The sequence below is a fragment of the Paraburkholderia suaedae genome (genome assembly GCF_040812055.1).
Lineage (GTDB): Bacteria > Pseudomonadota > Gammaproteobacteria > Burkholderiales > Burkholderiaceae > Paraburkholderia.
The window spans coordinates 169524-226360 of record NZ_JBFOAH010000002.1; the positions used below are offsets into that span (position 1 = coordinate 169524).

General features: G+C 63.1%; 51 protein-coding genes, 1 other RNA gene and 2 pseudogenes. 35 read left to right on the top strand and 19 right to left on the bottom strand.

Annotated elements, in window-relative coordinates; translation table 11 throughout:
• Positions 1–1210: 1210 nt before the first annotated feature.
• From ABQJ48_RS04170 to ompA, 8 genes and pseudogenes are all read right to left on the bottom strand, one after another.
• Positions 1211–1533 (bottom strand): annotated as a pseudogene (locus ABQJ48_RS04170) (IS5/IS1182 family transposase); the annotation flags it as partial.
• A gap of 169 nt (positions 1534–1702) precedes the next feature.
• Complete coding sequence (locus ABQJ48_RS04175) at positions 1703–4387, bottom strand: excinuclease ABC subunit UvrA (protein WP_367836522.1); 2685 nt, start codon at positions 4385–4387, stop codon at positions 1703–1705.
• 910 nt (positions 4388–5297) lie between these two features.
• Positions 5298–5648, bottom strand: coding sequence for a hypothetical protein (locus ABQJ48_RS04180; protein ID WP_367836541.1), 351 nt, complete (start codon positions 5646–5648; stop codon positions 5298–5300).
• A gap of 52 nt (positions 5649–5700) precedes the next feature.
• Positions 5701–5976, bottom strand: a pseudogene (locus ABQJ48_RS04185) (Arm DNA-binding domain-containing protein); the annotation flags it as partial.
• A 55-nt stretch (positions 5977–6031) separates the two neighbouring features.
• Positions 6032–6401: a transfer-messenger RNA gene (gene ssrA, locus ABQJ48_RS04190) on the bottom strand.
• Positions 6402–6513: 112 nt separating this feature from the next.
• Positions 6514–7227: an HAD family hydrolase gene (locus tag ABQJ48_RS04195; protein ID WP_367836176.1), complete on the bottom strand. Its 714-nt coding sequence runs from the start codon at positions 7225–7227 to the stop codon at positions 6514–6516.
• Between the two features lie 31 nt (positions 7228–7258).
• Positions 7259–7957 (bottom strand): bifunctional 2-polyprenyl-6-hydroxyphenol methylase/3-demethylubiquinol 3-O-methyltransferase UbiG, encoded by a 699-nt coding sequence (gene ubiG / locus ABQJ48_RS04200; RefSeq protein WP_367836177.1) that lies wholly within the window; start codon positions 7955–7957, stop codon positions 7259–7261.
• A gap of 260 nt (positions 7958–8217) precedes the next feature.
• A complete protein-coding gene (ompA, locus tag ABQJ48_RS04205; protein WP_367836178.1) occupies positions 8218–8868 on the bottom strand; it encodes an outer membrane protein OmpA in 651 nt (216 codons plus the stop codon).
• Positions 8869–9340: 472 nt separating this feature from the next.
• On the opposite strand from ompA, the gene gyrA reads away from it, so the two are divergent.
• From gyrA to cysM, 17 genes are all read left to right on the top strand, one after another.
• Positions 9341–11977 carry a DNA gyrase subunit A gene (gene gyrA / locus ABQJ48_RS04210; protein WP_367836179.1) on the top strand — a complete coding sequence of 879 codons (2637 nt, stop codon included), beginning with the start codon at positions 9341–9343 and terminating at the stop codon, positions 11975–11977.
• 123 nt (positions 11978–12100) lie between these two features.
• Positions 12101–12703, top strand: a complete 603-nt coding sequence (locus ABQJ48_RS04215; RefSeq protein WP_367836180.1) for a DUF2059 domain-containing protein — start codon at positions 12101–12103, stop codon at positions 12701–12703.
• A gap of 324 nt (positions 12704–13027) precedes the next feature.
• Positions 13028–14110: a 3-phosphoserine/phosphohydroxythreonine transaminase gene (gene serC, locus ABQJ48_RS04220; RefSeq protein WP_367836181.1), complete on the top strand. Its 1083-nt coding sequence runs from the start codon at positions 13028–13030 to the stop codon at positions 14108–14110.
• Between the two features lie 65 nt (positions 14111–14175).
• On the top strand, positions 14176–15258 hold the full coding sequence (gene pheA, locus ABQJ48_RS04225; protein ID WP_367836182.1) for a prephenate dehydratase: 1083 nt from the start codon (positions 14176–14178) through the stop codon (positions 15256–15258).
• Between the two features lie 77 nt (positions 15259–15335).
• Positions 15336–16448, top strand: a complete 1113-nt coding sequence (gene hisC, locus ABQJ48_RS04230; RefSeq protein ID WP_367836183.1) for a histidinol-phosphate transaminase — start codon at positions 15336–15338, stop codon at positions 16446–16448.
• A 71-nt stretch (positions 16449–16519) separates the two neighbouring features.
• On the top strand, positions 16520–17461 hold the full coding sequence (locus ABQJ48_RS04235) for a prephenate dehydrogenase (RefSeq protein ID WP_367836184.1): 942 nt from the start codon (positions 16520–16522) through the stop codon (positions 17459–17461).
• A gap of 19 nt (positions 17462–17480) precedes the next feature.
• Complete coding sequence (gene aroA / locus ABQJ48_RS04240) at positions 17481–18785, top strand: 3-phosphoshikimate 1-carboxyvinyltransferase (protein WP_367836185.1); 1305 nt, start codon at positions 17481–17483, stop codon at positions 18783–18785.
• A 35-nt stretch (positions 18786–18820) separates the two neighbouring features.
• Positions 18821–19507, top strand: a complete 687-nt coding sequence (gene cmk / locus ABQJ48_RS04245; RefSeq protein WP_367836186.1) for a (d)CMP kinase — start codon at positions 18821–18823, stop codon at positions 19505–19507.
• Positions 19508–19682: 175 nt separating this feature from the next.
• On the top strand, positions 19683–21416 hold the full coding sequence (rpsA, locus tag ABQJ48_RS04250) for a 30S ribosomal protein S1 (protein WP_367836187.1): 1734 nt from the start codon (positions 19683–19685) through the stop codon (positions 21414–21416).
• Positions 21417–21437: 21 nt separating this feature from the next.
• Positions 21438–21761 carry an integration host factor subunit beta gene (locus ABQJ48_RS04255; protein WP_007180889.1) on the top strand — a complete coding sequence of 108 codons (324 nt, stop codon included), beginning with the start codon at positions 21438–21440 and terminating at the stop codon, positions 21759–21761.
• A gap of 384 nt (positions 21762–22145) precedes the next feature.
• Positions 22146–22439, top strand: coding sequence for a LapA family protein (locus ABQJ48_RS04260; RefSeq protein ID WP_367836188.1), 294 nt, complete (start codon positions 22146–22148; stop codon positions 22437–22439).
• A 69-nt stretch (positions 22440–22508) separates the two neighbouring features.
• Positions 22509–23684, top strand: coding sequence for a lipopolysaccharide assembly protein LapB (lapB, locus tag ABQJ48_RS04265; RefSeq protein ID WP_367836189.1), 1176 nt, complete (start codon positions 22509–22511; stop codon positions 23682–23684).
• A gap of 138 nt (positions 23685–23822) precedes the next feature.
• Positions 23823–25226 (top strand): UDP-glucose dehydrogenase family protein, encoded by a 1404-nt coding sequence (locus tag ABQJ48_RS04270; RefSeq protein WP_367836190.1) that lies wholly within the window; start codon positions 23823–23825, stop codon positions 25224–25226.
• On the top strand, positions 25192–26199 hold the full coding sequence (rfaE1, locus tag ABQJ48_RS04275) for a D-glycero-beta-D-manno-heptose-7-phosphate kinase (RefSeq protein ID WP_367836191.1): 1008 nt from the start codon (positions 25192–25194) through the stop codon (positions 26197–26199). The genes ABQJ48_RS04270 and rfaE1 overlap by 35 nt, the downstream gene beginning before the upstream one ends.
• A gap of 149 nt (positions 26200–26348) precedes the next feature.
• A complete protein-coding gene (rfaD, locus tag ABQJ48_RS04280) occupies positions 26349–27341 on the top strand; it encodes an ADP-glyceromanno-heptose 6-epimerase (protein WP_367836193.1) in 993 nt (330 codons plus the stop codon).
• Between the two features lie 77 nt (positions 27342–27418).
• Positions 27419–27784, top strand: coding sequence for a ComEA family DNA-binding protein (locus ABQJ48_RS04285; protein ID WP_367836194.1), 366 nt, complete (start codon positions 27419–27421; stop codon positions 27782–27784).
• A 318-nt stretch (positions 27785–28102) separates the two neighbouring features.
• Positions 28103–29005 (top strand): cysteine synthase CysM, encoded by a 903-nt coding sequence (gene cysM / locus ABQJ48_RS04290; RefSeq protein WP_367836196.1) that lies wholly within the window; start codon positions 28103–28105, stop codon positions 29003–29005.
• A 106-nt stretch (positions 29006–29111) separates the two neighbouring features.
• Here cysM and mltB read toward each other — a convergent pair whose 3' ends face one another.
• A complete protein-coding gene (mltB, locus tag ABQJ48_RS04295; RefSeq protein ID WP_367836197.1) occupies positions 29112–30260 on the bottom strand; it encodes a lytic murein transglycosylase B in 1149 nt (382 codons plus the stop codon).
• A gap of 293 nt (positions 30261–30553) precedes the next feature.
• On the opposite strand from mltB, the gene ABQJ48_RS04300 reads away from it, so the two are divergent.
• The 8 genes from ABQJ48_RS04300 to ABQJ48_RS04335 all read left to right on the top strand — a co-directional run bounded on the left by ABQJ48_RS04300 (position 30554) and on the right by ABQJ48_RS04335 (position 39058).
• Positions 30554–31477, top strand: coding sequence for a histone deacetylase family protein (locus ABQJ48_RS04300; protein WP_367836199.1), 924 nt, complete (start codon positions 30554–30556; stop codon positions 31475–31477).
• A 69-nt stretch (positions 31478–31546) separates the two neighbouring features.
• Entirely contained in the window at positions 31547–32347 is an 801-nt protein-coding gene (locus ABQJ48_RS04305) for an enoyl-CoA hydratase (RefSeq protein ID WP_367836200.1), read from the top strand.
• 271 nt (positions 32348–32618) lie between these two features.
• Positions 32619–33653, top strand: coding sequence for a methionine ABC transporter ATP-binding protein (locus ABQJ48_RS04310; RefSeq protein ID WP_367836202.1), 1035 nt, complete (start codon positions 32619–32621; stop codon positions 33651–33653).
• Entirely contained in the window at positions 33643–34296 is a 654-nt protein-coding gene (locus ABQJ48_RS04315) for a methionine ABC transporter permease (RefSeq protein ID WP_367836203.1), read from the top strand. The genes ABQJ48_RS04310 and ABQJ48_RS04315 overlap by 11 nt, the downstream gene beginning before the upstream one ends.
• A 54-nt stretch (positions 34297–34350) precedes the next feature.
• Positions 34351–35157, top strand: coding sequence for a MetQ/NlpA family ABC transporter substrate-binding protein (locus ABQJ48_RS04320; RefSeq protein ID WP_367836204.1), 807 nt, complete (start codon positions 34351–34353; stop codon positions 35155–35157).
• Positions 35158–35396: 239 nt separating this feature from the next.
• A complete protein-coding gene (locus tag ABQJ48_RS04325) occupies positions 35397–36146 on the top strand; it encodes an electron transfer flavoprotein subunit beta/FixA family protein (RefSeq protein ID WP_367836206.1) in 750 nt (249 codons plus the stop codon).
• Positions 36147–36222: 76 nt separating this feature from the next.
• Complete coding sequence (locus ABQJ48_RS04330; RefSeq protein WP_367836207.1) at positions 36223–37158, top strand: electron transfer flavoprotein subunit alpha/FixB family protein; 936 nt, start codon at positions 36223–36225, stop codon at positions 37156–37158.
• Positions 37159–37267: 109 nt separating this feature from the next.
• A complete protein-coding gene (locus ABQJ48_RS04335) occupies positions 37268–39058 on the top strand; it encodes an acyl-CoA dehydrogenase (RefSeq protein ID WP_367836209.1) in 1791 nt (596 codons plus the stop codon).
• 146 nt (positions 39059–39204) lie between these two features.
• On the opposite strand, the gene ABQJ48_RS04340 is transcribed toward ABQJ48_RS04335, so the two are convergent.
• Positions 39205–40491: a D-amino acid dehydrogenase gene (locus ABQJ48_RS04340; protein WP_367836210.1), complete on the bottom strand. Its 1287-nt coding sequence runs from the start codon at positions 40489–40491 to the stop codon at positions 39205–39207.
• Between the two features lie 168 nt (positions 40492–40659).
• On the opposite strand from ABQJ48_RS04340, the gene ABQJ48_RS04345 reads away from it, so the two are divergent.
• Together ABQJ48_RS04345 and ABQJ48_RS04350 are read left to right on the top strand one after the other, a co-directional pair.
• Positions 40660–41148 (top strand): Lrp/AsnC ligand binding domain-containing protein, encoded by a 489-nt coding sequence (locus ABQJ48_RS04345; RefSeq protein ID WP_367836212.1) that lies wholly within the window; start codon positions 40660–40662, stop codon positions 41146–41148.
• Positions 41149–41250: 102 nt separating this feature from the next.
• Positions 41251–42399, top strand: coding sequence for a PA0069 family radical SAM protein (locus ABQJ48_RS04350; RefSeq protein ID WP_367836214.1), 1149 nt, complete (start codon positions 41251–41253; stop codon positions 42397–42399).
• A gap of 16 nt (positions 42400–42415) precedes the next feature.
• On the opposite strand, the gene ABQJ48_RS04355 is transcribed toward ABQJ48_RS04350, so the two are convergent.
• Positions 42416–42883, bottom strand: a complete 468-nt coding sequence (locus tag ABQJ48_RS04355; protein WP_367836216.1) for an NINE protein — start codon at positions 42881–42883, stop codon at positions 42416–42418.
• A 251-nt stretch (positions 42884–43134) separates the two neighbouring features.
• Complete coding sequence (locus ABQJ48_RS04360; RefSeq protein WP_473094096.1) at positions 43135–44319, bottom strand: PQQ-dependent sugar dehydrogenase; 1185 nt, start codon at positions 44317–44319, stop codon at positions 43135–43137.
• Positions 44320–44491: 172 nt separating this feature from the next.
• On the opposite strand from ABQJ48_RS04360, the gene rpsP reads away from it, so the two are divergent.
• From rpsP to ABQJ48_RS04390, 6 genes are all read left to right on the top strand, one after another.
• Complete coding sequence (rpsP, locus tag ABQJ48_RS04365; protein WP_367836218.1) at positions 44492–44746, top strand: 30S ribosomal protein S16; 255 nt, start codon at positions 44492–44494, stop codon at positions 44744–44746.
• Between the two features lie 147 nt (positions 44747–44893).
• Positions 44894–45631, top strand: a complete 738-nt coding sequence (rimM, locus tag ABQJ48_RS04370; protein ID WP_367836219.1) for a ribosome maturation factor RimM — start codon at positions 44894–44896, stop codon at positions 45629–45631.
• 25 nt (positions 45632–45656) lie between these two features.
• On the top strand, positions 45657–46424 hold the full coding sequence (trmD, locus tag ABQJ48_RS04375; protein ID WP_473094097.1) for a tRNA (guanosine(37)-N1)-methyltransferase TrmD: 768 nt from the start codon (positions 45657–45659) through the stop codon (positions 46422–46424).
• A 153-nt stretch (positions 46425–46577) separates the two neighbouring features.
• On the top strand, positions 46578–46964 hold the full coding sequence (gene rplS / locus ABQJ48_RS04380) for a 50S ribosomal protein L19 (RefSeq protein ID WP_367836222.1): 387 nt from the start codon (positions 46578–46580) through the stop codon (positions 46962–46964).
• Between the two features lie 93 nt (positions 46965–47057).
• On the top strand, positions 47058–47777 hold the full coding sequence (locus tag ABQJ48_RS04385) for a CoA pyrophosphatase (protein ID WP_367836224.1): 720 nt from the start codon (positions 47058–47060) through the stop codon (positions 47775–47777).
• A 114-nt stretch (positions 47778–47891) separates the two neighbouring features.
• Complete coding sequence (locus ABQJ48_RS04390; protein WP_367836225.1) at positions 47892–48830, top strand: CobD/CbiB family protein; 939 nt, start codon at positions 47892–47894, stop codon at positions 48828–48830.
• Between the two features lie 48 nt (positions 48831–48878).
• On the opposite strand, the gene ABQJ48_RS04395 is transcribed toward ABQJ48_RS04390, so the two are convergent.
• Genes ABQJ48_RS04395 through ABQJ48_RS04405 form a run of 3 tightly spaced genes read right to left on the bottom strand, consistent with a single transcriptional unit; the run spans position 48879 to position 51410 of the window.
• Positions 48879–49199: a putative signal transducing protein gene (locus tag ABQJ48_RS04395; protein WP_367836226.1), complete on the bottom strand. Its 321-nt coding sequence runs from the start codon at positions 49197–49199 to the stop codon at positions 48879–48881.
• Position 49200: 1 nt separating this feature from the next.
• A complete protein-coding gene (rsgA, locus tag ABQJ48_RS04400) occupies positions 49201–50154 on the bottom strand; it encodes a ribosome small subunit-dependent GTPase A (RefSeq protein WP_367836227.1) in 954 nt (317 codons plus the stop codon).
• On the bottom strand, positions 50151–51410 hold the full coding sequence (locus tag ABQJ48_RS04405; RefSeq protein ID WP_367836228.1) for a M48 family metallopeptidase: 1260 nt from the start codon (positions 51408–51410) through the stop codon (positions 50151–50153). Before ABQJ48_RS04405 ends, rsgA begins: the two co-directional genes overlap by 4 nt.
• A gap of 200 nt (positions 51411–51610) precedes the next feature.
• Here ABQJ48_RS04405 and orn point away from each other — a divergent pair, with 200 nt between their 5' ends.
• Complete coding sequence (gene orn, locus ABQJ48_RS04410) at positions 51611–52222, top strand: oligoribonuclease (protein WP_367836230.1); 612 nt, start codon at positions 51611–51613, stop codon at positions 52220–52222.
• Positions 52223–52225: 3 nt separating this feature from the next.
• Here orn and mog read toward each other — a convergent pair whose 3' ends face one another.
• Entirely contained in the window at positions 52226–52879 is a 654-nt protein-coding gene (gene mog / locus ABQJ48_RS04415; protein WP_367836232.1) for a molybdopterin adenylyltransferase, read from the bottom strand.
• Positions 52860–53468: a ribosome biogenesis factor YjgA gene (gene yjgA / locus ABQJ48_RS04420; RefSeq protein ID WP_367836524.1), complete on the bottom strand. Its 609-nt coding sequence runs from the start codon at positions 53466–53468 to the stop codon at positions 52860–52862. Before yjgA ends, mog begins: the two co-directional genes overlap by 20 nt.
• A gap of 349 nt (positions 53469–53817) precedes the next feature.
• Between yjgA and pmbA the strand changes: the two genes are divergently transcribed.
• Positions 53818–55188, top strand: a complete 1371-nt coding sequence (gene pmbA / locus ABQJ48_RS04425; protein WP_367836233.1) for a metalloprotease PmbA — start codon at positions 53818–53820, stop codon at positions 55186–55188.
• Between the two features lie 140 nt (positions 55189–55328).
• On the opposite strand, the gene ABQJ48_RS04430 is transcribed toward pmbA, so the two are convergent.
• Entirely contained in the window at positions 55329–55844 is a 516-nt protein-coding gene (locus ABQJ48_RS04430; RefSeq protein WP_367836526.1) for a dihydrofolate reductase, read from the bottom strand.
• Between the two features lie 263 nt (positions 55845–56107).
• Positions 56108–56527, bottom strand: coding sequence for a hypothetical protein (locus ABQJ48_RS04435; protein WP_367836234.1), 420 nt, complete (start codon positions 56525–56527; stop codon positions 56108–56110).
• Positions 56528–56837 lie beyond the last annotated feature (310 nt).

The window sequence follows — 56837 nt, forward strand, 5'->3', positions numbered from 1 at the left end:
GAGGTGTCAGGCACCTGCTCCTGTCGGCGCCGCACCCTGCTGTCTGACCGACTGATTCATTTGCGCGGACGGAGTTTGCAGCGCGTCCTGTGAATACGCGGCACCGGCTGCCGTCAATAGGCAAAGCGCACTTGCCGTTACCATCATTTGTACTTTCATCTTGACGCCTCGCTCGGTGAGCAAGTTTCCGGACGACCACCTCGGGATACTTGCGGCTTCACTTCCGCCCCCCCCGAGTAGCGAGGCTCCCTGCACCGTCGGATAAGGAGAGAAACCTGCGGAACGGAGGTCTTTCGGGGAATGCGGAGCAATGTGGTCGGTGAATCGACGCGAGACTGCCGCGACCGGGTGCGACCGTGCGGATGAGGGTGCTGCGCCGCTAAATACGTGCGTAGCTGATTAGCGCTGGCAGACCAGGTGCTGAAGGGTCGCACGGAAGTCTGCACGTAATGACCTCGTGGGTCCGCAACGGCAACAAGTTGCGTTGCTCAGTCAGTTGCCTTCCGTTGCTGGCTCGCGCGCCCTCAGCAGATTTTTAGCTCCCCCCGAAAAAAATATTGCATTGCGGGTCCACCCTGCACGGCCTGGCATGTTTTGCGCCGCTTTGTACGCGTGTAGCAGGCATGCCGCCGTATGCTTCCATCCCTGGACCGGCAGAGGAAGCACTCGGAGTCGCTGCGTTTTCTTGTGGGGTGGGTTGTGGTGTCCGCGGTGTGCTTTGGGAATGAGCAACTCCTGCCATGACAAGCAACCCGGCAGCAGAAGCGACCATCAATTTTGATTTCATGTTAATTCCTTGAATTGCGTTGAATTCCAATCATGCGATTCGCTATTCACGTGCGTGCTCACGGCATAATCGGGCACGCAAGTGTCCTTCGCATCTGCGGGCCAGTTGCCCGAGGCGAACCTTTCAGGTCGTTAGAAAAACGGGGAAAGCAGTGCGCCGAGCCGAGATCCCGGGGCGCAAGGTGGCGTGCCAACTGGCAATGTCAACGGATTTTGTGGACCCCCGACACGTAATAAGCGCCCTGCAATTAGGTTATAGGGCACGGAATACCGGAGCGGTAGTGAATATTCGCGCCGCACTTCGCCCGCTATCTCGCAGGCGGCTTTTTACGCTAGTCCAGGCTTAAATGCTTGCGCCTCGCGATTTGACCAGTGGCTGATATTTAGTCGGGTCTGAATAATTCGCTTTGGACGACGCTTGCCCTCACGGCTGGCATTCGACAGCGATTGAGCGGTTGAGCAAGGCGGCCAGAACAGCGGCGAAAAAAGCCTCAGCTTCCTGAGGATCATCCGCAGATTATGGCCGGCGCCGCACAGCACTGCGTGTATCGCGTCGCCGAGCGCGCCTTTAAGCCAGTTCCGGTCGAGCTTCCCGTCTGCCTTCATGTGGCCGATGGCTGGCTCGATCGCACTTCGCCTTCGGATCATCTCGCGTAGTCCACGCGTGATTCCACGCCGTAATCCCGGATGGTAGATCTTCACGCCATCAACGATCACACCCTTGTAGCCGCGATCGACAACGGCCACCTCGACCATGGCCGCCTCGTGCGCGTACTCGACGCATGGTGTCCGAGCTTCCTTGGTTTCTGTCTCTACGCGGCGAGCCGCGCGCAAATGCCGCTCAAACTGCGCGCGCTGATCGACTTCCTGAAAGAGAAGCGCGGCGCGCGCTCGCTAGCGTACAAGCTTCCTTCTTTCATGCTACCAGGTGCTGCCGCAGATACTCGGCGGTGCGGCTTTCCTTCGCGCGCACGACCTGAGCCGGTGTGCCGCTCGCCACGATCTTGCCGCCCGCGTCGCCGGCGCCCGGGCCGACGTCGACAATCCAGTCGCTTTGTGCGGCTACCCGCATGTCGTGCTCCACCACGACGACGGTGTTGCCGGCATCCACGAGTCCCTGGAGTTGCACCATCAGCCGGTCGACGTCGGCGGGATGCAGGCCGGTGGTCGGTTCGTCGAGGATATACAGCGTGTCGCCGCGTTGCGCGCGTTGCAGTTCCGTGGCGAGCTTGATGCGCTGAGCTTCGCCGCCGGACAGTTCGGTGGCGGGCTGACCGAGCCGCAGATAGCCGAGGCCGATGTCACGCAGCACGTTCAGTGCGCGCATCACGCTGGCTTCGTCGGCGAAGAAATCGCAGGCGGCGTCGACGGTCAAGCCGAGCACCTCGGCGATGTTCTTATCGCGCCATGTGACTTCCAGCGTCTGCGTGTTGTAGCGCGTGCCGTCACAGGTCGAGCAGGGCGCATAGACGCTTGGCAGGAACAGTAGTTCGACGCTGACGAAGCCTTCGCCTTCACACGTCGGGCAACGGCCTTGCGCCACGTTGAACGAGAAGCGGCCCGCGCCGTAGCGACGCTTGCGAGCCAGTGGCGTATCGGCGAACAGCTTGCGCACGTGGTCGAAGAGGCCCGTGTAGGTGGCGAGATTGGAACGCGGCGTGCGGCCGATCGGTTTCTGATCGACGCGCACGAGGCGGCGCAGCGCGTCCATGCCTTCGGCAATGCGGCCGCCGGTCGGCGCGCTCGCGCCCGCGAGCAACGGGTCCTGCTCGTCGTCGTCCGGGTTTTCAAAGACGCGTCCAAGGTGGCTAGCGACCAGTTCCGGCAACGCCTGGCTCACGAGGCTCGATTTGCCCGAGCCCGACACGCCCGTGACGGCAGTCAGGCAGCCGAGCGGAAACGCGGCGTCCAGCCCATGCAGATTGTTGCGCGTGATGCCGGCGAGTCGCAGCCAGCCGGCCGGTTCGCGCGTCGCCCGTGCGACGGGCGCGGGCGGCGCAAACAGATGCCGGCGGGTATGTGACGCTTCGACATTGGCGAGGCCGGCGGGCGGCCCACTATAGACTACATGGCCGCCGGCTTCGCCCGCCGCAGGACCGACATCGACGAGCCAGTCGGCGCGCCGCATCATCTGCAGATCGTGTTCGACGACAAACAGCGAATTGCCCGCGGCCTTCAGGCTCTGCAGCGCGCTGAAGAGCGCTTCGCCATCCGCGGGGTGCAGGCCGGCCGATGGCTCGTCGAGCACATACACGACGCCGAACAACTGCGACGACAACTGCGTGGCGAGTCGCAAGCGCTGCAGTTCGCCGGATGACAGTGTGGGCGTACTGCGCTCCAGTGCGAGATAGCCCAGACCCAGATCGACCAGAGTCGTCAGGCGTTCGAGCAACTCGGCTGCAATGCGTTGCGCGGCGACGCGTTTTTCCTCGGACAGGTTGGGTGTGCGCCGCACGTCGGGCGAGGCTTTATGCGCGGACCCGCCTGCGGCGATCCGTTTATCGACGGCATCGCGCATGGCGCTCCTGCTGAGCACGCTGCCTTTGCCGGCGTCTTTGCCCGAATGAGCGGCATCGGGCTCGGGCCATTCGCCGCGCGCGATCGGTTCGAGCATCTCGGCGAGTCTGGCTAGCGGCAACTGAGCGAACGCGCCGATATCGAGCCCGGCGAATTTCACCGACAGCGCTTCCTTCTTGAGCCGCTTGCCATGACAGGCCGGACAGACGCTGCCAATCATGAATTGCGCCACGCGTTTTTTCATCAGCGCGCTTTGCGTGTTCGCGAACGTGTGCAGCACATAGCGGCGTGCACTGGTGAATGTCCCCTGATAGCTTGGTTCGTCCTTGCGCTTGAGCGCGGCACGCGTTTCTTTCGGCGTGAGTCCGGCGTAGACGGGCGCGGTCGGCTGTTCGTCGGTGAAGAGAATCCAGTCGCGGTCTTTCTTCGGCAAATCGCGCCACGGTTTATCGACGTCGTAGCCAAGGGTCACCAGAATGTCGCGCAGGTTTTGTCCGTGCCACGCGGGCGGCCATGCAGCGATTGCGCGCTCGCGAATGGTCAGCGAGCCGTCGGGCACCATCGATTTTTCCGTGACCTCGTACACGCGGCCAAGTCCATGGCAAGTCGGACAGGCGCCTTGCACCGTGTTCGGCGAGAAATCCTCGGCGAACAGCATGGGCTGCTTCGGCGGGTAGTCGCCCGTGCGCGAATAGAGCATGCGCACGAGACTCGACAGCGTGGTCACGCTGCCAACCGACGAGCGCGCGCTCGGCGTGCCGCGCTGCTGCTGCAACGCGACCGCGGGCGGCAGGCCTTCGATGGCGTCCACTTCGGGCACGCCGACCTGCTCGATCAGGCGCCGGGCATACGGCGCGACCGATTCGAAATAGCGCCGCTGCGCTTCGGCATACAACGTGCCAAATGCCAGCGACGATTTGCCAGATCCGGACACGCCGGTGAAGACGACCAGCGCATCGCGCGGAATCTGCACATCGATGTTTTTCAGATTGTGTTCGCGAGCGCCGCGCACCCGCACGAAGCCGGGGAAGGCGGGTTCCTCGGACGGCGGCGTCGAGCGAGCTTTGTTGTGGATGGCGTCCATATCGATGAGTGGCGAATAAGCATGGCCCTGCGGGCCAACGCTAGTGAAGTTTGCACGGAGCATGCCCGAAGGTCATGTGGCGATGATGCCAGTGAAGGCGGGGCGCACGCACCCCCGTGAATTCAGAACGACCGTCTATCATTGAGCGCCAATCCGCGCGCGGAGTGCGGTGGCTAACGGACGCGCTACTGGCGCGGCGCGGAAGCTGGCAGTCTTCGCCCGTCAGAGAGTTCGCCATGGAAAACGCTGTGTACTGGGGACGGCCGTTAAACACATCAAGGCAGCCCTAGAGGTCAGGCCGGGTTCAAGGTCCGGAGAGGGTCGACTGCGGAAGTTCGCCGGTCAGGACGATGCGCTACGTATCTCCGATGAATTTCCGAGTTCGGCTGATCGCTATCGATCGAATATGGGCCGCTTACGCGGTGCATATTCTCAGCGCCAGGTTATTGATACTTCGACGCTAGGTGGTCGACGGTGCTGAATCGCACCTTAACACTTGCGGCTAGTTTGATCAGCTCGGACGGGCTCACAGAATCAATGCAACGGTCCGATAGCGTCTCGCGTGCCAACCATCCCGTGTGTTTTTCATTCGGGCGTTCCGCTTGCAGGACGTCGATCGGGGGATACGTCGGCGCAAGCTCGCTAGTTTTCTGCAGTGTTGAAATCGGTGCCTCCTCCTGAGTGGTCACCGACCCAGGCTGAACTCCCTCCCTCGAGTGCTACCCACCGGTGTCCGTCCGGCTATTAGCTGCAATCGCGGCAATGCCAAGCGGGCCCGTGAACGATGCGGCAATGATGAGGCGTGGAAGTTCGGTCATGGCGATCCTTCTACTTTTTATAGTCGGGTGACCAAAGGTCAATGCGGCGTCTGTTGTGCGCGTGGGCGCGTGTCAGGCGTTGCGCGAGAGGTCTACAAGCGGCGAGCGAATTGGCCCACCAGTGTTCCCCTGAGATCGTTGATGAGCGGCTCCAGGCTCGCGCCATCAAACTGTCCAAGGTTCCCTGCGAGGTCCAGCGCACGCGAGAAATACACCATGAAGGCGTCGCGTACGGCGAGGCGCGTCTCGCCCGTGATCCGTAGCGCCTTGAGTACGTATTCGCCTAGCTCGCCGGGCGTGTTCCACAGCCCACGATCGTAGCGCTCGGTCGGCGCAGGACCGCCGAGGAAGAGGCTGTTCATGCGCCGACATTCGAAGTCGAGGTAAGCCGTGAAATCGACTCGACCTACGGCATCGAGGGCTGCAAGCGCGACGCTTTTCACGCGCGGCTGCTCGCCGGCAGCGGGCCTCGACGAGCGTAACCTCGGGATACGGGCCGAGACTCAGGGTTTTGTCTTTGCCGCTGAAGCGGTAGTTCATTCGCCACAGCTTGCCGCCCGAGGCTGTGAGCTGCAGGTACATGCGGTCGCCATCGGTCAGGCGATTGCCTTTGCCATCCGGGTTATAGCGTGCGTTCTTGACCTGTAATTCGGTCAGTGCGATGGTGGTATTGGTCGCGAGTTGTTGTCGGATACCACCGAGAATACCACCCCTGCATGGTGGTACTGATGGGATTCCTCGGTGACATTCGGGAAACAAAAAAACCCGCACAGCCCTGACTGTAGCGGGTTTTCGGTATTTCTCGGGAACATCCGAGAACAGCAATTGGTGGAGGCGGCGGGAATCGAACCCGCGTCCAGAAGCACTCTACGACCAGTTCTACATGTTTAGTTCTGTCTTTTGATTTAACCGCAGCGACGCGGACGAACACGCTGCGCTACGGCGATTCACTAGATTTTCGACCCGGATGTCGTGACGCCACCCGAGCTTAACTGACGTATATGACCTCTGTCGGTATTGCTACCGGTCTTGCGACTCTAGCCCGTCAGTGAACTAGGCAGAGGACGGCGGCCCTTAGGCTGCCAGTGCGAACGTATCGTCGTTTGCAGTTACGTTTTTCCCATTGATTAACGAGGTGACGGGTCCTCGACATGCCCTAGCCGCTTCGCAACCCCTGTCGAAACCAGGTCGCCCCCGCGGTTCGTTGCTCGAAATTTCCGAGCCAGCGAATATTTTACAGCAGATCGACGGCCGCGTCCCGGCTCATCGGCGCGGCGGCCGCGGCCACGCTTGGAGGCGTCATCCGCTTTAGCCGATCTCGCGCAACAGCTTCTGCAATTCGACCGGCGATTGCACGACATGCTGCGCGTGCCATTGCGTCGGCGGAATGTCGTTGCCGCAGTAGCCGTAGGCAGCGGCCACGGTCTTCATGCCGGCCGCGAAGCCCGCCTGCACGTCGCGCAGGTCGTCGCCGACGTAGACGACGCGCTCCGGCTGCACGCCCAGCTCGCGCGCGGCGTGCAGCAAAGGCGCCGGGTGCGGCTTCGAATGCGCAGTCGTGTCGCCGCTTACGACGCAGCCCGCGCGCTCCTCGAGGCCCAGTTGCGCGACCAGCGGCTCGGTGAGCCTGCCGACCTTGTTGGTGACGATGCCCCAGCGCACCCCGCGTGCGTCGAGATCGTCGAGCAATTCGGGGATGCCCGGAAACAGTGTGGTCTCGATGCACAGGTCCGCTTCGTAGTTGGCGAGAAACTCCTCACGCATCGACGCAAATTCGTAATCTTCGGGCCCGATGTGGAACGCCCCGCCGATTAGCCCGCGCGCGCCGGCCGAGGCGAGCGGACGCAGGTCCTGGAGCGGCACCATCTCGAGTCCGCGGTCGTGGCGCATTCTGTTGACGGCCGCCGCGAGGTCGGGCGCCGTGTCGGCCAGCGTGCCGTCGAGGTCGAACAGCACAGCCTGGTAAAGGCGGAGCGCGTTGTCGTCGTCTTCGCGTTGCGGCAGGGGGGTGGGATCACTCATTGTTCGATCTGGTCTAGCGGGTCGGGGCGGCTCAGGCGTCACGCCGGCACGCGAGCATGTAGTTCACGCTCGTGTCGGGGGACAGCGCGAAATGCTTGCTGAGGGGGTTGTAGACAATGCCTTTGATGTCGGCCATGCGCAGGCCGGCGGCGCGCACGAAACCGGCCAATTCCGACGGACGGATGAAACGGGCGTAGTCATGCGTGCCCTTGGGAAGCATGCGGGCAATGTATTCGGCACCGATCACCGCGAACAGGTATGACTTGACGTTGCGGTTCAGCGTGGAGAAAAACACCCAGCCGCCCGGCTTCACCAGTGTCTTGCAAGCTTCGACGATAGCGCCGGGCTGCGGCACGTGCTCCAGCATCTCCATGCAAGTGACGACGTCGAAAGTGCCCGGTTCGCGGGCGGCGAGTGCCTCCGCGGCGATTTCTTCGTAATCGACGGTTACACCGCTTTCAAGGCTGTGAAGATCCGCGACGCCGAGCGCCTGCGTCGACAGGTCGATGCCTTTGACATGCGCGCCTAGGCCCGCCATCGATTCCGAGAGGATGCCGCCGCCGCAGCCGATGTCGAGCACGCTCTTGCCTGCCAGATGCGCGTGAGCGTCGATCCAACTCAGGCGCACCGGATTGAGCTCATGCAGCGGCTTGAACTCGGCATTTGGGTCCCACCACCGATGCGCGAGGTCGCTGAATTTCTGTAGTTCGTGGGGATCGGCGTTGGTCATGACGGAAGCTGCCTCGATGAGAGCGTTGAACGGACGCTCGAGGATAAACCCTGAGTATATAGGGCGAGGGACAGGGCGGCAAAAGGGTCGGAAGGGTGTCTGCGGAGCAGCTTGTCACGAGGCTTCGCTTGATGGCTTCGTCCCATGGAAGTGCGGTGCTTGCGTTCGCCGGCACCGTACGCGCGCCCCTGATCGCAGCGAGGGCCGCGCAAAAAAAAGCCCCGCCGGAGCGGGGCTTTGATACTGCGGTGACCTGAAGCTTACTGCTTCGGCGTACCCACAACTTCGACTTCCACGCGACGATCCGGTGCGAGGCAGGCGATCAGTTGCTTGCGGTTCTTCTGGTTGCAGCCGGTCGTGACCGGGTTGCGGCGGCCCTTGCCTTCCGTATAGATACGGTTGGCTTCGACGCCCTTGCTGACCAGGAATGCCTTCACAGCTTGCGCACGGCGCAGCGACAGACGGTCGTTGTACTTGTCCGTACCGATGCGGTCCGTGTGACCCGTTGCGACGACGACTTCCAGGTTGATACCTTGAATCTTCGATGCGAGTTCGCTCAGCTTGTCACGACCTGCCGGCTTCAGGATTGCCTTGTCGAAGTCGAAGAGCGCGTCAGCTTGATACGTAATCTTTTCGCTGGAGATAGCCGGTGCGGGCGGTGCGACCGGAGCCGGCGGAGTCGGCGCTTGAGCAACCAGGGCGCCGTCGCACTTGGCGTTGGCCGTTGCGGGCGTCCAGAATGCATCGCGCCAGCAAAGCTCGTTCGTGCCGTTCATCCACACGTATTCGCCAGTACCATTCACCCAGTTGTCGTTAGTTGCTTGTCGCGACGCCGGCACCGACTGCGCCACGGCGGATGCAGCCATAACTGCGGTAGCTGCAATGAACGCGAGCTTTGAAAGTTTATTCATATTTCTCCTCTCGAAATTGAGATTACCGCAGGTTTACTGCGAGCCTGTTGACGAAGACCAGTCATACATTGCTCGAAGTATAACATTGGTGCAGAACAAAAACGGTGCTGTGTAGACTTCGAGCAGTGTCTAACTCTTTGTGCGTTGGCATTTTGCCATATCGTTCCCTTCCGACGATAAAAAAATCCGTCCCCGATCAAATCGCCACTTAATTGTGGTGCATGCGCAACAGAAGTAATCGCCGCAACGCACCGCCAGTCTTGGCTGAGCGCCGGATCGCCCCACGCACGAATCGCGCCCGGACAGCTCGCAATCGGCGCGATGGCCCACGGCGTGGCGCGCCCATACTAATAGGTATACGTACGTCGGCGGTGGCGGATTTGCGGCATGTTAGAATCGTGTGATGCATTGCGCCTGCAATGCTTACGCGAATGCGCCCGTACGGCGCCTTCGCACGTAAAAGATACGGATAATGGATCAATTCGCCAAAGAGACTCTGCCAATCTCCCTAGAGGAGGAAATGCGCCGTTCGTATCTCGATTACGCGATGAGCGTGATCGTGGGGCGTGCGCTTCCCGACGTTCGCGATGGCCTGAAGCCGGTGCACCGGCGCGTGCTGTATGCGATGCACGAGCTGAACAACGACTGGAATCGCGCATACAAGAAGTCGGCGCGTATTGTCGGCGACGTGATCGGTAAATACCACCCGCACGGCGACACGGCTGTCTACGACACTATCGTTCGGATGGCGCAGGACTTCTCGCTGCGCTACATGCTGGTGGACGGTCAGGGCAACTTCGGTTCGGTCGACGGCGACAACGCCGCGGCGATGCGCTACACCGAAATCCGCATGGCGAAGATCGGCCACGAACTGCTGGCCGACATCGACAAGGAAACGGTCGACTTCACGCCGAACTACGACGGCAGCGAAAACGAGCCGGCCATCCTGCCCGCGCGCATTCCCAATTTGCTGATCAATGGCTCGTCAGGCATCGCGGTCGGCATGGCAACGAACATTCCGCCGCACAACCTGAACGAGGTTGTCGACGCCTGCCAGCACCTGCTGAAAAACCCCGAAGCCACGATCGACGAGCTCATCGAGATCATTCCGGCTCCCGACTTTCCGACCGCCGGCATCATCTACGGCGTGGCCGGCGTGCGCGATGGCTATCGCACGGGGCGCGGGCGCGTGGTGATGCGCGCGCTCACGCACTTCGAGGAGATCGACCGCGGTCAGCGTATGGCCATCATCGTCGACGAGCTGCCGTACCAGGTGAACAAGCGCTCGCTGCTCGAGCGCATCGCCGAACTGGTCAACGAGAAGAAGCTCGAAGGCATTTCCGACATCCGCGACGAATCCGACAAGAGCGGCATGCGCGTCGTGATCGAGCTCAAGCGCGGCGAAGTGCCCGAAGTGGTGCTCAACAATCTGTACAAGGCGACCCAGCTGCAGGACACCTTCGGCATGAACATGGTCGCGCTGGTCGACGGCCAGCCGAAGCTGCTGAATCTGAAGGAAATGCTGTCGTGCTTCCTGTCGCATCGCCGGGAAGTGCTGACGCGGCGCACTGTATATGAGCTTCGCAAGGCGCGCGAACGCGGTCACGTGCTCGAAGGCCTCGCGGTCGCGCTCGCCAACATCGACGAATTCATCGCAATCATCAAGGCCGCGCCGACGCCGCCGATCGCAAAGCAGGAATTGATGGCGCGTCCGTGGGATTCTTCCTTGGTGCGCGAAATGTTGTCGCGCGCCGAGGCGGAAAACGCGTCCGTGGGGGGCCGCGAAGCCTATCGTCCTGACGGACTAAATCCGTCGTTCGGTATGCAGTCCGACGGGCTCTACCGTCTGTCCGACACCCAGGCTCAGGAAATTCTGCAGATGCGTCTGCAACGCCTGACGGGTCTGGAGCAGGACAAGATCATCGGCGAGTATCGCGAAGTGATGGCGCAGATCGCCGACCTGCTGGATATTCTGGCCCGGCCGGAACGCATTACGGCGATCATCGTCGGCGAACTCACATCGATCAAGGCGGAATTCGGCGACGCGCGCCGCTCGAAGATCGAGCTGAACGCCACCGAGCTGAATACCGAAGACCTGATCACACCGCAAGAGATGGTCGTGACCATGTCGCACGCCGGCTACGTGAAATCGCAGCCGTTGTCCGAATATCGTGCGCAGAAGCGCGGCGGCCGCGGCAAACAGGCGACTTCCATGAAGGAAGACGACTGGATCGATACCCTGTTCATCGCTAACACGCACGATCACATATTGTGCTTCTCCAACCGGGGCCGGGTGTATTGGGTCAAGGTTTATGAAGTTCCACAAGGTTCGCGGAACTCGCGCGGCCGCCCGATCGTCAACATGTTCCCGTTGCTGGAAGGCGAAAAGATCACGGTCGTGCTGCCGGTGAAGGAGTTCTCCGCAGACAAGTTCGTGTTCATGGCCACCGCGTTGGGAACGGTCAAGAAGACGCCGCTGGAAGCCTTTAGCCGCCCGTTGCGCAAAGGTATTATTGCGGTCGGCCTGGACGACGGCGATTATCTGATCGGCGCAGCCATCACGGACGGCCAGCATGACGTGATGCTGTTCTCGGATTCGGGCAAGGCGGTTCGCTTCGACGAGAACGACGTGCGTCCGATGGGCCGCGAGGCGCGCGGGGTGCGCGGCATGCAGCTCGAAGACGGACAGAGCGTGATCGCGTTGCTGGTCGCCGGCGACGAACAGCAGTCGGTGCTCACCGCCACGGAAAATGGCTTCGGCAAGCGCACGCCGATCACCGAGTACACCCGCCACGGGCGCGGCACGAAGGGCATGATCGCAATTCAGACTTCAGAGCGCAACGGCAAGGTCGTCGCCGCGACGCTGGTGGATCATGAAGCGCAGATCATGCTGATCACCAACACGGGTGTGCTGATTCGCACGCGTGTTTCGGAAATCCGCGAAATGGGACGCGCAACCCAAGGTGTTACACTCATCAGCCTTGACGAAGGGACCAAGCTTTCCGGTCTGCAGCAGGTTGCCGAGGCGGAAGCGGAAGGCGATGTGGAAGGCGACGTTGAAGGCCCTGTCGAAAGCGACAACGGCGGTGAAGACAACGGTGTGGCCTGATCCGCGTCGGCGGCTTCCGGTCCTGGTAACAGGTTGAATGCTGCGCAGGGAACAATGGCGTGTCGGGCTGACGCGTATCCCGCGCAGCGCGCAGTTCAAGTTAATTTCTCTGAGGGAGTAATGATGCAAAAACGATTCAAACAACTGATGTTGCTGGCCGCCGTCGTGCCGACCTTCGCCATGGCTCAAGCACTGCAAAGCCAGGCGCCGGCGGCTCCGGCTGCTGCTGCAGCACCGGTTGACCCGGCCAAGCAGGCAGCGATCAAGGACCTGCTGGACGCAATCGACGCGCAGAAGCTCGTCGGCGCAATCGGCAACAGCGCGCAAATGCAAGCGAAGCAACTGGTTCCGGCCATCCTGTCGGACGCGCTGAGCGAAAACAAGTCGATGACGGACAAGCAAAAGCAGGCAGCCGTCCCCGCGCTGCAAAAGAACGCAGTACCGAAGCTGGTTGACGGCGCGGGCCAGGTGTTCGCCACGGACAGCTTCCGTCAGGACGCAATGCAAGCTCAGTACGACGCATACGCGAAGTACTACAGCACTTCGGAAATCAAGGATCTGACCGCGTTCTACAAGAGCCCGACAGGCCGCAAGTTCATCCAGGTCCAAGACCAGGTTGGCCGCGACGTCGTGAACGGCCTGATGCAGAAGTACATGCCGCAATCCATCAAGGCAACGCGTGACCAAGCCGACAAGGAAGTCGCTTCGGTCAAGCCGGGCAAGTAATTCCAGGCTCGAAAGGCTGCGTTGCCATCGCGTGAGCCGCCGGCTGGCAGGCTCGCCTGGCACGCCATAGCGCGTGCCGGGTTTGGCGGGTGGCGGTGACAATGCGATAATGGCTGTTTGCGCGCACGCGCAGACAGCCATTATCTTTTCGACGCGCAGTTTTGGGCGGATGGGTTCCGGTCGTTCGCTTCTTCCAGTCTGCGCAAATGCGCCGCGCCTGCAGATCGGGCGCGGCCCGTTTCATCCTGGCCGCCGTTGCGGCGGCCGACCTCGCCGTTTTTTGCGCGATCTATCGGTTTTCGCGCCCGCTTCCAGGAATTCACGATGCGCGTCTTTAATTTCTCAGCCGGCCCGGCCGCCATGCCCGAAGAAGTGCTGCGCCAGGCCGCCGACGAGATGCTCGATTGGCAAGGCAGTGGCATGAGCGTGATGGAAATGAGCCATCGCGGCAAAGAGTTCATGTCGATCCACGAGGAGGCGCTCGTCGATCTGCGCGACTTGCTCGTCGTGCCGGCCAGCCATCGCATCCTGTTCCTGCAGGGCGGCGGGCTGGGCGAAAACGCAATCGTGCCAATGAACCTGCTCGGCTCGAAGCCGCGCGCGGACTTCGTCGTCACCGGTTCGTGGTCGCAGAAGTCGTTCAAGGAAGCGCAGAAGTACGGCACTATGCATCTGGCCGCCAGCGGCCAGACGGCCGAGGGCTTCACGCGGGCGCCGGCGCGCACGGAATGGCAGCTGTCGGACGATCCGGCGTACGTGCATCTGTGCACGAACGAGACGATCCACGGCGTCGAAACGTTCGAGATTCCCGACCTCGGCGATATTCCGCTGGTGGCGGATGCGTCGTCGCACATCCTGTCGCGCCCGATGGACATCGCCAAATACTGCGTGCTGTTCGGCGGCGCGCAGAAGAACATCGGCATGGCCGGCGTGACGGTGGTGATCGTGCGCGAGGACATGCTCGATCGCGCGCAGCCGATCTGCCCGTCGGCGTTCGAATGGAAAATCGTCGCCGAGAATAATTCGATGTACAACACGCCGCCCACCTACGCGATCTATATCGCCGGGCTGGTGTTCAAGTGGTTGAAGAAGCAGGGCGGCCTTGCCGCGATCGAAGCGCGCAATTTGGAGAAGTCGAAGCTGCTGTACGACGCGATCGACTCGAGCAGCTTCTATGTGAACAAGGTCGAACGTGGCTCGCGCTCGAGAATGAACGTACCGTTTTTCCTCGCGGACGAGTCGCGCAACGAAGATTTCCTGGCCGGCGCGAAAGCGCGGGGAATGGTGCAGCTCAAGGGCCACAAGTCCGTCGGCGGCATGCGGGCGTCGATTTATAACGCCGTCCCGCTCGAAGGCGTCAAAGCGCTCGTCGAATACATGAAGGAATTCGAGCAACGCAGCGCCTGAGTCACACTGATCAGCAGGCGCGCGCATCCTTTTCCAGCAGTTACCCGGCAGGGCCGTTTTCACGCATGGACGACGAACTCAATACCCGACTCAAACCCCTTCGCGAACGCATCGACGCGCTCGACGCGCAGTTGATCGTACTGCTGAACCAGCGCGCCGCCGTGGCGCTCGAAGTGGGCGAGGTCAAGAAGCATTTCAACGCGCCCGTCTTCAGACCCGAGCGCGAACAGCAGGTGATCGCGCGTTTGCAGGAGATGAGCGAAGGGCCGCTCGCGAGCGAGCACATCAGCGCGATCTGGCGCGAGATCATGGCCGCCAGCCGAGCGCTCGAAAAGACGATCAAGGCCGCTTACCTCGGGCCGGTCGGCACCTACAGCGAACAGGCGATGCACGAGTACTTCGGTCACTCCATCGAAGGTCTGCCGTGCCCGTCGATCGACGAAGTGTTCCGCTCGGTCGAAGCCGGCGCCGCCGAATTCGGCGTCGTGCCGGTCGAGAATTCGACCGAAGGCGCGGTGTCGCGCACACTGGACCTGCTGTTGCAAACGCAACTGACGATCGGCGGCGAACTGGCTTTGCCGATTCACCACAATCTGCTGACGCTCAATGGCGGGCTTGCCGGCATAACGCGCGTATGCGCGCATGCGCAGGCGCTCGCCCAATGCCAGCGCTGGTTGTCGACCAACGCGCCGCATCTGGAGCGCCAGGCGGTGTCGAGCAATGCGCAAGCCGCGCGCCTTGCCGCCGAAGATCCGACGGTCGCGGCGATCGCCGGTGACCGCGCCGCGACCCATTACGGCTTGCAGGTAGTGAACGCGCTGATCCAGGACGACCCGCACAACCGCACGCGTTTCGTGATGATCGGCAAGCAGCCGGCCGGGCCTAGCGGTTATGACCAGACTTCGTTGATCGTATCGGTCGTCAACGAGCCGGGCGCGATGGTCAAGCTGCTGGAGCCGCTCGCGCGCCATAGCGTGTCGATGACGCGTTTCGAATCGCGTCCGGCGCGGGTCGGCACGTGGGAGTATTACTTCTACATCGACGTCGAAGGCCATCGCGACGATCCGGCGGTTGCGGCCGCGTTGACCGAACTCGGCGATAGAGCTGCGTTCCTGAAGATCCTCGGTTCGTATCCGCGCGCCCGCTAACGGCAAGCAGGCGAGGGGTTGGCGGCGCTTGACCGCCTACCCGCACAATTCCTATTCATCATCGTTCGGAGATAGTCATGACAGCGTCTTTCGGTCCTTCCTACGTGCGCGCCATCGCGCCTTACATAGCGGGCAAGCCGATTTCCGAAGTGGCCCGCGAGTTCGGACTGGACGAAGCGAACATCGTGAAGCTGGCATCGAATGAGAATCCGCTTGGCATGCCGGAATCGGCGCAGCGCGCGATGGCGCAGGCCGCCAGTGAACTCGGCCGCTATCCGGACGCCAACGGTTTCGAGCTGAAAGCGGCGTTGAGCGAGCGCTATGGCGTGCCCGCCGATTGGGTCACACTCGGCAACGGCAGCAACGACATTCTCGAAATCGCCGCGCACGCGTTCGTCGAGAAAGACCAGTCGATCGTGTTTGCGCAGTATTCGTTCGCGGTATACGCGCTGGCCACCCAGGGCGTCGGCGCGCGCGCGATCGTCGTGCCGGCCGTCAAGTACGGTCACGATCTCGAAGCGATGCTCGCCGCGATTACCGACGACACGCGCCTCGTCTTCGTCGCCAACCCGAACAATCCGACCGGCACGTTCATCGACGGTCCGAAGCTGGAGGCATTTCTCAATGAGGTGCCGCGCCATGTGGTCGTCGTGCTCGACGAGGCGTACACCGAATATCTGCCCGCGCAAAAGCGCTACGACTCGATTGCATGGGTGCGCCGTTACCCGAATCTGCTGGTATCGCGGACGTTCTCGAAGGCGTTTGGCCTCGCCGGGCTGCGCGTCGGCTTCGCCATTGCGCAGCCCGCACTGACAGACCTGCTGAACCGTCTGCGTCAGCCGTTCAACGTGAACACGCTGGCGCAAGCGGCGGCGATCGCCGCGCTGAACGACCAGGCGTTTCTCGAGAAGAGCGCGGCGTTGAACGCCCAAGGCTACCGCCGCTTGACCGAGGCGTTCGACAAGCTCGGTCTGGAGTACGTGCCGTCGGACGGCAACTTCGTGCTGGTGCGCGTCGGCAACGATGCCGCCGCCGGCAATCGCGTGAACCTCGAACTGCTCAAGCAGGGCGTGATCGTGCGTCCGGTCGGCAACTACGGGCTCCCGCAATGGCTGCGTATCACCATCGGGCTACCCGAAGAAAACGAAGCGTTCCTCGCGGCGCTCGAAAAAACGCTCGCCACCGCGTAAGCGGCGCCGCGTGACCCTTGACCCGCGCGCCTCATCGGCCAACCCACCGGCATGACTGGCGCGCTTTTTCTGTGACCGACGTGGCTGGGTTCTCATTTAACAAGCTGGTGATTTTTGGTGTCGGCCTGATCGGCGGATCGCTCGCGCGCGCGTTGCGCGAGCGCGGCGAGGCCGAGGGCGCGCGCGCCGTGATCGGCGTCGGGCGTTCGGCCGCGTCGAGCGAGCGGGCGCAGACCTTGGGTGTGATCGACGGCGCGGCCGCGTTGCACGACGACGCCGCGCTGCGCGAAGCACTGCGCGGCGCCGACTTCGTGCTGCTGGCGGCGCCCGTCGCGCAGACGCAGCCGCTGCTCGAGCGCATCGCGCCGTACCTCGACACCGCCACTATCGTCACCGATGCCGGCAGCACGAAGTCGGACGTGGTCGGCGCGGCCCGCGCGGCGCTCGGCGCACGCATCGGCCAGTTCGTCCCCGGGCATCCGATTGCCGGCAGGGAGTCGAGCGGCGTGGATGCCGCGTTGCCCGACCTATACGTGGGCCGCAATGTCGTGCTATGCCCGCTGCCGGAGAATGCGCCAGGGGCGGTCGAACGGGTCGCGGCGATGTGGCGGGCCACCGGCGCCGTCGTGCGCGAGATGACGCCCGAGCAGCACGACCGCGTGTTCGCGTCGGTTAGTCACTTGCCGCACGTGCTGTCGTTCGCGCTGGTCGAGCAGATTCTCAATTCGCCCGACGCCGAATTGAAATTCTCGTTCGCAGCGGGCGGCTTTCGCGACTTCACGCGCATCGCGGCATCGAGTCCGGAAATGTGGCGCGACGTGTGTGTCGCCAACCGGGCCGCGCTGCTCGACGAACTGGACGCGTACACGGCCGTGCTAGCGCGCCTGCGCACGGCCATCGAAGCCGCCGACGGCGCCGCGCTCGAAGCCGTCTTCGCGCGCTCGCGGCTGGCGCGCACGCAATGGCAGGAACAGCGCGCGGCCGGGCGGGCCGGCAGCGACGCGTCCAAATAACCGGAAACTGGACTCAATCATGGAATTTCTCGATCTCGGACCGTTCTCGCGTGCGTCCGGCACGATTCGCCTGCCAGGCTCGAAGAGCATTTCGAACCGGGTATTGCTGCTGGCGGCGCTTGCCGAAGGCGAAACGACGATCACGAACCTGCTCGACTCCGACGACACCCGCGTGATGCTCGACGCACTGGCAAAGCTGGGCGTGCGCGTGAAGCGCGCCGGCGACACCTGTGTCGTAACCGGCACGCGCGGCGCGTTCACCGCGCGCCAGGCCGACCTGTTCCTCGGCAACGCGGGTACGGCGGTGCGTCCGCTGACCGCGGCGCTGGCGGTGAACGGCGGCGACTATCGGATTCACGGCGTGCCGCGCATGCATGAGCGGCCGATCGGCGACCTGGTCGACGGCTTGCGCCAGATTGGCGCGAAGATCGACTATGAAGGGAATGATGGCTATCCGCCGCTTCGCATCCGCCCGGCGCAGATTGCCGCCGACGCACCGATCCGCGTGCGCGGCGACGTTTCCAGTCAGTTCCTGACCTCGCTGCTGATGACGCTGCCGCTCGTGCGCACCGAAAGCGGCGTGAGCACCGTGCAGGTGGACGGGGAACTGATCTCGAAGCCGTACATCGAGATCACCATGAAGCTGATGGCGCGCTTCGGCATCCATGTGGAGCGGCACGGCTGGCACCAGTTCGTCGTGCCGGCGGGGCAGCGCTATCAGTCGCCGGGCACGATCATGGTCGAGGGCGATGCGTCGTCCGCGTCGTACTTTCTGGCGGCCGGCGCGCTTGGCGGCGGTCCGCTGAAGGTGGAGGGCGTGGGCCGCGCGAGCATCCAGGGTGACGTCGGTTTCGCCGACGCGCTCATCAGGATGGGCGCGAACCTGCAGATGGGCGACGACTGGATCGAAGTGCGCGGCGTCGGCCACGACAGCGGCAAGCTCGAACCGATCGACATGGACTTCAATCTGATTCCCGACGCCGCGATGACGATCGCCGTCGCCGCGCTGTTCGCGGACGGCACGAGCACGCTGCGTAACATCGGGAGCTGGCGCGTGAAGGAAACGGACAGGATCGCCGCGATGGCGACCGAGCTGCGCAAGGTCGGCGCGAAGATCCAGGAGGGTGACGACTTCCTCGTCGTGACGCCGCCTGACAGGCTGATTCCGAACGCTGCGATCGACACCTACGACGACCACCGGATGGCGATGTGCTTCTCGCTGATCAGTCTGGGTGGCGTGCCGATCCGGATCAACGACCCGAAGTGCGTCGGCAAGACCTTTCCTGATTATTTCGAGCGCTTCACCGCGCTTGCCCAACCTTGATTCGACCCGGAATCGACTGACGTGCGACTTTTTCGATGAAACCGACCCGTCCCTTTCACCAGACGCCCGTCATTACGATCGACGGCCCGAGCGCCTCGGGCAAAGGCACCGTGGCCGCTCTGGTTGCCGCGAGCCTCGGTTTTCACCTGCTCGATAGCGGCGCGCTGTACCGGCTTGCCGCGCTCGCCAGCCTGCGTTACGGCGTTGCGGCCGATGACGCCGACGCCCTTGTCAAACTGATTGACGACCTGCATATCACTTTTCGCGAAGGGCTGGCGCAGCTCGACGGCGTCGATGTGTCGGCCGAAATTCGCGCCGAGGAAGTGGGCAGCCGGGCCTCGGCAATTGCCGTGCATGCGTCGGTGCGAGCCGCACTAGTGGCCCGTCAGCGGGCCTTTCGCAAGGAACCGGGGCTGGTCGCCGACGGCCGCGACATGGGGACCGTGATCTTCCAGGACGCCGTGCTCAAGGTGTTCTTGACGGCCAGCGTCGAGGCCCGTGCGGCGCGCCGGCATAAGCAATTGATCCAAAAAGGATTTTCTGCTAATATAGATGACTTGCTCCGGGATTTGCGTGAGCGCGACGAGCGTGACAGTCAACGCGCGGTCGCGCCGCTCAAGCCCGCGGCGGATGCAAAGCTGCTTGAAACCTCCGCATTGTCAGTGGACCAGGCGGTCGAGCAAGTGGTGCAGTGGTATGAAGCCTTAGTCCCGCACGCCTGACTGGAAGTACGCGTTTCAGTTGAGGGCGCATCAGTGCGGGCAGCAGTAGCAACCTCGTTGTCGGCAGGTGCTTCACGATGGTCGTGAAGCGTTGTTTTAACCCTTTAACCCCGCGTGGCATTCGCTTTCTTGCCGAAATTGCTGACCGTCCGGCCAGCCGGGCACCGCGAGAACCATGCAACTTTTGATTTTTATGTCCGACCTGCAAACCTCTACCCCGAATACCGAATCTTTTGCGGCTCTGTTCGAAGAGTCGCTGACCAAGCAAGACATGCGCGCCGGCGAAGTGATCTCCGCCGAAGTCGTACGTGTCGACCACAACTTCGTGGTCGTCAACGCTGGTCTCAAGTCCGAAGCCTACATCCCGCTCGAAGAGTTCCTGAACGACGCGGGCGAGGTAGAAGTGCAGGCGGGCGACTTCGTTTCCGTCGCGATCGACGCGCTGGAAAACGGTTATGGCGACACGATCCTGTCGCGCGACAAGGCGAAGCGTCTCGCTTCGTGGCTGTCGCTGGAAAAGGCGCTCGACAACAACGAACTCGTGACCGGCACGATCACGGGCAAGGTCAAGGGCGGCATGACCGTGATGGTCAACGGCATCCGCGCGTTCCTGCCGGGTTCGCTCGTCGACACGCGTCCGGTCAAGGACACGACCCCGTACGAAGGCAAGACGCTGGAATTCCGCGTCATCAAGCTCGACCGCAAGCGTAACAACGTCGTATTGTCGCGCCGCGCCGTGATCGAAGCGACCCAGGGCGAAGAGCGCGCAAAGCTGCTCGAAACGCTCAAGGAAGGCGCGATCGTGGAAGGCGTGGTCAAGAACATCACCGACTACGGCGCGTTCGTGGACCTGGGCGGTATCGACGGCCTGCTCCACATCACCGACATCGCATGGCGTCGTGTGCGCCACCCGAGCGAAGTGCTGTCGGTCGGCCAGGAAGTCACCGCGAAGATCCTCAAGTTCGACCAGGAAAAGAACCGCGTTTCGCTGGGTATCAAGCAACTTGGCGACGATCCGTGGGAAGGCATCTCGCGCCGTTACCCGTCGGGCACGCGCCTGTTCGGTAAGGTCACCAACATCACCGACTACGGCGCATTCGTCGAAGTGGAATCGGGCATCGAAGGTCTCGTCCACGTGTCGGAAATGGACTGGACGAACAAGAACGTTGCACCGTCGAAGGTTGTGCAACTGGGCGACGAAGTCGAAGTCATGGTTCTCGAAATCGACGAAGACCGCCGCCGTATCAGCCTCGGCATGAAGCAGTGCAAGCCGAACCCGTGGGACGACTTCAGCCGCAACTTCAAGAAGGGCGACAAGCTGCAAGGCGCAATCAAGTCGATCACCGACTTCGGCGTCTTCATCGGTCTGCCGGGCGGCATCGACGGTCTGGTTCACCTGTCGGACCTGTCGTGGAGCGAAACGGGCGAAGAAGCGGTTCGCAAGTACAAGAAGGGCGACGAAGTGGAAGCGATCGTTCTCGGCATCGACGTCGAGAAAGAACGCATTTCGCTCGGCATCAAGCAGCTCGAAGGCGACCCGTTCAGCAACTTCGTTGCAATGAACGACAAGGGTTCGATCGTCGACGGCGTGGTCAAGACGGTGGACGCGAAGGGTGCAGTGGTTCAGCTGTCGGCTGAAGTCGAAGGCTACCTGCGTGCTTCGGAAATCGCACAAGACCGCGTGGAAGATGCTCGCAACGTGCTGAAGGAAGGCGACAAGGTCAACGCGATGATCATCAACATCGATCGCAAGTCGCGCGGCATCAACCTGTCGATCAAGGCCAAGGATTCGGCTGAGCAGCAGGAAGCCATCCGCGGTCTGGCTTCGTCGGATTCGAGCTCGGCTGCTACCGGCACGACGAACCTCGGCGCGCTGTTGAAGGCCAAGCTCGACGGCCAGAACCAGTAAGCCTGAGAGGTCTGCTGCAGTATGACCAAATCGGAATTGGTCGCCCAGCTGGCTACGCGATTTCCGCAGCTTGTACTCAAAGATGCGGATTTCGCGGTGAAGACGATGCTCGATGCGATGTCGGAGGCGCTTGCCAACGGTCATCGCATTGAAATTCGCGGCTTCGGCAGCTTCGGCCTGAACCGCCGTCCCTCCCGCGTCGGACGCAATCCGAAGTCGGGCGAGAAGGTGCTGGTACCTGAGAAGTACGTACCGCACTTCAAGCCCGGCAAGGAACTGCGTGAGCGGGTAGATCGTCGCGCGGGCGAGCCGTTGAAGGCCGAAGAGCCGGACGACGATCTGTAGATACCTCGCTGTGCGGTTTGCAGCGTGGTATTGACAGCGTCAGCGGCCAAAGCCAGTCGGCAATAGACCAGAAAAAGCGCCTCCGGGCGCTTTTTTTTCGCCCTGACGTTTTGCCTGATGTTGCTGCTGGGCTCGCTTGGCCTGCCGAGTTGCGTGACCGATCAGGACGTAGGCTCGAAACCTGCCGCAGTGTGTCGGTTCAGGCAGAGCGCATCTGCCCACGCATCGTTTGGCAAGAAACACCCCCGTCAGGCCCCCATCCGCCAGTTCCTGCCCAGTCGCGAAGGCTTCATTTACAATACGGGTCACTTCGGCGCGGGCAACACCGTGGCGCGACGCGTCATCAGGCCGGCGTCACCGCGCAACTGCCGTCAAGAGAGCTCTATGAAATTTATCGTCTGGCTGATCCGTGTGCTGGTGTTCGTGCTGCTGCTGGTGCTGGCGCTCTCCAACACACAACCTGCTACGCTGAATTTCCTCGCGGGCTACGCGTGGTCGGCGCCTTTGATCCTGATCGGCCTCGCATTCTTCGTCGTGGGGCTGCTTGCTGGTCTCGTGTCGTCGATGCCGGCCATGGTGCGCATGCGGCTGGAAAATGGCCGGCTCAAGCGCGAGTTGCGCGTCGCCCGCGAAACGCCGGTGGTGGTCGAACAGCCGCCCATGCCGCCGCTCATCTGAATTTTCTTGCGCCGCGCACCTTGGGCGCGGCGTTCCATTCCCGCTTTCCCGCACGTTTGCATCAATCGCATGGATCTAGATTTCTGGTGGCTGCTGGTCATACCGGTCGCTTTTGCGTTCGGCTGGATGGCTGCGCGCTACGACCTGAAGGCGCTGCTGTCCGAAAGCGCCAACCTGCCGCGCTCCTATTTTCGCGGCCTGAATTTTCTGCTCAACGAGCAGCCGGACCAGGCAATCGACGCGTTCATCGAAGTCGTCAAGCTCGACCCTGAAACGGTCGAACTGCATTTCGCGCTGGGCAATCTGTTCCGCCGCCGCGGCGAAACAGACCGCGCGATTCGCGTGCATCAGAACCTGCTGAGCCGCGCCGATCTGCCAGTTAGCGAACGCGATCATGCGCTCTATGAGCTGGGTCAGGACTTCCTGAAAGCGGGGCTGCTCGATCGCGCCGAGGAGACGTTCCGTTCGCTGCAAACGGGCGACTACGCGTTGGGCGCACAACGTGCGCTGCTCACCATCTACGAAATCGAGAAGGACTGGGTCAAGTCGATCGACACCGCGCGCCATCTGGAAACGATGGGCGCGGCATCGCTCGACCGCGAAATCGCGCAGTTCCATTGCGAACTCGCGCAGGAAGCGCTGCAGCAGAACAACCCGGACGAGGCGCGCCGGCAACTCGGCTTCGCGCTGAAAGCGAACCCGACCAACGTGCGTGCGACCATCCTGTTTGGCGACGTGGACGCGGCCGGCGGCGCGCAGGAGGCGGCCATCGCTCAATGGCGGCGGGTCGAGGAACAGAATCCGGCCTATCTTCCGCTCGTGGCCGAGAAGGTGATGAAGGCCTATGAGGCGCTCGGCCGTCCGCAGGACGGCGCCGACCTGCTCACCGCGTGGGTCGATCGCCATCCGAGCAACGATCTGCTGGACGTCGCCTATCAGCATGTCGCGTCGCTGCGCGGCACCGATGCGGCACACGCGCTGGCGCGCGCGCAGATGCAGAAGTCGCCGAATCTGGCCGGCATGACGCGTTTGCTGGAGGCGCAGCAAGCTGTCGCGGAAGAGCCGCGGCGCAGTGAACTCGAACTGATGCGCACGCTGATCCGCCAGCGCACCAAGAATCTGCCGCGCTATACCTGCCAGAATTGCGGTTTCAGAGCGCGGCTGTTCTATTGGCAGTGCCCCGGCTGCAGCGGGTGGGAAACTTATGCGCCGCGTCGCATCGAACCGATCACCGCGTCGAACTGACGCTGGTCTGGCTGCGGTTTCGGTCGTGCCGCCAGGGCGCTGCGTGTGCGGCGGTGCCTACGCGGACGGTTTTGGCCGCGAGTTCGTCGCCGGTCTCATCACCGGCAATCATCACCGGAACCCTCAACCGGAAAACGTATGAAAATCACCATTATCGGCACTGGCTACGTCGGCCTCGTCACTGGAGCGTGTCTCGCCGAGATCGGCAATGACGTTTTCTGCGTCGACGTCGATCCGCGCAAGATCGAGATTCTCAACAATGGCGGCGTGCCGATTCACGAGCCGGGCTTGCAGGAGATGATTGCCCGCACACGCGCAGCCGGGCGCATCACGTTTTCGACCGACATCGAAGCGAGCGTCGCCCACGGCGAGATTCAGTTCATCGCCGTGGGCACGCCGCCGGACGAAGACGGGTCGGCCGATCTTCAATACGTGCTGGAGGCGGCCCGCAACATCGGCCGCACCATGAACGGCTTCAAGGTCATCGTCGACAAATCGACCGTGCCGGTGGGCACCGCCCAGCGCGTGCGCGCCGCGATCGAAGAAGAGCTGGCCAAACGCCGGCTCGCCAATAGCGCGCAGCACCGCTTTTCGGTGGTGTCCAACCCCGAGTTTCTGAAAGAAGGCGCGGCGGTCGACGACTTCATGCGCCCCGATCGCATCGTGCTCGGCATCGACGAGGACGAAGCCGGTCAGCGCGCACGCGAGCTGATGAAGCGTCTGTACGCGCCGTTCAACCGCAATCACGAACGCACGCTGTATATGGACGTGCGCTCGGCCGAGTTCACCAAGTACGCGGCCAACGCGATGCTCGCCACCCGCATCTCGTTCATGAACGAGATGTCGAATCTGGCCGACCGGGTCGGCGCGGATATCGAGGCGGTGCGGCGCGGCATCGGCTCGGACCCGCGGATCGGCTATGACTTCCTGTATGCCGGTTGCGGCTACGGCGGTTCGTGCTTCCCGAAGGACGTGCAGGCGCTGATCCGCACCGCCAGCGAGAGCGGTCACAACCTGCGTATTCTCGAAGCGGTCGAGGAAGTGAACTACAGGCAGAAGGACGTGCTCGTGAACAAGATCAGGGCGCGGCTCGGCGACGATCTGAGCGGCCGCACGTTCGCCGTCTGGGGCCTTGCGTTCAAGCCGAACACGGACGACATGCGCGAGGCGCCGAGCCGTCGAGTGATCACGGAACTGCTGGCGCGCGGCGCCCACGTGCGCGCGTATGATCCCGTCGCGGTAACGGAAGCGCATCGCGTGTTCGGATTGGATCTGCAGGCCGCCCCCGAACAGCTCGCGCGTCTGACCTTCACCAGCACCCAGGATGAAACGCTCACCGGCGCCGATGCGCTCGTGATCGTCACCGAATGGAAAGAATTCAAGAGTCCGGACTTCGTACATCTGAAATCGGTGCTGAAGTCGCCGCTGATTTTCGACGGCCGCAACCTGTACGAACCGGACGCGATGACCGAACTCGGCATCGACTATCACTCGATTGGACGCCCTTATGCCCAACCCTCTGAATTTCCGGCCGATGCCTGAGCCCATGCCGGGCGCACCCGCGGCCACGCCAGCGCCAAAGCTCACGATGGTGCCGCGCGCCCAGCTCGGCGCGGCGCGCGTGCTGGTGGTCGGCGACGTGATGCTCGACCGCTACTGGTTCGGCGACGTCAACCGCATTTCGCCCGAAGCGCCGGTGCCGGTCGTACACGTGCAGCGCCAGGAAGACCGCCTCGGCGGCGCGGCGAACGTCGCGCGAAACGCGGTCGCGCTCGGCGCGCAGGCTGGTCTGCTTTGTGTGGTCGGGCACGACGAGCCCGGCGAGCGCATCGTGCAGTTGCTGGGTGAAAGCGGTGTGACGCCGCATCTCGAACGCGATCCGGCGCTTCTCACCACGATCAAGCTGCGCGTGCTGTCGCGTCAGCAGCAGTTGCTGCGCGTCGACTTCGAAAACTCGCCGGCGCACGAGGTGCTGCTCGCGGGTCTGGCGCGCTTCGACGAATTGCTGCCCTCGCACGACGTGATTCTGATGTCCGACTACGCGAAGGGCGGCCTGACGCACGTTACGCAGATGATCGCGAAGGCGCACGCTGCGGCCAAACCGGTGCTGGTCGATCCCAAGGGCGACGACTGGGAGCGCTATCGCGGCGCGACGCTGATCACGCCGAACCGCGCTGAGTTGCGCGAGGTGGTCGGTCAATGGAAATCCGAAGACGACCTGCTCGCACGCGTGACCAAACTGCGCAAAGAGCTGGCGTTCAAGGCGCTTCTGCTGACGCGCTCGGAAGAGGGCATGACGCTCTTCTCCGACGACGGCGTCCTGCATGCTTCGGCGGTCGCACGCGAAGTGTATGATGTCTCGGGTGCGGGCGACACCGTGATCGCCACGCTCGCCGCCATGCTGGGCGCGGGTCTCACGCTGGTCGACGCGGTCGGCCTCGCCAATCGCGCGGCCGGCATCGTGGTCGGCAAGCTCGGCACCGCCACCGTCGGCTACGACGAACTCTTTCATTGACGCAGCCCACCGGCCCCTGGTCGTGCGCCTTCGGGCGGCCTGAAACCGACTCACGGGGCGTCGGCTGATCCCATGCAAGGCGGTCGGCCGGAGTTCGCGCTTTCGCGCGTCACTCCCGTTACAAGCAAAGCTCACAACGCAGGCTCATCATGACCCTCATCGTCACCGGCGCGGCCGGGTTCATCGGCAGCAATCTCGTGAAGGCGCTCAACGAGCGCGGCGAACAACACATCATCGCCGTCGACAACCTGACCCGGGCCGACAAGTTCAAGAATCTGGTCGACTGCGAAATCGACGACTACCTGGACAAGACCGAATTCGTCGAGCGCTTCAGGCGCGGCGATTTCGGCAAGGTCCGCGCGATTTTCCACGAAGGCGCCTGCTCGGACACGATGGAAACCGACGGCCGCTACATGATGGACAACAACTTCCGGTACAGCCGCGACGTGCTCGATGTCTGCCTCGCACAGAACATCCAGTTCCTGTACGCGTCGTCGGCGGCCACGTATGGCGGTTCGAGCCGCTTCGTCGAAGAGCGCGAAGTCGAACAGCCGCTGAACGTGTACGGCTATTCGAAGTTCCTGTTCGATCAGGTAGTCCGCCGCGTGCTGCCCATCTCGAAGAGCCAGATCGCGGGGTTCCGCTACTTCAATGTGTACGGGCCGCGCGAAACGCATAAGGCGCGCATGGCGTCGGTGGCGTTCCACAACTTCAACCAGTTCCGCGCCGAGGGCAAGGTCAAGCTGTTCGGCGAATACAACGGCTACGCGGCCGGCGAGCAGACGCGCGATTTCGTGTCCGTGGAAGACGTGGTGAAGGTCAACCTGTTCTTCTTCGACAACCCGCATAAGTCGGGCATCTTCAATCTGGGCAGTGGCCGCGCGCAGCCGTTCAACGACATCGCGAGCACAGTGGTCAACACCTTGCGCGCGCTGAACGACGAGCCGGCGCTCTCGCTCGCGGAACAGGTGCAGCGCGGGCTGATCGAATACATCCCGTTTCCCGACGCGCTGCGCGGCAAATACCAGTGCTTCACGCAAGCGGATCAGTCGAAGCTGCGCGCGGCCGGCTACGACGCGCCGTTCCTGAGCGTGCAGGAAGGTGTCGAGCGCTATGTACGTTGGCTGTTCGGCCAGGTGTAATTAGTTCGGATCCCTCTTTAAACTGGAATCTCCCGGCTGGTGATGGTCGCCAGCCGGTTGTACGAGGGAGATTCCATATGTTTCGAAAAACTCTGGTTACCGCGGCCATGCTCGCCGCTTTCGGCCACGCGTACGCGGCCGTCGACGTCAACACCGCGAACGAGGATGCGCTGCGTGGCATCAAGGGCATCGGTGCGGCCAAAGCGAAAGCCATTCTCGACGAGCGTGCAGCGCATGGCCCGTTCAAGGACCCGACCGATCTCGGCAAACGCGTCAAAGGCATGGGCGGGCATACCGTCGAGCGCCTGCAGGCGGAGGGTCTCGCTGTCGGTCCGGCTGGCGCGGCTGCTGACACGCAGATTGCGGCGGCTGCACCGGGCAAAGCCGCGACCGTTTCGGCCGACGCCGCCAAGAGCAATGCTCCAGTGGCGGTGAAGAAATAGCCTGACGCTGAGCGCGCGCCCTGGCGGGGGGTCCGCCGCATGCGCGGTGGGCGACCGTCGTCCCGTTCATGGTCGGAGTGGCAAGAACACTCCTTCAGCTGTCATGCAGATGACTGGCTCCCGCGGTTCTCAGCCGCGGGCTTTTTGCGTGGTGAACTCCCCGTTCGTGTATCGCTCTTGCGAATCAGGCCGGCATCGAAGGCGCGCGCCGATGCCCGCATTGCCCCATGCGGCCGAAGGGCCGCACGGCAGACGTGGATACGGTGGTTTAGAATCGCTGAATCGAACACTCCGCGCATCGACTACACCCGAACCGACATGGCTTACAAAACGATTGAAGACACGATCGGCAATACGCCGCTCGTGCAACTCGTCCGGCTCACTGACGACGAGATCCGCAGCCGCAACAACGTGATTCTTGCAAAGCTCGAAGGGAATAATCCCGCTGGGTCGGTGAAGGATCGGCCGGCTTTATCGATGATCAAGAAAGCGGAAGAGCGCGGGCGCATCAAGCCGGGCGACACGCTGATCGAGTCCACCAGCGGCAATACCGGCATCGCGCTTGCAATGGCGGCCGCGGTGCGCGGCTACAAGATGGTGCTGATCATGCCGGAAGACCTGTCGGTGGAACGCCGTCAGAGCATGGCCGCGTACGGTGCGCAGATCGTTCTGACGCCCGTTACCGGCGGCATGGAGTACGCGCGGGATCTCGCCGAACAGATGCAGCGCGAGGGCAAGGGCATCATCCTCGATCAGTTCGCAAATCCGGACAATCCGGCTTCGCACATGGAAGGCACGGGCCCGGAAATCTGGCGCGACACCGAAGGCCGCATTACCCACTTTGTGTCGTCGATGGGAACGACCGGAACGATCATGGGCGTGTCCACCTATTTGAAAACGCAGAATCAGGCAATCGAGATCATCGGTGCGCAACCCGAAGAAGGCTCGCGCATTCCGGGCATTCGCAAATGGCCGGAAGCGTATCTGCCGAAGATTTTCGACCGCAGCCGCGTGGATCGCGTCGAGAACGTGAGTCAGGCCGCTGCCGAAGCCATGGCGCGCCGGCTGGCGTCCGTCGAAGGCATCTTCGCCGGCATCTCGTCGGGCGGCGCATGTGAAGTGGCGCTGCGGGTCGCGCGCCAGGTCGAGAATGCGACGATCGTGTTCATCGTCTGCGATCGCGGCGACCGCTATCTGTCGACCGGCGTGTTTCCCGCCTGACGCCCGAGCGTGGCAAGCGCGGCGCTGGCTGCGAAAAAGCGCCGGCTGTAACACACCGGCGCTTTCGTTCGTTCGGGCATGACGCACACTCAGCGCCTGCCACCACTCATTGCGATGCGCCGTTCGGCGGCGCCGCGTTATTGTCGGCATTGGCCGCATCGCTTGCTTCCATCTGCGCTTTGATCCGCTGGCCCAACTGATACACCGCGAGTGCATAAAAGAAGCTGCGGTTATAGCGCGTCAGCACGTAGAAGTTCTTCAATCCCAGCATGAACTCGGTGCCGCGTCCGGGCGACGGCAAATCCACCACCGTCACCGGCGTGCCCGCCTCCGCCGCAATGTCCACGTCCGGTTCGTTCAGTAGCAGCCCGGCACGCAGCAGCTGTTCGAGCGGCCAGTGCGGTTCCGGCTGGCCGTCGGCGGCGGCTTGCGCGACGCCCAGGCTGCCGGCGTCCGAGCCGATCCGCCACACCACCGGCCGGCCGCTTTCCCAGCCGTTCTGGCGCAAATAGTTGGCCACACTGCCGATCGCGTCCGCCTGGCTCGTGCGCAGATCGATCTCCTTGCGGCCGTCGTAGCTCACCGCGTATTGCACGATGCTGCTCGGCAGAAATTGCGGGATGCCGATCGCACCGGTATAGGAGCCGAGCACCCTGGTCGGGTCGATTTGCGCGTCGCGCGTCCACACCAGATAGTCTTCGAGATTCTTGCGGAAGATGGCCTGGCGATCGCCCCGATTGGCGGTGTTCGGGTAGTCGAAGCTCAGCGTGGTCAGCGCGTCGAGCACGCGGAAGTTGCCCATGAAACGGCCGTAGATCGTCTCCACGCCGAGGATGCCGACGATCATTTCCGGCGGCACACCGAACTCCTGGTATGCGCGTTGCAGCGTGGCCTGGTTTTCGCGCCAGAAGCGCACGCCGGCATTGATGCGAACCGGGTCCAGAAAGCGCGACTGATACACGCGCCAGTTCTTGACCGTAGGCGACGGCGACGGCGTGACGAGCTTGACCGCGGTGGCCGAATAGCTGACGGCGGAGAACAGCGCATGCAGCGCGGACTCGTCGAAATCGTAGCGGGCGACCATGTCGTTGATGAAGGCGTCCACCTCCGCGTTGTGCGCGTAGCGCTGCGGAATGATTTCTTCCTCGAACGTTTGCCCTGGGGGCACGCTCGGCTGCGGCTGGCTTTGCGCGATCCGCACGGGCGGCTTCTTGCTGATGTTTTGCGCGAGCGCCGGAGCGGTTGCCATGAACATGCACGATGCGACGGACAGTGAGGCGGCCAGCGTGCTGAGGTGAAGCCGGTTTCGTGCGGACAGGGCAAGCTTGACGGTCATAGTGAGCGAGGAGCGCGGTGCGTGGGAGACAAGGAAAAGGGAAGCCGAAAACAAATGGCGCAGTATACCCGAGCCCTTCTGCAAAACCATGTACGACGCGCCATAGCGGCATCGTGTGGTAAGTTGATAGATGTTGGCGCGCCGAGGGCGCGCGCCTCTGGAAGGAGACATGCTGCGCGCGCTTCGAAGGCGCCGCGCCGCAGAACAGAACCATGGCAACAGGCTTCTATTCCCACGCCGACTGCATGCTGCACGATATGGGGCAGTGGCATCCCGAATGCCCCGCGCGGCTGCAGGCGATCGAAGATCAACTGATCGCGAGCCGCATCGACTCGCTCATCGAGCGAGAGTCGCCGCCGCTTGCCGATGACGCCGCGTTGCTGCGTGTGCATACGCAGGCGCATCTCGATTACATCCGCAGCCGCTCGCCCACTGAAGGCATCGCCGAAATCGACCCCGATACGTCGATGAACCCGCATACCTTGCAAGCCGCGTTGCGCGCGGCGGGCGCTGCGGTGGCGGCGACAGACGCGGTGATCGAGGGCCGCTACGACAACGCGTTTTGCAGCGTGCGTCCGCCAGGCCACCACGCGGAGCCGGCGCGCGCGATGGGCTTCTGTTTCTTCAACAACGTCGCGATCGCCGCGCGTCACGCGCTCGAGGTGCACGGGCTGCAGCGCGTCGCGATCATCGACTTCGACGTGCATCACGGCAACGGCACGGAAGCGGTTTTTTCAGGCGACTCGCGGGTGCTGATGTGCAGCATCTTCCAGCATCCGTTCTACCCGTTCACCGGCGCTGACAACCAGGCGCCCAACATGTGCAATGTGCCGATGCCGGCGCGCTCGAGCGGCATGGCAGTGCGTGAGGCGGTGGACCTGCTGTGGCTGCCGCGCCTGCACGAATTCAAGCCCGAGATGCTGTTCATTTCGGCCGGCTTCGACGCGCACCGCGAAGACGACCTCGGCAACATGGGCCTCGTCGAAGACGACTACGCGTGGATCACCGGGCAGGTGCGCCAGATCGCGGACCGCTATGCGCGCGGGCGGATCGTCAGCTGTCTCGAAGGCGGCTATAACCTGTCGGCGCTCGGACGCAGCGTCGTCGCGCACGTACGCTCGCTGGCCGGCATCTGATGGTGCCGCGCCGCGGGCCGCATCTGCCTGCATTGGCTTGTATTTGCACATAGCAATGAGGAGCGAGCGATGAATGCCGACGCGCGCAGCGCTTCACTGATCGAGATCGAACATAATGCGTATCGGGTGCCGGGCACGGTACTGCTGACAATGAACCGGCCCGACGCGTTCAACGCGCTTTCGGAAGCGCTGCTCGACGGGTTGCAGGGCGCATTGACGGACATCGCCCGCTCGGACGCGCGCGTGGTCGTGATTGCCGGCGCCGGGCGGGCGTTCTGTGCGGGCCACGATCTGAAGGAAATGCGTGCGGCGCCGTCCTTGGCCTATTACCAGCAGTTGTTCGCCCGCTGCACGAAGCTGATGATGACGATCCAGCGCCTGCCGCAACCGGTGATCGCGCGGGTGCAGGGCATTGCGACGGCGGCCGGCTGCCAGCTGGTCGCGATGTGCGATCTGGCGGTCGCTGCGGACTGTGCGCGCTTCGCCGTGTCGGGTGTGAACCTTGGGCTGTTCTGCGCGACCCCTTCTGTGCCGTTGTCGCGCAACCTGTCGCGCAAGGCGGCGCTTGAAATGCTGCTTACCGGCGACTTCATCGACGCGGAGCAAGCGAAGCGCGAAGGCCTCGTGAACCGGGTCGTCCCGGCCGACGCGCTCGACGCGGAGCTGGCGCAACTCGCGGCGAGCATTTGCGCGAAACCGGTCGAAGCGGTAAGGGCCGGCAAGGACCTTTTCTATCGGCAGCTCGAAATGGGCGTCGAGGCGGCTTACCAACTGGCTGGCCAGACGATGGCCTGCAACATGATGGACGACTCGGCGCTGGAAGGCGTGCAGGCGTTTATCGACAAGCGCGTGCCGGCATGGAAGCGCTAGGCGGTCAGAGCCGCAATGGCCACGCGGCGCGCTGCACACCGCGGCCCGGCACCAGCTCCCAAGCCACAAGCAATGCGCAGCCACGCGCCAGCGCTGCGGGATTCCGCGGGCTCCTAATACCAATCCGTTATGAAAAGATCGTAATTGATTATTAGAGGGAATGAGGCCGCTACGATAGAATCACCGCCTCAAATCCCAAATAAGAAACAACGGCGGCCGCTTGTCCGGAGCGCACGACGCTCGCTGACAATCACCGCCGTTTCGTTTTTCCATGATCGAAATACGCAATATTTCCCAGCGCTTCGCCGGACCCCGGGGCTGGATTGAGGCGCTGCACAACGTCGATCTCTCGATTCCGGCGGGCGAGGTGTTCGGCATCATCGGCCGTAGCGGCGCGGGCAAGAGTACGCTCGTGCGCACCATCAACCTGCTGACGCGCCCGTCCGAGGGCAATATCGTCGTCGATGGGCGCGACCTGACCACGCTGCCCGCCGCGCAATTACGCGAGGCGCGCCGCGAGATCGGCATGATCTTCCAGCACTTCAACCTGCTGTCGTCGCGCACCGTGTATGAAAACGTCGCGTTGCCGCTCGAACTGGCCGGCATGAAGCGCGATGAAACCGAGGCGAACGTGTTGCCGCTGCTCGATCTGGTCGGCCTGTCGGCGCAGAAGGACCGCTATCCGGCGCAGATCAGCGGCGGCCAGAAGCAGCGCGTGGGCATTGCGCGCGCGCTCGCGAGCAAGCCGAAAGTGCTGCTCTCCGATGAAGCGACCTCCGCGCTCGACCCCGAAACCACGCGGGCGATCCTCGAACTGCTCAAGCGCATCAATCGCGAACTGAATCTGACCATCGTGCTGATCACCCATCAGATGGATGTGATCAAGCAGGTCTGCGACCGCGTTGCGGTGCTGGACGCGGGCCGGGTGGTCGAAGCTGGCAAGGTGATCGACGTGTTCCTGCAGCCGCGTCATGAAGTCACGCGCGCGCTGATCGGCGACGTGATCGCGCAGGAACTCCCGCCCGCGATGAAGGTGCGCGTCGCAGAGCGCCTGAAGACGGGCAGCGGCCACTTGCTGCGCCTCGCATTCACAGGCTCGGGTGTCGATCAGCCGATTCTCTCGGAAACGATTCGCCGCTACGAACTCGACTTCAATATCCTGCACGGCCAGATCGACGAGATCCAGGGGCAGGCGTTCGGCTCGCTCGCGGTGCTCGCGGGCGGTGAACCGGCAAAGGTGGCGCAGGCGCTGACGTATCTGCGTGAACAGGGTGTGGTGGTGGAGGAGCTCTCGCATGTCGAGTGAAATGTTCGATATGTTCGTTCAGTCGTTGTGGGAAACGCTCGTGATGGTGGGCATTTCGGGACTGGTCGGCGCCCTGGTGGGATTGCCGCTCGGCGTCTTGCTGTATCTGACGGACCGTCAGGGCGTGCTGGAGAACGTCGCGGTGAATCGCGCGATGGGCGTGGTCGTCAATGCAGTGCGCTCGACCCCGTTCATCATCCTGCTGGTGGCGGTGATTCCGTTCACGCGCCTCGTGGTGGGTTCGTCGATCGGGACCGCGGCCGCAGTCGTGCCGCTGACGATTGCCGCCGCGCCGTTCATCGCGCGTCTGGTCGAGACCGCGCTGCGCGAGGTCGACCGTGGCTTGATCGAAGCGGCGCAGGCGATGGGCGCGACCACCGCGCAGATCGTGTTCAAGGTGCTGCTGCCGGAATCGCTGCCGGGCGTGGTCGCCGGGTTGACCATTACGTTCGTGTCGCTGGTCGGCTATTCGGCGATGGCCGGCGCGATCGGCGGCGGCGGGTTGGGCGACCTCGGCATCCGCTATGGGTATCAGCGTTTTCTGCCCGAAGTGATGTTGACGGTCGTGGTTATCCTGATCGTCTTCGTGCAACTGGTGCAGTCGTTCGGGGATTGGCTCGTGCGTCGGTTGAGCCATAAATAAACAAGGGTCATCGAAACCCGCTAACAGAGTCGGCAGATTCACAAAAGGACCATCATGCAACGTCGTTTCATTCTCAGACTCGCCGCGGCGCTCGTTGTCACATCAGGCGCTGCCACGTTATTCGCCACTGCCGCGCACGCCGAGGACACCATCAAGGTTGGCGTCACCGGCGGTCCCCACGCGCAGATCATGGAGGTCGTGAAGACCGTCGCGGCCAGGAACGGTCTGAACATCAAGATCGTCGAATTTTCAGACTACGTGCAGCCGAACGCGGCGCTCGCCGGCGGCGATCTGGATGCGAACAGCTACCAGCACGACCCTTACTTGCAGGCGCAAGTGAAGGATCGGGGCTACAAACTCATCCGCATTGCGGACACAGTCACGTACCCGATGGGCATCTATTCGAAGAAGATCAAGACGCTCACCGCACTGCAGCCAGGCGCAAAGATAGCAGTGCCGAACGATCCGACCAACGGCGGCCGGGCGCTTCTGCTGCTGCAAAAGCAGGGCTTGCTCAAGCTGCGCGCCGATGCAGGCCTGAAGGCGACGCCGCTGGATATCGTCGACAACCCGCGCAAGTTGAAGATCGTGGAACTCGATGCGGCGCAAATCCCGCGCTCGCTGAACGACGTGGACGCTGCCGCAATCAACACCAATTTTGCGATGGAGGCCGGTCTGAAGCCGAAGCAGGACGCGATCGCCATCGAAGACCCGAAAGGCCCCTACGTCAACATCATCGCGATCCGCGAAGCCGACCGCAACAAGCCGTGGGTCCCCAAGCTGGTCGCGGCCTATCATTCGCCGGAAGTGAAACAGTTTGTCGACAGCAAGTTCGGCGGGTCGGTCGTCACCGCCTGGTGAGTCGGCGGCCCTCGGACATCGCAAGCCAACACGGCCATGGCCCCGCGCAGACGTAGGGCATAACCCGGGGTTGTCACCCGGGATTTTTCGAGATTAAAATAGAACGATCGTTCGATATTGCCGTCACGCTGACGAGGAGCGATATCCTCCGGTAAAGCCGCCCGCGACAACCGGCTGCCAGAAGGGCAGTCGCTATAATGTCCGTTGGGTTGACGTATTCGTAATTTTGGAGCGTGTGCATGAAAATCCTGGTGCCAGTCAAAAGAGTGGTCGATTACAACGTGAAGGTCCGTGTGAAATCGGACGGCACGGGCGTCGACATTGCGAACGTGAAGATGTCGATGAATCCGTTCGACGAGATCGCGGTGGAAGAAGCGGTGCGTCTGCGCGAAGCGGGCGTGGCCACCGAGGTGATCGTCGTGTCGGCAGGCGTCGCGCAGGCGCAGGAAACGCTGCGTACGGCGCTCGCAATCGGTGCGGATCGCGCAATCCTGATCGAGTCCAATGAAGACCTGCAGCCGCTGGCGGTCGCCAAGCTGCTGAAGGCATTGGTCGACAAGGAACAGCCTTCGCTCGTGATTCTGGGCAAGCAGGCCATCGACGACGACTCGAACCAGACCGGCCAGATGCTCGCTGCGCTGGCCAATCTGCCGCAAGCAACCTTTGCATCGAAGGTGGTCGTGGCTGATGGGAAGGCCACTGTGTCACGCGAAGTGGATGGCGGCGCCGAGACGCTGTCACTCAAATTGCCCGCTGTCGTCACCACCGATCTGCGCCTGAATGAGCCGCGCTACGTGACGCTGCCCAACATCATGAAGGCGAAGAAAAAGCCGCTGGAAACGCTCAAGCCTGCGGACCTCGGCGTGGACGTCACGCCGCGCCTGAAGACGCTGAAAGTCGCCGAGCCGCCCAAGCGCTCGGCCGGTGTCAAGGTGCCGGACGTGAAGACGCTGGTCGAGAAACTGAAGACCGAAGCCAAGGTGCTTTAAAGAAAACGGCAACTATGTTGCATGGGACTGGAGTAAGCGCTAAAGCGCTAACTCCGTCGACACGGAGACGGACGACATGACGAATCTGGTAATAGCAGAACACGACAACGCGTCGATCAAGGCCGCGACGCTGAACACGATCGCAGCGGCGCAGAAGATCGGCGGTGACACACATGTGCTGGTGGCAGGTCACAACGCGCAAGCCGCGGCGGATGCAGCGGCGAAGATTGCAGGCGTTAGCAAAGTGCTGCTGGCCGACGCGCCGCAGCTCGAAGCGGGCCTTGCGGAAAACGTCGAAGCGACCGTGATCAAGATTGCGAAGGACTACACGCACATCCTCGCGCCGGCGACCGCCTACGGCAAAAACATCGCGCCGCGTATCGCCGCGAAGCTCGACGTCGCGCAGATTAGCGACATCACCGCCGTGGACTCCCCCGACACGTTCGAGCGTCCAATTTACGCGGGCAACGCGATCGCGACGGTGCAATCGGCTGATGCGATCAAGGTCATCACGGTGCGTTCGACCGGTTTCGATGCAGTCGCAGCCGAAGGCGGCAACGCATCGGTTGAAAAAATCGAAGCCGCGGCGGACGCCGGCCTCTCGCAGTTCGTGAGCCGCGAAGTGACGAAGCTGGACCGTCCGGAGCTAACGAGCGCGAAGGTCATCGTCTCGGGCGGCCGGGGTCTCGGCAACGGCGAGAACTACACCAAGGTGCTGGAGCCGCTGGCGGACAAGCTGAACGCAGCGTTGGGCGCATCGCGTGCCGCAGTCGATGCGGGCTTCGTGCCCAACGACTATCAGGTGGGCCAGACCGGCAAGATCGTCGCGCCGCAACTGTACGTGGCCGTCGGCATCTCGGGTGCAATCCAGCATCTGGCGGGGATGAAAGACTCGAAGGTGATCGTCGCAATCAACAAGGACCCCGAAGCACCGATTTTCAGCGTCGCTGACTACGGTCTGGTCGGCGACCTGTTCACGCTAGTGCCGGAACTCGTCAGCGAACTCGGTTAACAGCCGTAGCGCCGTAACGGTGCGCATAGGTGTCGGGCAGGAGCACAGAAGGGCGCAGGACCGAACGGGTCCAGCGCCCTTTTTTCATCCATAGAGGAGGAGAACGAAAATGAGCTATACGGCCCCGATCAAGGACATGCTGTTCGTGATGAAGGAACTGGCCGGTCTCGAAGAAATCGCGACGCTGCCCGGTTTCGAGGACGCCAACCTCGACACGGCTCAGGCCGTGCTCGGCGAGTCGGCGAAACTGTGCGGTGAGGTGCTCGCGCCGCTGAACGTCGAAGGCGATCGCAATCCGAGCAGCTGGAAGGACGGCGTCGTCACGGCGACGCCGGGCTTCAGGGAAGCATTTCGCCAGTTCGCCGAAGGCGGCTGGCAAGGCGTGCAGCATCCGACCGGCTACGACGGCCAAGGCCTGCCGAAGCTGATCGCCACAGCGTGTATCGAGATGCTCAACGCGTCCAACCTGTCGTTTGCATTGTGTCCGCTGCTGACCGACGGCGCGATCGAAGCGCTGCTGACCGCCGGCGGTGAAGCGCAAAAACAGATTTATGTGCCGAAGCTGATTTCCGGCGAGTGGACCGGCACGATGAACCTGACCGAGCCACAGGCCGGCTCCGATCTCGCGCTGGTGCGCACGCGCGCCGAACCACAAGGCGACGGCTCGTTCAAGCTATTCGGCACGAAAATTTTTATCACGTGGGGCGAGCACGACATGGCGAAGAACATCGCCCATCTCGTGCTGGCGCGCACGCCGAATGCGCCTGAAGGCGTGAAGGGCATTTCGCTTTTCATCGTGCCCAAGTTTCTCGTCAACGACGACGGTTCGCTCGGTGAGCGCAACGACGTGCATTGCGTATCGATCGAGCACAAGCTCGGCATCAAGGCGAGCCCGACCGCGGTGCTGCAGTTCGGCGACCACGGCGGTGCGATCGGTCATCTGATCGGCGAGGAAAATCGCGGTCTCGAATATATGTTCATCATGATGAATGCGGCGCGGTTCGCGGTGGGCATGCAGGGCGTCGGTCTCTCGGATCGCGCGTATCAGAAGGCGGTCGCCTATGCGAAAGATCGCGTGCAGAGCCGTCCAGTGGATGGCTCCGCGAAGCAGCCGGTCGCGATCATCCAGCATCCGGACGTGCGCCGCATGCTGTCGACGATGCGCAGCCTGACCGAGGCGTCGCGCGCGCTCGCGTATGTCGCGGCCTCGCATTGCGACTTCGCGCATCGTCATCCGGACGAGGCGACGCGCGCCGAGCATCAGGCGCTCTACGAATTCCTGGTGCCGATCGTGAAGGGCTGGAGCACGGAACTGTCGATCGACGTCGCGAGCCTGGGCGTGCAAGTGCATGGCGGGATGGGCTTCATCGAAGAAACCGGCGCCGCGCAGTATTACCGCGACGCGCGCATTCTGCCGATCTACGAAGGCACGACCGCGATTCAGGCCAATGACCTGATCGGCCGCAAGACCGTGCGCGACGACGGCAAGGTGGCGAAGTCGCTGCTGGCCGGCATCGCCGCAACGCTGGAGGCGCTTGGCTCTCAGCACGGGCCGGCCTTCGATTCGATGAAGAAGTACCTGGCGCAGGGCCATGGTTCGCTGAGCGCGGCGGTGGACTTCGTGCTCGCCAATACAAAGAGCGATCCGAATGCGGTGTTTGCGGGCAGCGTGCCGTATCTGAAGCTCGCGGGCGTCGTGCTGGGCGGCTGGCAGATGGCGCGTGCGCTGCTGGTCGCCGCTCAGAAGCGCGACGAAGATCCGTCGTTCTACGGCGCGAAGATCGCGACCGCGCAGTTCTATGCGGAGCATGTGCTGCCGCAGGCGTCGGCGTTCGAAGCGTCGATTGTCACGGCGAAGGGCGGCGCGAGCGTGCTGGCATTGTCGGCAGATCAGTTTTGATGCAACGCCCGCGGCTTGCCGCTTCGGCGTAAAAGCAAACGGCGCCTCCTGTGAAGTGAGGCGCCGTTTTTCATGCTCGCGTGAGATTCGAGCGCAGCTTGCGCAACTTACCGGCTTGCCATGGGCATCGCGCCCGGCGCCAGGTCTCAGGCATAAGCCGGGCGATGCACACCGCCGGTCTCGCCGAGATAGCGATGCACCGACAGGTCATCCGCCTTGATGGCAGGCTGTTTGCCCGACATCACGTCGGCCAGCAACTGGCCCGAGCCGCACGACATGGTCCAGCCGAGCGTGCCGTGGCCCGTGTTCAGGAACAGGTTCGCGACCGGCGTGCGCCCGACGATCGGCGTGCCGTCGGGCGTCATCGGCCGCAGACCGGTCCAGAACGTGGCCTTCGACGTGTCGCCGCCGCCCGGGAACAGATCGTTCACGCACATTTCCAGCGTGGCGCGGCGCGCCTCGCGCAGCGACTTGTCGAAGCCGACGATCTCGGCCATTCCGCCGACCCGGATCCGGTTGTCGAAGCGCGTGATCGCGATCTTGTAGGTTTCGTCGAGCACCGTGGACACCGGAGCTGCGGCCGAGTCGACGATCGGCGCAGTGATCGAATAGCCTTTGAGCGGATAGACCGGGATTTTCACCAGACCCGCCAGAAATTGCGTGGAGTACGAACCGAGCGCGACGACGAACGAGTCCGCGCGCACGAGTTCGCCGCCGCATTGCACGCCGGCGACGCGGTCGCCGGACATCATGAGCGCGTCGATCGGCGTGTTGTAGCGGAACTTGACGCCCAGTTGCCCGGCCAGCGTCGCGAGGCCCGTGGTGAACATCTGGCAGTCGCCGGTTTCGTCGCCCGGCAGCCGCAACCCGCCGGTCAGCTTGTGCGACACCGCCGCGAGCGCCGGCTCAGCCTGCGCGAGTTCCGTGGCGGACAGCAGTTCATACGGCACGTTTGCGTCTTCGAGCACGGCAATATCTTTCGCGGCGCCGTCGAACTGCTGCTGCGTACGGAACACCTGCAGTGTCCCGCCCGTGCGGCCTTCGTACTGAAGGCCGGTGTCCGCGCGCAACGCCTGCAGGCAGTCGCGACTGTATTCGGCGAGGCGCACCATGCGTCCCTTGTTCACCGCGTAGCGCGCCGACGTGCAGTTCTGCAGCATCTGCCACATCCATTGCAGCTGGAACTGCGTGCCGTCGAGACGGATTGCGAGCGGTGCATGTTTCTGGAACATCCATTTGACGGCCTTCAGCGGCACGCCGGGCGCGGCCCACGGCGACGCGTAGCCCGGCGATATCTGACCGGCGTTGGCGAAACTGGTTTCGAGCGCAGGGCCGGCCTCGCGGTCGATCACGGTCACTTCATGACCGGCGCGCGCGAGGTAATACGCAGTCGTCACCCCGACGACGCCACTGCCCAAAACGACGACTCGCATAGTTGCTCCAGCAGATCCAGAAGAGATAGGAGGGCGGGGCGCTCATCGATTTGCTCGAATTCAATCGATTCACGAGGTAAAACGCCGATCGCCCAGTGTTAACCGCTATACTATTGCCAGTAAGGCAGGTTTTGTTATCGTAGTTGTTGAATTTTTAGCGGAAACACCATGCGTACACAGCGCCAACCCGTGCGAGCCCTCGATAAACTCGATCACAACATCTTGCGGCTTCTGCAGCAGGACGGCCGGATGGCCATGAAGGACCTGGCCGAGCAGGTCGGGCTGTCGGTGACGCCGTGCATCGAGCGGGTCAAACGGATGGAGCGCGACGGCGTGATCACCGGCTACTACGCGCGGGTGAACCCGGCCGAACTCGGGGCGGCGTTGCTGGTATTCGTCGAGATCACGCTCGATCACAAGAGCGGCAACATGTTCGACCAGTTCCGGCGCGAAGTGCAGAAGATCCCCGAGGTGCTGGAATGCCATCTTGTATCAGGCGATTTCGACTACCTGATCAAGGCGCGCATCGGCGAGATGGCCGACTACCGGAAGCTGCTTGGCGACATCCTTTTGCAATTGCCGGGCGCGGTGCAGTCCAAGAGTTACGTGGTGATGGAAGAAATCAAGGAGACCCTGACAATCGCCGTGGGCGGATAGGGGGTCAACGGGGCAGCCGCATACGGCGCTCGACAAACGGCGAAAACACTGTATATTTATACAGGTATTGCGCGCCTGTTGTTTCGTTTGTGGTATTCAGCCGTGGCCAACTCCGACACCCGAACCGCTCGAGAATTTCCGATCGCGCCGCCTGCGCCTCGCAAGGGGCGTGGTGCCGTCACGAACCTGCAAGGCCGCTACGAGGTCGACCAGCGCGAACCAGCGGACGACGGCTGGCTGCCTCTCGCCCACGAAGGCGGGGAGGAGCCCAAGGCACTGCGCACGCAGGTCTTTGAGGAACGCGCGAAGAGCATCCTCACGCGCAATGCGTCGCCGGACATTCCGTTCAGTGTGTCGCTGAATCCGTACCGCGGCTGCGAGCATGGCTGCATCTATTGCTTCGCGCGGCCCACGCATAGCTATCTCGGGCTGTCTCCGGGGCTCGACTTCGAAAGCCGGATCTACGCGAAGATCAACGCGCCGGAACTGCTCGAGCGGGAGTTGTCGAAGAAAACCTATGTGCCCGAACCGATCGCGCTGGGCGTCAACACGGACGCGTGGCAGCCCGCCGAACGCGATTTGCGCCTCACGCGTCGGGTAATCGAGGTGCTCAGCGAGCGCAACCATCCGTTTGCGGCGATCACCAAATCGTCACTGATCGAGCGCGATATAGATCTGCTCGCTCCGATGGCGGCGCGCGGGCAATTCATGGCGGCCATCACCATCACGACGCTGGACGCCGACATCGCGCGCACGCTCGAACCGCGCGCGGCCACGCCGTCGCGGCGGCTGCGCACTATTCGCACATTGAGCGAGGCGGGCATTCCGGTCGGCGTCAGCGTTGCCCCGGTGATCCCGTTCGTCACCGAGCCTGACATGGAGCGCGTGCTTGAAGCGTGCGCGCAAGCCGGTGCGAGCAATGCGAGCTATATCGTGCTGCGTCTGCCGTGGGAAGTCGCGCCGCTATTTAAGGACTGGCTCAGCGCGCATTTTCCCGATCGCGCCGCGCGGGTGATGAGTCGCGTGCACGACATGCGAGGCGGCAAAGACTACGATTCGTCGTTCGCCACGCGAATGAAAGGCGAGGGCTTATGGGCCGATCTGCTCAGGCAGCGATTCCATCACGCCGTGCGCCGCTTGGGCCTGAACCGGCGCGATCGCGGCATTCTCGATATGTCGCACTTTCGTCGGGGCGAGCCGTCGCACGCCGAACAACCGCTGCCCGTGAATCCGCAACTGAAGCTCTTCTAACGCGCTGCGGGGCCCGTCATTGCGAGATCGTTTTGGCCGCTTCCACCTGACTTTCGAAGTAGGTTTGAAACGATAAGGCGAGGCCGGTCATCAGCACAAATGCGCCGATAAACAGCGAAAAGATCACGACAAAAATGACAGTCCAGCCCGAGCGGCTTCTGCGTTGCGTGTGCGCATTGAACTGGGCGTCCCATTTTTCATCGGGACGCAGTCCGTAGACGATCGCGGCGAGAAACGCGGAAAGCACTGAAACAGCGCCGAAAAAAGCCAGCACCCAGCCGAGGATCGAAGCGCGCTCGCTTGCCACCAGCAGCATGACGCCGGGGATGCCCATTAGCGTGCCGAGCACATGAGCCCAGCCGTAGGGATCACGTTTGCCGAACAGGTAGAAGCGGTGCGCGCCGAGGCTGCCCACCAGGAACGCCAGCGCGGCGGTAAGCGTCTTGGATCGGAAGCGCGGGGAAATCGAAGCTGCGGTGGACATGTGGACGTGGGCGAAGTGACAGGCGGTCGAAAGGAGCGGCGCGCCGTACGGCTGCGGACCGACGGGCATTCTACGCCGGCCGCATGCTGAGGGTCACTTGCGGAATGCGCGTGCTGCGAAGTTCAGAGTGACCCGAATGCAGTGCGTTGCGGGCAACCGCGGCGGGCTGGCGGCGCGCAATGATCCCGGCCAGCCGCCTGGAATCGGTAGCGCGCCGGGCGCGAGACCGCCATCGCACGCACCTGTGAATGTCATGGCGCTGAATACGTCACGCGATAGATGGCGCCAGCGTAGTCGTCGCTGATCAGCAGGGAGCCGTCGGGCAGCGGCAGCACGTCGGCGGGGCGTCCCCAGACGGTTTCGCCCGGCTGCAGCCAGCCTTCGGCAAACACTTGCTGGCGCGCGTGGTTGCCGTCCGGGTCGGTAATCACCCGCACCACGCGGTAGCCGACTTTGGTGCTGCGATTCCACGACCCATGCTCGGCAAGGAAAACGTTGTTCCGGTATTCCGGCGGAAACATCGAGCCGGTATAAAACCGCATGCCGAGCGCGGCGACATGCGCACCCAGCTGCACGACCGGCGGCGTGAATGAGCTGCACGGATGGTCCTTGCCGAATTGCGGGTCGGGCGTGTCGCCGCCGTGACAATAGGGAAAGCCGAAGTCCATCCCGGCGTGCGGCGCGCGGTTGAGCTTGTCGCTCGGCACATTGTCGCCCATCACGTCGCGACCGTTGTCGGTGAACCACAGTTCGTGCGTCGTCGGATGCCATGCAAATCCCACCGTGTTGCGCACGCCGCGCGCCACGACTTCGCGGTGGTTGCCGTCGGGGTCCATCCGGCCAATCATCGCGAAGCGGTCGCGGTCTTTCAGGCAGACGTTGCAGGGTGCGCCTTGCGGTACATAGAGCTTGCCGTCAGGGCCGAAGGCGATGAACTTCCAGCCGTGTTGCGTTTCGCTGGGCAGCGTGTCGATGACCACTGCGGGTTTGGGCGGATCGTTCAGATGCGTGTCGATCGCGTGGAAGCGTAGAATCTTCGATACCGCGGACACATATAAAGCGCCGTCGCGCCATGCCACACCGGCTGGGGATTCCAGACCCGAAGCAATGACGTGACGGCGCGTCGCGCGCCCGTTTTGCAGTTCCAGCGCATAGACGTGTCCGTCGATGCTGCCTACATAAAGAATATCGTTCGGCGAGAGCGTCATTTCCCGTGCGCTCGGCACTGCGTCCGACAAAACCTCGATGTGAAAGCCGGTCGGCAGCTTGATGCGCTCGATTGGGAGCGCGGCAACCGCCGACAGCGCCTCGCCGGCCAGCAACACGGCCGCAGCAAAGTGCAGTGCACAGCGGCGCAAGCTGCGCGCGAAGCGGGTAAGCCACGTAGATGGGAGAAGAAAAGCGGGCAAAAAAGCAGTCGGCGGCGGCAGTTTCACGGGCGCTCCATCAGGTGAATGCGGAGTTCTAGTGGGGTGCTGAGCCCTTTTGCGGCCGGCCGGCGAGGGCAGGTGGCTCAGTTTGTCCGGGTAAGTGTTTGTTATGGCGTCGGTTTCCCGCTATAATCGCGTGTTTCAGTCGTTCCGAACCCCGGTTTTCAAGGATTCTAGTATGGTCATCATCCGCTTGGCTCGTGGCGGCTCCAAGAAGCGCCCGTTCTATAACATCGTCGCAACCGATTCCCGTAGCCGCCGTGACGGCCGCTTCATCGAGCGCGTTGGTTTCTACAATCCGGTCGCGACGAAGGGTGAATCCCTGCGCATCGCTCAAGATCGCCTGACGTACTGGCAAGGTGTTGGCGCGCAACTGTCGCCGACCGTCGAGCGTCTCGTGAAGGAAGCGCGGAAGGCGCAGCCGGCTGCTTAATGGTAGCTCGCATGCGTATCGTCGCCGGTACGGCCGGCGGCTCGCGCAGCTTGCGTGAGCAGTCCGATGCGCTAGTCGTTTCACCGAAGCAGGTTTTACGGAAGCAAACGTCGAAGCCGGCAGCGAGGTTTTCTCCGAGGTTTTCTCATGTCCGAGCGTGACTCCCGCAGTTCAGGGCGCGTGCAGGCAAAAGCGGCAGCTTCGCGCGCGAAGGCGTCTGGTCAGGCGCCGTTTGGTGCATTCGTGCGCAAGCCGGTCCAGGGGGCAGAAGGCGGGGCGCAAGCCCAGGTCGTAGAGACTACTCGTTCCACTGCAGCAGAAATGCGCGTGGAAACGCTGGAAAGCTGGCCGGCGGATGCGGTGGAGGTCGGTGCAATCGTCGACGCTTACGGCCTCAAAGGCTGGGTCAAGGTGGCCGCGCATGCGGATGCCGGACATGGCGGCGACGCTTTGCTGAGCGCCAAGCGCTGGTGGCTGCTAAAAGGCCAGGAGCGCAAGTCCGCGCCGTCATTGCAGGCAAAAATGCATAGCGACAGTGTGGTTGCCCAGCTGGGCGGCGTCACTGACCGCGACACGGCCCTCGCACTGCGCGGCTCGCGCATCTACATCAGCCGCGGCGAATTTCCGGTCCTCGAAGCCGACGAATTCTACTGGGTCGACCTGCTCGGCCTGGACGTGGTGAACGTGGCCGGAGTCCATCTCGGCAAGGTCGCAGACTTGATCGACAACGGTGCGCATTCGGTGTTGCGCATCGAATATCCGGCTACGGACAAAAACGGCAAGCCGGTCGCGGGCGAGCGTTTGATCCCGTTCGTCGGCGTTTTTGTCAAAACGGTGGACCAGGCGGCGAAGCAGATCATCGTCGACTGGGAAGCCGATTACTGAAATCATTCGCTGAATGGAGAGAGCGATGCAGTTCGATGTCGTGACGCTCTTTCCAGAAATGTTCCGCGCGCTGACCGACTGGGGTATCACCAGCCGGGCCGCGAAGCAGCAGCGATATACGTTGCGTACGTGGAATCCGCGCGATTTCACCACCGACAACTACCGCACGATCGACGACCGCCCTTACGGCGGCGGACCCGGCATGGTGATGCTGGCAAAGCCACTGGAAGATGCGATCGGCGCGGCGAAAGCGGCGCAGGCGGAGCAGGGCATCGGCGCGTCGCGGGTCGTCATGATGTCGCCGCAGGGCGCTACGCTGAATCACGAACGGGTCATGCACTTCACCGCCGAGCCCGGTCTGATCCTGTTGTGCGGGCGCTATGAAGCGATCGATCAGCGCTTGCTCGATCGTGTCGTCGACGAAGAGGTCAGCCTCGGCGACTTCGTGCTGTCGGGTGGTGAATTGCCTGCGATGGCGTTGATGGATGCAGTCGTGCGCCAACTGCCCGGCGTGCTGAACGACTCGCAGTCGGCGGTGCAGGACAGCTTTGTCGACGTGCTGCTCGATTGTCCGCATTACACGCGTCCCGAGGAATACAACGGCGTGCGGGTGCCCGATGTGCTGCTCGGCGGCCATCACGCGGAAATCGAAACATGGCGTCGGCGCGAAGCGCTGCGCAACACGTTGAAGAAGCGGCCGGATCTGATCGTGAAGGCCAGAAAAAACAAGATGTTGAGCCGTGCCGACGAGGCATGGCTCGCGAGTCTCGCGAAGGAAGAATCGAAGGCTTAAGGCCGTCGCTCTTTCGAGCGGACACCAGGCGGCGCCGTACATGCGTGTTAGGCGCCAGATGTGAACCCATCCTCTATCGGGGCCGTAGCCAAGCGCAGCAAAGTGAGCGCGAGGCAGGTACGAACGCCGACAAGATGGATCCAGGAGTCAGTAATGAATCTGATTGCAAAACTTGAGCAGGAAGAAATCGCGCGCGCCCTCGGCGAGAAGACCATCCCCGACTTCGCTCCGGGCGACACGGTGATCGTCAGCGTGAACGTGGTCGAAGGTACGCGTAAGCGTGTTCAGGCTTACGAAGGCGTCGTGATCGCCAAGCGTAACCGTGGCCTGAATTCGTCGTTCATCGTCCGTAAGATTTCCTCGGGCGAAGGCGTCGAGCGTACGTTCCAGACGTACTCGCCGCTGCTGGCGAGCATCGTCGTGAAGCGTCGCGGCGACGTGCGTCGTGCGAAGCTGTACTACTTGCGCGAACGTTCGGGCAAGTCGGCCCGGATCAAGGAAAAGCTGGTCTCGAAAGACCGCGCTGCTTCCCAGGCGTAAATGCTGTAAGAAAAAGCACCCCTCGCGGGTGCTTTTTTGTTTGCCAGGTCAAAATAGCGCTACGTCCCGTATCCGCTTATTAGAGAGACCCGTTTGACCCGCCCCATCTTTGAGCCTGAAACACTCCCGGTCGAAGCAACTGGCGCCCATCTACCGCCGGTGGCCGGCGAGCGCCTCACACCTGATGGCCTGCGCGCACGTTTCGAGCAGCGCCTTGCCTGGACGACGGAACCTGTCGTCGAACCACAATGGCGCAAGACCTCGGGCGATCCGCGCGTTGCGGCAGTGCTGGTGCCGCTGGTGGTCCGCGAGCCCGGACTGACCGTGCTGCTCACGCAGCGCGCCGATCATCTGAACGATCATGCCGGCCAGGTGAGTTTTCCCGGCGGCCGCCACGAACCCTTCGATGCCGACGCCATCGCCACCGCGCTGCGCGAAGCACAGGAAGAGGTCGGCCTCGCGCCGTCGCGCGTGGAAATTCTGGGTGCGTTGCCCGATTACCTGACTGGCACCGGCTTTTGCGTGACGCCGGTGATCGGTCTCGTGCATCCGCCATTCGCATTGAAGATGGATCGGCTGGAAGTGGCCGAAGTGTTCGAAGTGCCGCTTGCTTTTTTGATGGACCCGGCGAATCACGAGGAGCGCGTGTTCCGTTTCGAGGGCGGCGAGCGCCGCTTTTTCGCGATGCCGTATCCGCGCAGTCAGTCGGCGGGAGCTCATGGGCAGGGCGTCAGCGAAGTCGGCGGGCACCATTTCATCTGGGGCGCCACGGCGGCGATGCTGCGCAACCTGTATCGCTTCCTCGCGGCATAAAGCGCGCTAGGCCCTGCGGGCGCGCGCTCTTTGTCAATGTCTGCGCTCAGACCAATCCGACCCTGTGCTATCGTTGTAAAACAATCCTAAAACTTAAAAAGCACGGCGTATCGCATGACTTTTTTCTCCGTATTGCTGGCTCTGATCATTGAACAGGTACGCGCGCTGTCACCGAACAACCCGGTGTCCGCGTTGCTTCAATACCATGCGGAGTCGGCGGCGCACGGATTCGACGCCGGCAAGGCCAAGCACGGGCTGCTCGCATGGCTCGTGGTGGTGGTGCCCTGGACGCTGGCGGTCGCGCTCGTCTACTACGTGCTGTATCACATTCACTTTGCGCTGGCATTCTTGTGGAACGTCGCGGTGCTGTACTTCACGCTCGGCTTTCGCCAGTTCAGCCACTATTTCACGGATATCCACCTCGCGTTGAATAACGACGATGTGCCGCGCGCGCGCGAAATTCTGTATGAATGGACCGGGCTCGATACCGTCGATATGCCCGTCAGCGAGATCGTCCGTCATACACTGATTCACGCGGTGGTCGCTTCGCATCGCCACGTCTTCGGTGTGTTCTTCTGGTTTTTGATTCCCGTTGGGCCGGCGGGCGCGGTGCTTTACCGAATCGCCGAATACCTCGCGCGCGCATGGGCGCGTCCCGCAGATGACCGCACTGCCGCGTTTTCCAGCTTCGCGCAGCGCGCGTTCTTCGTGATCGACTGGGTGCCGGCGCGGTTGACGTCGATGGGCTTTGCCATCGTCGGCAATTTCGAAGACGCGATTTATGCCTGGCGCAATCATGCGCGGCAGTGGCCCGATACGAACGACGGCGTGCTGCTGGCCGCCGGAAGCGGCGCACTGGGCGCGCGTCTGAGCGGCCCGCTTGCCGAACCGTCGAGCCTCGACGCGCTCGTCACCGGCGACGGTGGCCCGATGCAGGTTGGCGACGACTGCACGCCGCGCACGCTGCAATCGGCGGTGGGTCTGGTGTGGCGCGCGGTGGTGCTGTGGATGATTCTGCTGTTGATGCTGACCATTGCGGTGTGGCTGGCTTGAGAGGAGCCCGGTAGCCGACCCAAGCCTTGCGCATCCGTGCCGCCTGCCTCACCCATCCAACGGATCGCGCGCGGTGCCACATTGCCAGCACACCGTGAATTGCGCTTCGAGCGTCTCTCCGCACTGACGGCATCGCCAGTCGGGCGAGCCCGCCACCGGTCCGTGCGCAGCCGCATCGATCAAGCGCCGGGCCATCGCCTCGTCGCGTTCATCGGCGAGCCATAGCTCGGGCGCGCACTGATCCGCCGGAATGTCGCCCAGGGCGCCGTTCAGATAGCGGTTGTGCAGCTCGCAGCGAATTCCCGCGGTCTCCAGCACATTGACCCAATGCTGTCCGGTGATCAGGTTCGGCGCGCGCATCAGTTTCATGTCAGCGCACGATCTGGCTGGCTTCGTGTACGAGCTGCGCGTACAGCGCGTGCCGTTCGCGGCGAATGCGGCCATCGGCGACTGCTTCGAGAATCGCGCAACCCGGCTCGTGCAAGTGATGGCAGTTGTAGAAGCGGCAGTTCGCTAACAGCGGCCGGAACTCGACAAACGCGCGTTCGAGCCGGCCTTCGGTCAGATGATGCAGGCCGAATTCCTGGAAGCCGGGCGAGTCGATCAGCGCGCCGCCGGCGCCGCTGCCCTCGACGTTCGGCAATGGATAGAGCCGCGTAAAAGTGGTGGTATGACGCCCGCTATTGAGCGCGGTCGAGATCTCGCGCGTGGCGACCTCGGCGTCCGGAATCAGCAGGTTCACGAGCGTCGACTTGCCCATTCCTGACTGTCCCAGCAGCAGCGTCGAATGACTGTGCAAATGTTCGCTCAAAACCTGACGAGCGGCCTCGGGCTGCATTTTGATCGACACCTCGACCACGGTATAGCCCAACGCGCGATACGGCTCGAGCCTTCTGCGGGCGCCCTCGAGCGCAGCGGTCATGTCGATCTTGTTCAGCACGATCAACGGCTTGAGTTCGTTCGCTTGCGCGGCGACCAGCGCGCGGCCGAGCAGATCTTCGCTGAAATGCGGTTGGGTGGCGAGCACGATCAACAGTTGATCGAGGTTGGCGGCGAACAGTTTGGACTTGTACTGATCCGAGCGATACAGCAGATTGCGCCGCTCGCCAATCTCGACGATCACGCCCTGGTCGGCGGAAGTCGGCTCGTAAATCACGCGATCTCCGACCGCCACCTCGCTGCGCTTGCCGCGCGGGAAGCACTGGAGCATCGGGCCGCCGTCTTCGGGCGCCACGAGATAGTGGCGGCCATGCGCGGCCACCACGAGGCCGCCGATGCGCGGGCTGGACGGCGCGCGCGGCGCTTTCGGGGAGCGGCCGCTCATGCGTGCCGCAGCAGACGGTCGATCCGCTGCGACGCCGGCGGATGCGAGTAATAGAACGCGGTGTAAAGCGGATCGGGCGTCAGCGTCGACGCGTTGTCCTCGTAAAGCTTGACCAGCGCGTTGACGAGGTCTTGCGCATCGGTCTGCGTCGCGGCAAAGGCGTCGGCTTCGAACTCGTGCTTGCGCGAGCTGAGGCTGCCGAGCGGCGTGACGAAGAACAGGAACACCGGCACCGCGAGGAAGAACAGCACGAGCGCGAGGCCCTCGTTGCCACCCAGCAGCGACGGCCGCACGCCCAGTCCCTCGTAGAACCACACGCACTGCGACAGCCAGCCGAGCAGCGCCAGCATCGCGAGGCTGATCGCAAACGTGACGAGCATCCGCTTGATCACATGACGGCGCTTGAAGTGCCCGAGCTCATGCGCGAGCACGGCCTCGATTTCGCTGCCCGACAGGCGCGCGATCAGCGTGTCGAAGAACACGATCCGCTTGGCCGCGCCGAAGCCGGTGAAGTACGCATTGCCATGCGCCGAACGGCGGCTGCCGTCCATCACGAACAGGCCCTTGGCCGCGAACCCGCAGCGTTGCATCAGCGCTTCGATACGGCTTTTCAGCGCTTCGTCCTTGAGCGGTTCGAACTTGTTGAAGAGCGGTGCGATGAACGACGGATACAGCACCAGCACGAGCATCTGGAACACCACCCAGACGATCCACGTCCACAGCCACCACAGGTCGCCCGCCTGTTTCATCAGCCACAGCACGACGAACAGCAGCGGCAGGCCGAACGCGGCCCCGAGCAGCGTGCCCTTGATGCGATCCAGCCAGAAGATGCGCCTCGACATCCGGTTGAAACCGAAGCGCTGTTCGATCACGAACTGCCGGTAATAATCGAACGGCAGGTCGATCACACCAGTGATCGCGATCACCGCTACGATCAGCGCGATCTGCCCGACGTAACCGCGGCCGAGCCAGTCGGAGATCGCCAGGTCGAGCGCCTGGACGCCGCCGAGCAGCGTGAGACCGATCAGCAGCGCCGCGCCGACGAGGATCTCGATCATCGTGAGGCGGGTGCGCTCGATGGTGTAGTCGGCGGCGCGTTGATGCGCGGTCAGTGCAATGGTGCCGGCGAACTGGCTCGGCACCTGTTCGCGATGGGCGGCGACGAAGCGGATTTGCCGCGACGCGAGCCAGAGTTTGGTGCCGACCATCGCCACGACGGCGACGGCGAACAGAACGGTGAAGTACAGGCTGAGCATCCGGGGATTCCGTGGTATCTATGCGAGAATTATAGGGTTCTTCCCGCCTCGCGGCGGGGTGACGTGGGCAAAGCCGCCGCTATCGGTCCAGAGCGACTCGAGCGGCTCGCGCCCATCCGCTCAAACCGATCTCAAACGAACAACCGCCGCGGCAGCGCGCTTGCACGGAAGCCGTCTGCCAGGCCATCAGGGCTGCCTTCATGACCGACATCCTCGCATTCACCGAACGTCCGCCGCTTCAGCGCAGCGACATGAATCTCGTCTGGCTGGACATGGAGATGACCGGGCTCGAACCCGACTCCGACCGGATCATCGAAATCGCGGTGGTGGTGACGAATTCGACGCTCGACAGGATGGTCGAAGGTCCGGTGCTGGCCATTCACCAGAGCGACGACACCCTCGGCAAGATGGATCAGTGGAACCAGAACACCCATGGGCGTTCCGGGCTCATCGACCGCGTGAAGGCGTCGACTGTCAGCGAGGCCGATGCCACCGGGCTGATTCGCGATTTCCTCGCGCAGTACGTGCCGCCCGGCAAGTCGCCGATGTGCGGCAACTCGATCTGCCAGGATCGCCGCTTCATGGCGCGCTGGATGCCGGATCTCGAGCGCTTCTTCCATTACCGCAATCTCGACGTCAGCACGCTCAAGGAACTGTGCCGCCGCTGGCAGCCGGCCATCTACAAAGGTTTCCAGAAGCGCGCAATGCACACCGCGCTGGCCGACATCCACGAATCGATCGACGAACTGAAGTACTACCGCGAGCACTTCCTGATTCCGTCGGCGCCGTACGCATCCGCCGACGCCGAGTAAGCGCTAGGCAGGCCGCGGCGCGCGCACTGCGTTCTTCGGCCGGAACGCCTTCACTACGTCGGCGTTCGTTTCCACATACGGGCCGCCGATCAGGTCGATGCAGTAAGGCACCGCCGCGAAAATGCCGGGCACCTTCAGCGTGCCGGGCGTGCCGCCTGCGTCCGTATCGTGCAGGCCTTCCAGCGTTTCCCTGATCGACTTCGGCTGACCCGGCAAATTGATGATCAGCGCCGCGTGATCCGCGGTTTCGCGGATCACCGCAACCTGGCGCGACAGGATCGCGGTCGGCACGAAGTTCAGGCTGATATGCCGCATCTGCTCGCCGAAACCGGGCATCTCCTTGGTCGCGACCGCGAGCGTTGCCTCGGGCGTCACGTCACGGCGCGACGGACCGGTGCCGCCAGTGGTCAGCACCAGATCGCAGCCGGCCTGATCGACCAGTTCGACGAGCGTCGCAGAGATGGTTGGCGCGTCGTCCTGAATCAGCCGCGTGAGCACCTGCCACGGCGAGCTCAATGCCGCACCCAGCCATTCCTGCAAGGCCGGAATGCCTTTGTCCTCGTACACGCCGCTCGACGCACGGTCGCTGATCGACACGAGGCCGATCACGATCTCGTCCGGGTGCCGGCGAATGGCCTTACTCGTCGCGCTCGTCATCGTCGTCTTCCGGGGCTTCGTCGTCGGAATCGTTCTGCGCGGATGGGCCGTCCGCGTTCTTGATCCACTGGAAAAGCTCGCGGAAATAGCGCGGCGGCCTGCTTTGCTGCGCTTCCTGACGAGCGTTGCGGATCAGCGTACGGCCCTCCTGCGGATCGGCATTGGGGTGCTGGCGGATGAACTCGGTCAGCGCCGCGTCGTCGGCGAGCAGCTTCTCGCGAGTGCGCTCGATCCAGTGGAGCCTGGCCGTCTCCGCCTTGTTGACGCCGTTGTATGTGTCGAGCGCGGTGCGCAGCGCGGCGGTTTCCTCGTCGAGCAGCGAGCGCATGACGCGGCCGACATATTGCACCTGGCGGCGCTTGCCTTCGTGGTCGGTAATGCGGCGCGCATCGCGTACGGCGTCGTCGAGCTTTTCTGGCATCGGCATGCGCTTGAGCGCGTCCTTGGGCAGCGCGATCAGCGCCGCGCCCAGCTCCTGCAGCTCGTGCATGTCGCGCTTGAGCTGGGACTTGCTGGGACGGTCGTAGCCGTTTTCGTCGACTTCCGGCGCGGCGGATTCGATGGGTTGAATGCGGGTTTTGCGTGTCATGCCAGTATTGTAGCTTGCCGCGCCGGGCGCGCCCGCGCGGGCGTCGCGCCGCACGTATCGCGCGTGGCGAACGGGTGTATTGCGAGGCGCGGCGCGAGGGACGTACGCGGGCGATCAGCACATCACCCGTGGACAAGCGGCGCAGCAATGCACAACAAATACATCGGCAAAAACGCGGCACACACCGCGACTCGCAGCCACACACGCAAGCCTTCGCGATTGCCAGGTACGGCGACGCGTACCTTGCTATGATCGCGGGATGCGTAAACGACCCCGCCCGTGCTCAAGCACGAACGCGGCAAGTGCGAACACCCACGGCCGCTCGGCCCCGAACAGGACGGCAACGACAATGGCAGCAGACATGGACGTCAAGCAGCGCTTTTTTCCGCATACCCAGGATGAACTGAAGGAAATCGCCTCGGACATCCTTCGTCACGCAAAGTCGCTCGGCGGCACCGACGCCGCTACGGAAATCTCCGAGGGCGACGGCCTGTCCGTGTCCGTGCGGCGCGGCGAAGTGGAGACGATCGAACACAATCGCGACAAGATGGTCGGCGTGACGGTCTTCATCGGCAACAAGCGCGGCAATGCGAGCACCTCCGACTTCTCGTCACAAGCTTTGAAGGACACGGTCGCGGCGGCCTACAACATCGCACGCTTCACCGCGGAAGACGACTGCGCCGGCCTTGCCGAAGCCGAGCTGCTCGAAACTGCGCCGCGCGACCTCGATCTCTATCACCCGTGGAATATGTCCGCCGACGAAGCGGTCGAGATCGCCCGCCGCGCGGAAGATGCCGCGTTCGCGACCGACCCGCAGATCAAGAACTCGGAAGGCGCGAGCGTGTCGGCGCAGCACTCGCAATTCATGCTGGCCACTTCGCGAGGCTTTCTCGCGGGCTATCCGTACTCGCGCCACTACATCGCGTGCGCGCCGATCGCCGGCAGTGGCCGCAACATGCAGCGCGACGACTGGTACACGTCGACCCGCAGCGCGTCCGACCTGGCCGACCCCGAAGCAGTGGGCCGCTACGCAGCGCAACGCGCGCTCGCGCGCATCGGCGCGCGCGGTCTGGACACACGCAGGGTGCCGGTGCTGTTCGAAGCGCCGCTCGCCGCCGGACTGCTCGGCGCGTTCGTGCAAGCCACGAGCGGCGGCGCGCTGTATCGCAAGACCTCGTTTCTCGTCGACAGTCTCGGCAAGCCGGTGTTCGCGCCGCATGTGCAGATCGTCGAAGATCCACACGTGGTCCGCGCAATGGGCAGCGCGCCGTTCGACGAAGAAGGCGTGCGCACCCGGCAGCGTTCGGTGGTAAAGGACGGTGTGGTGGAAGGCTACTTCCTGTCCACCTATTCCGCGCGCAAGCTCGGCATGCAGACCACCGGCAACGCGGGCGGCTCGCATAATCTGTCGTTTCGCAGCTCGAACACGCGCCCGGAAGACGACTTCGAAGCGATGCTGAAGAAACTCGGCACCGGCTTGCTGCTGACCGAACTGATGGGACAGGGCGTGAACTACGTGACGGGCGATTACTCGCGCGGCGCGTCGGGCTTCTGGGTCGAGAACGGCAAGATCCAGTATCCGGTCGAGGAGATCACCGTGGCGAGCACGCTGCAGGAGATGTTCCGCCGTATCGTCGCGATCGGCGCGGACACAATCACGCGCGGCACGAAGCAGACCGGCTCGGTGCTGATCGAACGGATGACGATTGCGGGGCAGTAGGCGCCTTCACCGCGTTCCGGCGGTCCAATTAAAGGCGCCACGCGATGTCTGAACTGTGCACCCCACATCGTCCGACGCGTGCCCAACTGCTGGGTGCATTTCAAATCTGCGTGGCGTTCGCGTTTATTGCGCGTGACCCGTTAAGCGTTGCGTGGTTCCGCACCCTTGCGCTTGTACGTGACGAACGCATAGTCGAAGTCATTGGGCGCATGCGCACGATGCGTCTCGTGCGCGACTTCTTCCCACTCGTTGTCATCGAGCTCGGGAAACGTGGCATCGCCGTCGAAGTCCGCGGAAATCTCCGTGACGATCAGCTTGTCCGCGAGGCGGAGGCCTTCCTCGTACAGCTGCGCGCCACCGATCAGAAACGCCTCCGGTGCCTGGTCCTGGCCGGCGAGGCGCAGCGCATCCGCGAGGGTCGTGGCGGCGTCGCAGCCCTGAAAGCGGCGCGCCGCGTCCCGCGTCACCACGATGTTGCGGCGTCCCGGCAAGGGCCGGCCGATCGATTCATGCGTCTTGCGGCCCATGATGATGGGCGCGCCCATCGTGGTGCGTTTGAAGAACGCGAGGTCTTCGGGCAGCCGCCAGGGCAACTGGTTGTCGCGGCCGATCACGCCGTTGTTGGCGCGAGCGACGATCAGGGTGAGCGTCGTCATCGAATGGAAAGGGGAACGTAACTGCACCGATTCTACCTGACGTGCCGGCGACGATCGCCAAGGGCGTCCTGGTTCGCGCGCCGGCAGCGTTATTCGCGCGCGGCGAAACGAGGTTCTTCGTCAGTGTTGCCGATACTGCCCAATCGATGATCTGCTGCGCGAGCGCGGTGCGGGCAAAGCATGCGCCGAACAGAAGGTCGACGCTTGCGAGAGCCGCAGGTAGCCCGTGACGAACGAGGGCTCGGTGGGACGCCGCGGGCCAGCTATGGGCGCGCGGCCTGAACCGGCATCGGCAACGGCAAGGGCGAGGGCGGGGCGATCTCATCCCACAACGTGACCCGACCGCTGCGTCCGCGCATTGACTGTGGCGTCACCGGCACCATCAACCGGCCGACCGTCTCACCGCATTGGCGCGAGTCCACGCGCTCATCCAGTGAAAAATCGTTCACGAATGCATCGGCGCGCGCGAGCAAGCTGGGTCTGCTGAGCTCGCGAGCCGGTATGTCCGACATGGCTGCGGCGTCGCCTTCGAGGCCGGCTTTGGCGTGATCCGCCACCATGGCGGATTGGGCCCGGGCGGCCAGAGCGCGGACCGCTCGTTGCAGCGCGGTCAGGGCGGGCGCGGGGCGGCGGGCGGCCAATGCCGCAGCCCCGCTGGAGTCGATTGGGGAAGCAAGTCGCATGATGAGTCTCCTCGGTGTAGGCATCTAGCGAAACTTGTGCCATTGCTCTCAATCGGTTGACGCAGAAGGACGCGACGTAAATTTCGGCGAGTGCGATTCGAAAAAAAGCGCAGAAACGTTCCAGTCCTGAAACGGCAAGAAGAAAATACCTGTGGCTCATTAATCCGGCGAGTACAAACTACCTTGGCGTGAGCGCGACGAAAAGCGCTTCCATTATCGACTTATTCGTCGGCTGAATAAATGGTTATGGGCCAGCGGCCCTTGCTGGCTAAGGCGGCTGTGATTAAATTTGTATAATTGTTTTCCGGGC

Coding starts and splice junctions, on each gene's coding strand:
- ABQJ48_RS04175 (WP_367836522.1), bottom strand. CDS start 4,387: ATGGACGCCATCCACAACAAAGCTCGCTCGACGCCGCCGTCCGAGGAA.
- ABQJ48_RS04195 (WP_367836176.1), bottom strand. CDS start 7,227: ATGAGTGATCCCACCCCCCTGCCGCAACGCGAAGACGACGACAACGCG.
- ubiG (WP_367836177.1), bottom strand. CDS start 7,957: ATGACCAACGCCGATCCCCACGAACTACAGAAATTCAGCGACCTCGCG.
- ompA (WP_367836178.1), bottom strand. CDS start 8,868: ATGAATAAACTTTCAAAGCTCGCGTTCATTGCAGCTACCGCAGTTATG.
- gyrA (WP_367836179.1), top strand. CDS start 9,341: ATGGATCAATTCGCCAAAGAGACTCTGCCAATCTCCCTAGAGGAGGAA.
- ABQJ48_RS04215 (WP_367836180.1), top strand. CDS start 12,101: ATGCAAAAACGATTCAAACAACTGATGTTGCTGGCCGCCGTCGTGCCG.
- serC (WP_367836181.1), top strand. CDS start 13,028: ATGCGCGTCTTTAATTTCTCAGCCGGCCCGGCCGCCATGCCCGAAGAA.
- pheA (WP_367836182.1), top strand. CDS start 14,176: ATGGACGACGAACTCAATACCCGACTCAAACCCCTTCGCGAACGCATC.
- hisC (WP_367836183.1), top strand. CDS start 15,336: ATGACAGCGTCTTTCGGTCCTTCCTACGTGCGCGCCATCGCGCCTTAC.
- aroA (WP_367836185.1), top strand. CDS start 17,481: ATGGAATTTCTCGATCTCGGACCGTTCTCGCGTGCGTCCGGCACGATT.
- cmk (WP_367836186.1), top strand. CDS start 18,821: ATGAAACCGACCCGTCCCTTTCACCAGACGCCCGTCATTACGATCGAC.
- rpsA (WP_367836187.1), top strand. CDS start 19,683: ATGCAACTTTTGATTTTTATGTCCGACCTGCAAACCTCTACCCCGAAT.
- ABQJ48_RS04255 (WP_007180889.1), top strand. CDS start 21,438: ATGACCAAATCGGAATTGGTCGCCCAGCTGGCTACGCGATTTCCGCAG.
- ABQJ48_RS04260 (WP_367836188.1), top strand. CDS start 22,146: ATGAAATTTATCGTCTGGCTGATCCGTGTGCTGGTGTTCGTGCTGCTG.
- lapB (WP_367836189.1), top strand. CDS start 22,509: ATGGATCTAGATTTCTGGTGGCTGCTGGTCATACCGGTCGCTTTTGCG.
- ABQJ48_RS04270 (WP_367836190.1), top strand. CDS start 23,823: ATGAAAATCACCATTATCGGCACTGGCTACGTCGGCCTCGTCACTGGA.
- rfaE1 (WP_367836191.1), top strand. CDS start 25,192: ATGCCCAACCCTCTGAATTTCCGGCCGATGCCTGAGCCCATGCCGGGC.
- rfaD (WP_367836193.1), top strand. CDS start 26,349: ATGACCCTCATCGTCACCGGCGCGGCCGGGTTCATCGGCAGCAATCTC.
- ABQJ48_RS04285 (WP_367836194.1), top strand. CDS start 27,419: ATGTTTCGAAAAACTCTGGTTACCGCGGCCATGCTCGCCGCTTTCGGC.
- cysM (WP_367836196.1), top strand. CDS start 28,103: ATGGCTTACAAAACGATTGAAGACACGATCGGCAATACGCCGCTCGTG.
- mltB (WP_367836197.1), bottom strand. CDS start 30,260: ATGTTCATGGCAACCGCTCCGGCGCTCGCGCAAAACATCAGCAAGAAG.
- ABQJ48_RS04300 (WP_367836199.1), top strand. CDS start 30,554: ATGGCAACAGGCTTCTATTCCCACGCCGACTGCATGCTGCACGATATG.
- ABQJ48_RS04305 (WP_367836200.1), top strand. CDS start 31,547: ATGAATGCCGACGCGCGCAGCGCTTCACTGATCGAGATCGAACATAAT.
- ABQJ48_RS04310 (WP_367836202.1), top strand. CDS start 32,619: ATGATCGAAATACGCAATATTTCCCAGCGCTTCGCCGGACCCCGGGGC.
- ABQJ48_RS04315 (WP_367836203.1), top strand. CDS start 33,643: ATGTCGAGTGAAATGTTCGATATGTTCGTTCAGTCGTTGTGGGAAACG.
- ABQJ48_RS04320 (WP_367836204.1), top strand. CDS start 34,351: ATGCAACGTCGTTTCATTCTCAGACTCGCCGCGGCGCTCGTTGTCACA.
- ABQJ48_RS04325 (WP_367836206.1), top strand. CDS start 35,397: ATGAAAATCCTGGTGCCAGTCAAAAGAGTGGTCGATTACAACGTGAAG.
- ABQJ48_RS04330 (WP_367836207.1), top strand. CDS start 36,223: ATGACGAATCTGGTAATAGCAGAACACGACAACGCGTCGATCAAGGCC.
- ABQJ48_RS04335 (WP_367836209.1), top strand. CDS start 37,268: ATGAGCTATACGGCCCCGATCAAGGACATGCTGTTCGTGATGAAGGAA.
- ABQJ48_RS04340 (WP_367836210.1), bottom strand. CDS start 40,491: ATGCGAGTCGTCGTTTTGGGCAGTGGCGTCGTCGGGGTGACGACTGCG.
- ABQJ48_RS04345 (WP_367836212.1), top strand. CDS start 40,660: ATGCGTACACAGCGCCAACCCGTGCGAGCCCTCGATAAACTCGATCAC.
- ABQJ48_RS04355 (WP_367836216.1), bottom strand. CDS start 42,883: ATGTCCACCGCAGCTTCGATTTCCCCGCGCTTCCGATCCAAGACGCTT.
- rpsP (WP_367836218.1), top strand. CDS start 44,492: ATGGTCATCATCCGCTTGGCTCGTGGCGGCTCCAAGAAGCGCCCGTTC.
- rimM (WP_367836219.1), top strand. CDS start 44,894: ATGTCCGAGCGTGACTCCCGCAGTTCAGGGCGCGTGCAGGCAAAAGCG.
- trmD (WP_473094097.1), top strand. CDS start 45,657: ATGCAGTTCGATGTCGTGACGCTCTTTCCAGAAATGTTCCGCGCGCTG.
- rplS (WP_367836222.1), top strand. CDS start 46,578: ATGAATCTGATTGCAAAACTTGAGCAGGAAGAAATCGCGCGCGCCCTC.
- ABQJ48_RS04390 (WP_367836225.1), top strand. CDS start 47,892: ATGACTTTTTTCTCCGTATTGCTGGCTCTGATCATTGAACAGGTACGC.
- ABQJ48_RS04395 (WP_367836226.1), bottom strand. CDS start 49,199: ATGAAACTGATGCGCGCGCCGAACCTGATCACCGGACAGCATTGGGTC.
- rsgA (WP_367836227.1), bottom strand. CDS start 50,154: ATGAGCGGCCGCTCCCCGAAAGCGCCGCGCGCGCCGTCCAGCCCGCGC.
- ABQJ48_RS04405 (WP_367836228.1), bottom strand. CDS start 51,410: ATGCTCAGCCTGTACTTCACCGTTCTGTTCGCCGTCGCCGTCGTGGCG.
- orn (WP_367836230.1), top strand. CDS start 51,611: ATGACCGACATCCTCGCATTCACCGAACGTCCGCCGCTTCAGCGCAGC.
- mog (WP_367836232.1), bottom strand. CDS start 52,879: ATGACGAGCGCGACGAGTAAGGCCATTCGCCGGCACCCGGACGAGATC.
- yjgA (WP_367836524.1), bottom strand. CDS start 53,468: ATGACACGCAAAACCCGCATTCAACCCATCGAATCCGCCGCGCCGGAA.
- pmbA (WP_367836233.1), top strand. CDS start 53,818: ATGGCAGCAGACATGGACGTCAAGCAGCGCTTTTTTCCGCATACCCAG.
- ABQJ48_RS04430 (WP_367836526.1), bottom strand. CDS start 55,844: ATGACGACGCTCACCCTGATCGTCGCTCGCGCCAACAACGGCGTGATC.
- ABQJ48_RS04435 (WP_367836234.1), bottom strand. CDS start 56,527: ATGCGACTTGCTTCCCCAATCGACTCCAGCGGGGCTGCGGCATTGGCC.